Origin of the sequence: Pseudomonas sp. IT-P74 (assembly GCF_949768175.1) — a bacterium.
In the GTDB taxonomy this organism is placed as follows: Bacteria; Pseudomonadota; Gammaproteobacteria; order Pseudomonadales; family Pseudomonadaceae; genus Aquipseudomonas.
In genome coordinates, this window is record NZ_CATKQD010000005.1 from 114152 (window position 1) to 171822 (window position 57671).

Genomic DNA, 57671 nt, shown 5'->3' on the forward strand with positions numbered 1-57671 from the left:
TGTCGGTGATGTTGGCCACCGCTTCGCTGATCCCCACCAGTGCCTGGTCCGCTTCCAGCACCCGCGCCACGCCTTCTTCGGCCTGACGATGCCCGGCTTCCATGGTTTGCACGGCGGTGCTGGCGGTTTGCTGGAGCTTGGCGATCAGCGCATGAATCTGCCCGGTGGACTCGCTGGTGCGTTGCGCCAGTTGACGGACTTCGTCGGCCACCACCGCAAATCCACGCCCCATCTCACCGGCGCGGGCTGCTTCGATGGCGGCGTTCAGCGCCAGCAGGTTGGTCTGGTCGGCGATGCCTTTGATCACGTCGACCACACCACCGATTTCGTTGCTGTCCTTGGCCAGTTGGGTCACCGTCACGCCGGTCTCACCGACTACCACCGACAGGCGCTGGATGGCTTCGCGGGTTTCCCCGGCGATGTCACGACCACGACCGGTCAGGCGATTGGCTTCCTGGGTGGCATCGGCGGTGCGTTGCACGTGGCTGGCGACTTCCTGGGTGGTCGCGGCCATCTGGTTGACCGCGGTGGCCACCTGTTCGGTCTCGACCCGTTGACGTTCCAGGCCGCTGGAGCTGTTGTGCGCCAGGGCATCGGATTGCCTGGCCTGATCGGTCAGGTGTTCGGCCGTGTCCTGCAGACGCGTCAGGCAGGTTTTCAGGCGTGCCTCCTGACTGAGGATGGACATTTCCAGGCGCGCCTGGGCGCCGCGACTGTCGGTGTACATCTGTGCGATCAACGGATCGGAGGTGGTCTGCTCGGCCAGGCGCAGCAAACGCTTGAGGCCACGCTGTTGCCACTGGAGGCCCATCAGGCCCAGCGGCACCGAAAGACCGGCAGCCAGGGCAAACCCCCAGTGGGAGTTCAGCGATGCACCGATCATGAAGCTCAATTGGCTGACCAGAATGAACGGCAGCCAGTCCTGCAGGATCGGCACCCATTTATCCGAGGAGGGAATGGCCGACTTGCCTTGGTTGATGCGTTGGTAGAGCGCTTCGGCACGGCGGATCTGTTCGGCGGTGGGCTTGACCCGCACAGACTCGTAACCGATCACCTGTTTGCCTTCGAAGACCGGTGTCACATAGGCGTTCACCCAGTAATGATCACCGGTCTTGCAGCGATTCTTGACAATGCCCATCCATGGCAAGCCTTGTTTCAGCGTTTCCCACATGTGTGCGAACACCGCGGCCGGGACGTCGGGGTGACGGACCAGGTTGTGCGGAGCACGGATCAGTTCCTCTCGGGAAAACCCGCTGATCTCGACGAAAGCGTCGTTACAGTAGGTGATCATGCCCTTGGCATCGGTGGTGGATATCAACCGTTGCTGAGCCGGGAAGGTCCGCTCGCGTTGTGTAATAGGCTGGTTGTTACGCATGGCTTTTTTAATCCGCAAGGCTTTCAAGTGCTGTATCGGCAAGGTCGACGGATTGTTGAGATTATTTTTCGATAATCGGCAATGCGTTGCAAAATGACCCTTGCGTCAGCTGGCGAGCATCGGATAGGTGAACAGACCGAAGTGCAGCAGGTTCAGGCCAAAATGAGTAGCGATGGCTGCTGTCAGTCCTCCAAAACGGTAGGCCAGGCCATAGCCGATCCCGGCCAGGCTGGCCAGCAGGACCCATTGCCAGCCAGCACCGGCATGCGCCAGGCCAAAGATCAGCGAAGCCAGGAGCAGCGCAAAGTTTTCACCATGACGCAGATTTTTCAGCCAGCGACTCAGGCCGCTCTGGATGTAGCCGCGAAACAGCGCCTCCTCGACCAGTGTCACCAGCAGCAGATTGTTGAGCAGCCAAAACCAGGCGGCATCCGGCCATTTCGGTGCCCAAGCGACGACACCCAGCAACAGCGCACCACCCAAGGCCAGCACTGCACTCAGGGGTAGCGCCAGTGCGGTGGCAAACAGGATCGATCGAAACGAGCGCCGACCGACAAGCCATGGGCAGACCAGTAACAGCCAAAATCCGATCAGGGGTTTGTCAAGGTTTGCGTACATGGTAAATGGCACTGCGTCGTCGGTGAAACGCTGCGTGGCGATGATTGGGCCGTTGTAGAAATCGGGCCACCAATGCGTCGCCAGGGTCAGAGCTAGAATGATGAATAGGCCATGGCCTACGTATCGACCGAGCTGAAGCGTTTGCTGGCTAGCGGCAAAACCGGAAACCAACAGCAAAACAATAGGAATCGCCGCCGGCCAACTCATACTGCTGAAGTCCAGTGCCAAGTAGTAGCCGATGGAGAGGAGGGCCAGAAAAGTCCTTGGCAGAGCAAACATTGAAAGTCCTTGTGTCGAAATTCTGTGGATTCCCCCAGCCCCCAGTGGTAGCGAGTGTCGGGCCAACATCAAGCAGAGCGAGATTATAGGGGGGTGGTCACAAACAAAAACACCGCCCGAAGGCGGCGTTTGTATCAGCGCATGCCTAGGAGGCAATCAACTGCCGCAACACGTAATGCAAAATCCCTCCGGACTTGAAGTACTCCACCTCATTGAGCGTATCGATGCGGCACAACACCTCGATCTTCTCGCTGCTACCGTTTTCGCGAGTGATGACCAGCGTCAGGTTCATCCGTGGCGTCAGCTCGACGCCGGTCAAGCCGAGGATGTCCAGGTTTTCACTGCCATTGAGGTTCAGGGTCTTGCGGTTCTGATCCAGCTTGAACTGCAACGGCAGCACGCCCATGCCCACAAGGTTGGAGCGGTGAATCCGTTCGAAGCTTTCGGCGACGACCGCTTTCACCCCCAGCAGGTTGGTGCCCTTGGCGGCCCAGTCGCGACTCGAGCCGGTGCCGTATTCCTGGCCGGCGATCACCACCAGCGGCGTGCCTGAAGCCTGATAGCGCATGGCGGCATCGTAGATCGACATTTTCTCGCCGGTGGGAATGTAGCGAGTGTTGCCGCCTTCTTCGCCGCCGAGCATTTCGTTGCGTATGCGGATGTTGGCGAAGGTGCCGCGCATCATCACTTCATGGTTGCCACGCCGCGAGCCATAGGAGTTGAAGTCTCGCGGTTCCACGCCTTTGTCGCGCAGGTATTGCCCTGCCGGGCTGTCGACCTTGATGTTGCCGGCCGGGGAGATGTGGTCGGTGGTCACCGAGTCGCCGAGCAGTGCGAGGATTCTGGCGCCGTTGACATCCTTGACCACGGGCGGTGGGCCACCGATGTCGTCGAAGAACGGCGGATGCTGGATGTAGGTCGAGTCGTCCTGCCAGACATAGGTCGCCGCCTGCGGGACCTTGATCGCCTGCCATTGCGCGTCACCGGCAAACACTTCGGCGTATTCCTTGTGGAACATGGCGGTGTTGACCTGATTCACGGCGTCGGCAATTTCCTTGCTGCTGGGCCAGATGTCCCGCAGGTAAACCGGGTTGCCATCCTTGTCCTCGCCCAACGGCTCGCGGCTGATGTCGGTGCGCACGGTGCCGGCCAGCGCGTAGGCGACCACCAGTGGCGGGGAGGCCAGCCAGTTGGTTTTCACCAGCGGATGCACCCGGCCTTCGAAGTTGCGATTACCCGAGAGCACGGAGGCCACGGTGAGGTCCGCTTGCTGGATGGCTTTCTCGATGGGTTCCGACAGTGGTCCCGAGTTGCCGATGCAAGTGGTGCAGCCATAGCCGACCAGGGCAAACCCCAGTTCATCGAGGTAATGGGTCAGGCCGGCCGCCTTGTAGTAGTCGGTGACCACTTTCGAGCCGGGGGCCAGCGAGCTCTTCACCCAGGGTTTGCGTTTCAAGCCTTTTTCCACAGCCTTCTTCGCCACCAGCCCGGCGGCCATCATCACGCTGGGGTTGGAGGTGTTGGTGCAGGAGGTGATCGCGGCGATGACCACGGCGCCGTTTTTCAGGCGATAGGTCTGGCCTTCGTAATCGTAATCCGCTTCACCGGCCATATCGGCATTGCCGACGGCAACACCACCACCGCCTTCGCTTTCCAGGCGGCCTTCTTCCTTGCTGGTGGGCTTGAATTGCAGGTCGGTGAAGTCGCTGAACGCTTGCGCAACATTCGGCAGCGACACCCGGTCCTGTGGGCGTTTTGGTCCGGCGAGGCTGGCTTCGACGCTGCCCATGTCCAGCGCCAGGCTGTCGGTGAACAGCGGTTCCTGGCCGGGCAGGCGCCACAGGCCCTGGGCCTTGCTGTACGCCTCCACCAGTTGCACCGTTTCCAGGGGGCGGCCGGACAGGCGCAGGTACTCCAGTGTGATGTCGTCCACCGGGAAGAAACCGCAGGTGGCGCCGTATTCCGGGGCCATGTTGGCGATGGTCGCGCGGTCGGCCAGGGGCAGGTCGGCGAGGCCATCGCCATAGAACTCGACGAATTTGCCCACCACGCCTTTCTTGCGCAGCATCTGGGTCACGGTCAGCACCAGGTCGGTGGCGGTGATGCCTTCCTTGAGCTTGCCGGTGAGTTTGAAGCCGATGACTTCCGGAATCAGCATCGACACCGGTTGCCCGAGCATCGCCGCTTCCGCCTCGATACCGCCGACGCCCCAGCCGAGCACACCGAGGCCGTTGATCATGGTGGTGTGGGAATCGGTGCCCACGAGGGTGTCGGGGAAGGCGTAGGTGCGGCCGTCCTCGTCCTTGGTCCAGACCGTTCGGCCGAGGTATTCAAGATTGACCTGGTGGCAGATCCCGGTGCCCGGCGGCACCACGCTGAAATTATCGAAGGCACTCTGGCCCCAGCGCAGGAACGCATAGCGCTCGCCATTGCGCTGCATTTCAATGTCGACGTTCTGCTCGAAGGCGCTGCTACTGGCGAACTTGTCGACCATCACCGAGTGGTCGATTACCAGGTCCACCGGTGACAGCGGATTGATCCGTTGCGGATTGCCGCCGGCCTTGGCCATCGCCGCGCGCATGGCGGCCAGGTCGACCACCGCCGGTACGCCGGTGAAATCCTGCATCAGCACCCGCGCCGGGCGGTACTGGATTTCGCGGTCGGAGCGACGCTCCTTGAGCCACGCGGCGAGCGCCTTGAGGTCGGTGCCGGTGACGGTTTTTTCGTCCTCCCAGCGCAGCAGGTTTTCCAGCAGGACTTTCAACGACATCGGCAACCTGTCCAGATCGCCCAGGCTTTTGGCGGCGTCGGGCAGGCTGAAGTAGTGGTAGGTCTTGTTGCCGACTTGCAAGGTCTTGAGCGTTTTCAGGCTATCGAGGGACGGCATTGCGATCACTCCTTTGAGTCCGCACGGCTACGGACTGAGGGGACGGGCAGAACATTAAACCTAGCCCTGTTTTCAGTAGCTGGCTAATAACTGGACTCTATGGACAAGCTCCAGGTTCCGATCTCGGCTATCATGCGCCGGTTTTCGTGACAGGCTTTGCTTCAACGCAAGCGGTCTCTCTTTGTGGGAGCGAGCCTGCTCGCGATGGACGTTAACGATAACGCGTGTTTCCTGAGTAAACGCGCCGCCCTTGAGTCCATCGCGAGCAAGCTCGCTCCTACAGGGTCTAGGAGTAAGAATGAACACCCTATTCATGCATTGCCGGCCGGGCTTCGAAGGCGAAGTCTGTTCCGAGATTTCCGACCTCGCCGCGCGCTTGAACGTAGCCGGTTATGCCAAGGCCAAGGCCGCCACGGCTTGCGCCGAATTCGTCTGCACCGAAGAAGACGGCGCCGAGCGCCTGATGCGCGGGCAGCGTTTCGCCGAGCTGATCTTCCCGCGCCAGTGGGCCCGGGGAATCTTCATCGATCTGCCGGAAACCGACCGCATCAGCGTGATCCTGGCGCATATGGCGGACTTTCCGCTGTGCGGCAGCCTGTGGCTGGAAATGGTCGACACCAATGACGGCAAGGAACTGTCGAACTTCTGCAAGAAATTCGAAGTGCACCTGCGCAAGGCGCTGATGGCGGCCGGCAAGCTGGTGGAAGATGCCCACAAGCCGCGTCTGTTGCTGACCTTCAAGAGCGGCCGCGAAGTGTTCATGGGGCTGGCGGAGTCGAACAACTCGGCGATGTGGCCGATGGGCATTCCCCGTTTGAAGTTCCCCCGCGAGGCGCCGAGCCGTTCGACCCTCAAGCTGGAAGAGGCCTGGCACCACTTCATCCCGCGCGACCAGTGGGACGAGCGGCTGCATGGTGACATGACCGGCGTCGACCTCGGGGCCGCCCCCGGTGGCTGGACCTGGCAACTGGTCAACCGCGGCATGCTGGTGACCGCCATCGACAACGGCCCGATGGCCGAAAGCCTGATGGATACCGGTCTTGTGCAGCATTTGATGGCTGACGGTTTCACCTTCAAGCCCAAGCAACCGGTGGACTGGATGGTCTGCGACATCGTCGAGAAGCCGGCACGCAACGCCGCGATGCTGGAGGAGTGGATCGGCGACGGCCATTGCCGCGAGGCGGTGGTCAACCTCAAGTTGCCGATGAAACAGCGCTACGCCGAAGTGAAGCGCTTGCTCGAGCGCATTGCCGATGGCTTCAAGGCCCGGGGCATCAAGGTCGAGATCGGCTGCAAGCAGCTGTACCACGACCGTGAGGAAGTGACCTGCCATTTACGTCGGATTGATGTGAAGAAGCCGAAATCCCGCTGAAACACCGCAACCCCCTGTAGGAGCGAGCCTGCTCGCGATGAGGCCATTACATTCAACATCTTTGTTGATTGACCCACCGCCATCGCGAGCAGGCTCGCTCCCACAGGTGCCACAGATGACGTTACACCCGGCAATGCGCGACAATGCCGGCCAGTTTCAGGAGTGAATCATGAGTGAAATGCTTGATACGCCGGTAGACGGCACCCTCGATGCCACCGGCCTCAACTGCCCCGAGCCGGTGATGATGCTGCACCAGCACATCCGTGACCTGGTGCCCGGCGGCCTGCTCAAGGTGATCGCCACCGATCCGTCGACCCGTCGCGACATTCCCAAGTTTTGCGTGTTTCTCGACCATGAACTGGTGGCGCAGCACGAAGAGGAAGGCACCTACCTCTACTGGATTCGCAAGAAGTCCGTTTAAGTTCGCATCATGACGCAACTGTAGGAGCGAGCTTGCTCGCGAAAAAAACGAAAGCGCCGTTGGGCATCTGGTTTTACGCGTTACCGTTCACGACCTTCGCGAGCAAGCTCGCTCCTACAATTTTCGCAAGTCAACCCGCCGAGCGGCTGATACGAATCCGTTTGCGCGCACTGCGCGTCAGGCGAAACGACAGCATCAGTGCCGCGCAGCTCAAGCCCACGATCAAGCCCTGCCACAGCCCGCTCGGGCCACTCGGTGTACCGAACCAGTCGGTCAGGCCGAGGGCGTAACCCACCGGCAAACCGATACCCCAGTACGCGAACAATGTCAGGAACATCGTCACCCGGGTGTCCTGATAACCGCGCAATGCACCGGCGGCGGTCACCTGGATCGCGTCGGAAAACTGGAACAGCGCCGAATACACAATCAGCATCGCCGCCACTCGGATCACGGTCGGGTCGGCGGTGTAGATCGCGGCGATGTGTTCGCGCATCAACAGCATCATGCTCGCCGAAAGACACGCGTAGGCCAGTGCGGTGCCCATGCCAACCCCGGCCGCGAAGCGTGCCTCGCGCGGTTCCTGGCGTCCGAGGGCCTGGCCGACCCGAACCGTCACGGCCATGCCGAGGGAGTAGGGGATCATGAACACCAGTGAGCTGAAGTTCAGTGCGATCTGGTGTCCGGCCACGACAGTGGCGCCGAGGCTGCCGATCAGCAGGGCGATCACGGCGAAGATGCTCGATTCGGCGAATACCGCGATGCCGATGGGCAGGCCGATGCCCAGCAGGCGTTTGATCACCGACCACTGCGGCCAGTCGAAACGGCTGAACAATTGGCTCGATTTATAAGCCGGTGCCCAGCGTTCCCATCCGGCGATGCCCAAGGTCATCACCCACATCACGATGGCAGTGGCCCAGCCGCAGCCGACGCCACCCATGGCCGGGACGCCAAAGTGGCCATAGATGAAGATGTAGTTCAGTGGAATGTTCAGGGCCAGGCCGCACAGGCCAAGCACCATGGCCGGGCGGGTGCGGCCCAGACCGTCACTGAAACAGCGCAATACGCAATAAAAAGCTGTGGCGGGAAGGCCGCTGGCAATACCGTTCAGGTATTGCATGCACGGGCCGATCAGCTGCGGGTCAACCTTCATGATGTGCAGAATGGGTTCGGCGTTCAACAATGCAGTCGTTGCCAAGAGCCCGACCAGCAATGCCAGCCACAACGCCTGTCGAACCAGTGGACCGATTTCACTGTGAGTGCCGGCCCCGAAACGCTGGGCGACTTTGGGGGTAGTGGCCAGCAGGGTGCCGGTCATCAGCAGAAAGACCGGCACCCAGATCGAGTTGCCCAAGGCAACCGCCGCGAGGTCGCGAGGACTGAATCGGCCTGCCATCACCGCATCGACGAAACCCATCGCCGTAGTAGCGAGCTGCGCGATCATGATCGGTAGCGCCAGGCCAAGCAGCGTCTTGAGCTCCAGGCGAATCCGGGCCGGGCGGGAAAGGGGGAGGGCAGTAGGGTGGTCGGTTACGGAGTTCAAGGGCGAAACGTCCAAAAATTTGCGAAGCACAGGCGCGCATTCTACGCGTTGACGCGCCAGTCAGGAAAAGACCCGTGTTGTGGATTTGTAATCAAAGTTTGAGTGCGAAACGATTCCTTGTGGCGAGGGGGCCTGTCGGAGCGCCGAACCGACAAGCCCCCTCGCCACAAAGGACGCGCAATGCTTGCTGGCTCACAACGGCCATCTACGCCTAAACTGCCGATCCGCCAAAGGAGCCTGCCATGCTGATTGTTGCCGACGAAAATATCCCCCTGCTCGATGCCTTCTTCGGAGGTTTCGGTGAAATCCGCCGGGTGCCGGGTCGCGCCATCGACCGTGCCACGGTCGAGCAGGCCGATGTGCTGTTGGTGCGTTCGGTGACCAATGTCAATCGCGCACTGCTTGAGGGCAGCAAGGTGCGCTTTGTCGGTACGTGTACCATCGGCACCGATCATCTGGACCTGAATTATTTTCAGCAGGCCGGTATCACCTGGTCCAGCGCCCCGGGCTGCAATGCCCGAGGCGTGGTCGACTATGTGCTCGGCAGCCTGCTGACCCTGGCCGAAATCGAGGGTGTCGACCTGACCCGGCGCACCTACGGTGTGATCGGTGCCGGCGAAGTGGGCGGACGGCTGGTCAAGGTCCTGCAAGGCCTGGGCTGGAAGGTGCTGGTGTGCGATCCGCCTCGGCAAGCTGCGGAAGGGGGGGATTACGTCAGCCTCGAGCAGATCATCGATGAATGCGATGTCATCAGCCTGCACACGCCATTGACGAAACAGGGTCAGCAATCGACCTGGCACTTGTTCGATGAAAAACGTCTGAACCAGCTCAGGTCCGGCACCTGGCTGATCAATGCCAGTCGCGGGCCGGTGGTCAACAACGCGGCCCTGCGCGACGTGCTGCTGGAGCGCGAAGACCTGCAAGCGGTGCTCGATGTCTGGGAAGGCGAGCCTGAAGTCGACGTGGCGCTGGCCGAACTCTGCGTGCTGGCAACGCCACACATTGCCGGTTACAGCCTCGACGGCAAGCAGCGGGGTACCGCGCAGATTTATCAGGCGTATTGCGATTTCCTCGGGCAACCGGCCCGCGTCAGCCTGGGCGATTTGCTGCCGGCACCGTGGCTGTCGCACGTGACCCTCAATGCACAAAGCGACCCGGCCTGGGCGTTGGCGATGCTGTGCCGTGGCGTGTATGACCCGCGACGTGACGATGCCGATTTCCGTCGCAGCCTTGTCGGCAGTGTCAGCGAGCAGCGAGCGGCATTCGATGTGCTGCGCAAGCAATACCCGTCGCGCCGCGAGATCGATGGATTGCAGGTGCGGATCGAGGGGGATGCGCCGCAGTTGCAGAGGATTGTGGCGGCGCTGGGGGCGACGGCAATCTGATAGACCGTGGCGGCCCTATCGCGAGCAGGCTCGCTCCCACAGGAGCCGGATTGGATAAGCAGGCATAAAAAACCCGGCCAACAATGGGCCGGGTCAAGAAGACGGTGGCTATATCACCTTTGTTCGGCAGGTTTGACCAATCGCTTTTCCAGTTCGCTGCAAGCTTTCTGGATCATCTTTTCAGTGATCGGTACTTCGCGACCCTGCTCGTCAATAATCGAGCAACCCAGAGACTGGTCTGGTTGCGTGCGGATCACTTGAATTTTGTCATCGCTGCTGTGTTGCAAGGACATGGCCTGTCTCCTCATCAGGTTGTTAGCTTACTGTAGAACCGCCAGGTGACCGGGCTATGACAACTCCCTGCGATCTTTCCGGGGGGACAGAACCAGTCCAGCAGAAATGCCTTCGCCTGGCTACCCGAACTTTAGACCAATAGTGTCTAGCCTCTAGTGTTGGTGGACATAATTAACCCGACTCATTGTGATTTGCAGCGAGCCACCCCATTGAGCGGTATAGGCTGACCCTAATGACCGCCTTGTCCAGGATGATTACGATGCTCTCTGCCCGCCACCGCCGTGCCATTCGCCTGGCCAGTCGCTTCATCGCGCCGTATCGCTGGCAGGCCTTTGGCGCCTTGCTGGCGTTGATCGTCACCGCCGGTATTACCTTGTCCATGGGGCAGGGTATCCGCCTGCTGGTGGACGACGGGTTCATGACCCAGTCACCGCATCTGCTCAACCAGTCCATCGGTCTGTTCATGTTACTGGTGGCGGGATTGGCCATCGGAACCTTTGCGAGGTTTTACCTGGTGTCGTGGATCGGCGAGCGCTGCGTCGCCGACATCCGCCGCAACGTGTTCAATCATCTGATTTATCTGCACCCGGGGTTTTACGAAGACAATCGCAGCTCGGAAATCCAGTCCCGCCTGACCGCCGACACCACGCTGCTGCAATCGGTCATCGGCTCTTCGCTATCGTTGTTCCTGCGCAATCTGCTGATGGTGGTCGGCGGGATCGTCCTTTTGTTCATTACCAACCCCAAGCTCACGAGCATCGTGGTGGTTGCCTTGCCTCTGGTGATCGCGCCGATCCTGATCTTCGGTCGCCGGGTGCGTAACCTCTCACGCTTGAGTCAGGACCGGATTGCCGACATCGGCAGCTATGTGTCGGAAACCCTGGGGCAGATCAAGACCGTGCAGGCCTACAACCATCAGTCCCAGGACGAGCGCCGGTTTGCCGTGGCGGTGGAAGAGGCGTTCAACACCGCATGCAGGCGCATCTTCCAGCGGGCCTGGCTGATTACCCTGGTGATCGTGTTGGTCCTGGGGGCGGTCGGGGTGATGCTCTGGGTTGGAGGCATGGATGTCATCGCCGGGCGAATTTCCGCCGGCGCACTGGCGGCGTTCGTGTTCTACAGCCTGATCGTCGGCAGCGCGTTCGGCACGTTGAGTGAGGTGATTGGCGAGTTGCAGCGGGCAGCCGGCGCCGCCGAGCGGATTGCCGAGTTGCTGCGTTCGGAAAACATCATCCTGCCGCCGGTGGCGGGCGCGGTAAAACTGCCGGAGCGGGTCGATGGCCAACTGCAACTGCACAATGTGCGTTTTTCCTACCCGTCGCGCCCGGAAAGTTATGCCGTCGACGGGTTGAGCCTGACCGTCAATGCCGGTGAGACGCTGGCGCTGGTCGGGCCATCGGGGGCCGGAAAATCCACGGTGTATGACTTGCTGCTGCGTTTTTACGACCCCGCCGAGGGTCGCATCCTGCTCGATGGCGTGCCGTTGACTCAACTCGATCCGCTGGACCTGCGCCGCTGTTTCGCCCTGGTGTCGCAAACCCCGGCGCTGTTTTTCGGCAGCATTGAAGAAAACATTCGCTACGGCAATCCGCAGGCGACCTTGGCCGAGGTGCAGGAAGCGGCAAAAATCGCTTACGCCCATGACTTTATCGAAGCCATGCCCAATGGTTACCAGACTCATCTGGGTGACGGCGGTCTCGGCTTGTCCGGCGGCCAGCGTCAACGCCTGGCCATTGCCCGCGCGCTGCTGGTGGACGCCCCGATCCTGCTCCTCGACGAAGCCACCAGCGCCCTCGACGCCCAGAGCGAGCACCTGATCCAGCAGGCGCTGCCGAGCCTGATGAAAAACCGCACCACCCTGGTGATCGCCCATCGCCTGGCCACGGTGAAAAACGCCGATCGCATCGCAGTGATGGATCAGGGGAAGCTGGTAGCGGTGGGCACGCATCAGGAGCTGATTGCCAGCAACGCGTTGTATGCGCGGCTGGCGGCTTTGCAGTTCAGTGACGGCAAGGTTGCCACCGAACTGTAGGCGCTGCCGCAGGCTGCGATCTCTTGATCTTTGCGCCTTCAAAGCCCCTGAAAAAAATGCCCGCATCGTTTGATGCGGGCATTTTTTAGAGCACCGGCGTTACCGGTCATTGATCATCAAAATACCGCTCATGCCAGTCCACGATCGGCTGCGGTAAGTTGAGCTTCTCACCGTAGATCACCGAATACGACAGCACGTTTTGCACGTACTGGCGGGTTTCGTCGAACGGAATGCTTTCTACCCACACGTCGAAACTCAGGTGGTCGGCACCGCGCAGCCATTGGCGCACGCGGCCGGGGCCGGCGTTGTAGGCGGCGGAGGCGAGGACGCGGTTGCCGTTGAACTGGCTGTGTACCTGGCTCAGGTAAGCGGCACCGAGCTGGATGTTCTTGTCCGGGTCGAACAGTTGCTGTGGCGAGCTGTAGGGGATGCTGAACTTGCGTGCGGTTTCCTTGGCGGTGGCGGGCATCAGTTGCATCAGGCCCGAGGCGCCGACCCCGGAGCGGGCATCTTCCATGAAGGCGCTTTCCTGGCGAGTGATGGCGAACGCCCAGCTCGGATGCAGGCCGCGATTCTTCGCTTCACGCACCAGCGTGTTGCGGTGGGCCATCGGGAAACGGATATCCAGATCGTCCCAATACTGCGCCTGGCTGATGGTGCGAATAGCCGGGAAGTACCATTTCAGGTCGTACGCCAATTTGGCCTGGGCAACCATCTCGTCGCGGCTGAAGTGGCGGCTGACGTGGTACCACTCGCGGCGACCGTCGACGATTTGCCCGCGAGCGTGGAACTCCAGGGCGCGACGTATGCCGGGGGTGTTGCGCACTTTATTGATCAGCGCCTGGCTCATCACCAGCGGCTTGTTGTTCAGCGAATAGGGTGATTGCGAGCGATCCGCCGCAAGGAATCCATAGAAGTCGCGCTCACGAGCCACGCTTCGATAAAGGGTCTGGGCTTCCGGATTCTGCGGTTGCGCCAGCTCCAGGGTGCGGGCCTGCCAGTAACGCCAGCGGTTGGTGGTGGCCAGGTCCTGGGGCAGGCGACGGGTCAACTGATAGGCATCGTCCCAGCGCGCCAGGCGCAGGAGCAGGCGCAAGCGCCATTCCGAAACCGTGTTGTCGCGCAGCTCCGGGTCGTATTTGGTCATGACGTCCAGGGCTCGACCGTCGAAACGTTTGGCGAGGGTCAGCCCGATTTCCCGTGCGATCGCCACTTTTTCATCCCGGGAGAAATGCATGCTGCTGGCATAGCCGTCGAGCAGGTTCATGGCCTTGTCCGGGTCCTGGCGGGCCAGGCGGCGAAGGCCGAGGCTGACCACGTCGGACATGGCTTCATCGGCCGGGGTGAAGCGTGACGGCTGGTTGAGCAATTCCGGCTTCTGCGCCACGTCCACCAGCAAGCGACCGCGAGGGGCGAGGGTGGACATGCCGTTGACCAGGCTGTTGGCCAGTGGGTAGTTGCGCGCCTGGGCGGCGAGTTTGGCGCGTTCCCAACGCTTTTGCTCGGTCAACTGGCCATCGGCGGCCCACATGCCGAACAGGGCATCGCAGGCTTCGGGCTGGGATTTACCGGTCAGCCAGAGCTTTTCGGTGTTGGCATAACCTTCGGCCTTGAGGTTGTGGCTGATCTGGTACTGCGCATTCAGGCAGTCCAGTTCGGTGAAGTTCATTTTCGGGTCGTAGTACTTGACGAAGGTCGCCCAGTCGCCACGGTCCGCCAGCCAGCGCAACCAGCGCAGCTTCATCCAGTTGGCCTGGGGCAGGTCGCCGTGTTCGGCAAGGAACTTCTCGATTTCGGCGTTGCTCGCGGTTTTCAGGCGCGCGGTCAGCTCGTCGTACGCCAGGTACGGTTCCAGCGGATAATCGGCGAGGGCCTGGCTGTAACGGAAATACGGGCCACTATCGCCCTTGGCCAGGGCACGCTTGGCTTCATCGTAATACTGGCGTTGGGTGGACAGGTCCACCGCCTGAGCGGATTGGACGGCAGCGGCAGACAGTAAAAAAGCAGATAAAAGATTGAAAAGGCGACTGCGCATGAGACATCCGGGCAGAGAAAATCATGACAAGCGCGGGCCTGGCCCGCGCTGAATTGCCTGTAGCTTAGCCTTTTGCCAGCAGCCGGTGAAAGCTTTGCGGGTCTTCCCGCATCAGTTCGCAACATTTGTCATGCAGAGTGCTACGAGAGTGAAATTGCCGGCCTTCTGAAGCCTCAAGTCAGGTAGAATGCGCGCCCGGTTTTTGGAGAAGCTCATGACCCTGCTCAAATTCAGCGATGTGTCCCTTGCTTTCGGCGCTATGCCGTTGTTGGACAAGGTGTCCTGGCAGATCGCCCGTGGTGAGCGGGTGTGCATCATCGGCCGCAACGGCACTGGCAAGTCCAGCATGATGAAGCTCGTCAAGGGCGACCAGAAGCCCGATGACGGCTCCGTTTGGCGCGCGCCCGGGCTCAAGATCGGCGAATTGCCGCAAGAATTGCCGGTGGCCGACGAGCGGACAGTGTTCGACGTGGTGGCCGAAGGCCTGGACGGCGTCGGCGCCTTGCTCGCCGAATATCACCACCTGAGCCAGAACATCGTCACCGACGCCGATCTGGACAAGCTGATGCACGTCCAGCACGACCTCGAAGCCCGCGATGGCTGGCGCTTGCAGACCCTGGTCGACAGCACCCTGAGCCGCCTGCAGCTGCCGGCCGACAAGACCCTCGCCGAGTTGTCCGGCGGCTGGCGTCGTCGCGTCCTGCTGGCCCAGGCCCTGGTGTCCGAGCCGGACTTGCTGCTGCTCGACGAACCGACCAACCACCTGGACATCGGTGCCATTGCCTGGCTTGAAGAAGCGCTGAAGGATTTCCAGGGCGCCGTGCTGTTCATCACGCACGACCGTTCTTTCCTGCAGAACCTGGCCACCCGCATCCTCGAACTGGATCGCGGTGGCCTGATCGACTGGAACGGCGACTACGCCAGTTTCCTCGTGCACAAGGAAGCTGAGCTCGCTGCCGAAGCCACTGCCAACGCGCTGTTCGACAAACGTCTGGCCCAGGAAGAAGTGTGGATTCGCCAGGGCATCAAGGCCCGTCGTACCCGTAACGAAGGTCGTGTCCGTGCACTGAAAGCCTTGCGTGTCGAGCGCAGTGAGCGTCGTGAGCGTACCGGCAAGGCCAACATTCAGTTGGATACCGCCGACAAGTCCGGCAAGCAGGTCATGGTGCTCGAGAACGTGAGCTTCGCTCACCCGGGCGGGCCGTTCCTGATCAAGGACTTCTCCATGGTGCTGCAGCGCGGCGACCGTATCGGTCTGCTCGGCGCCAACGGTACCGGCAAGACCACGTTGCTGAAGCTGATGCTCAGCGGCTTGCAGCCGACCAGCGGCAAAGTGGAAGAGGGCACCCGAATCGATGTCGCCTACTTCGACCAGTTGCGCCATCAGCTGGACCTGGAAAAAACCGTGATCGACAACGTGGCCGAAGGTCGCGACTTCATCGATATCGACGGCCAGAGCCGCCACGTGCTGAGCTACCTCGGCGATTTCCTGTTCAGCCCGCAGCGTGCCCGCACGCCGGTCAAGGCGCTGTCCGGTGGTGAACGTGCCCGTCTGTTGCTGGCCAAGCTATTCAGCAAGCCGGCGAACCTGCTGGTACTCGACGAACCGACCAACGACCTCGACGTTGAAACCCTCGAGTTGCTCGAAGAGGTCTTGCTGACCTTCAACGGCACCGTACTGATGGTCAGCCACGACCGGGCATTCCTCGACAACGTGGTGACCAGCACCCTGGTCTTCGAAGGTGAAGGCAAGGTTCGCGAGTATGTCGGTGGCTATCAGGACTGGCTGCGTCAGGGCGGCTCGCCGCGCCTGCTGGGCGTGACCGAGAGCAAGTCTGGCAAGGCCGACTTGAACTCCGCAGTGGTGAAGGCCGAGCCTGCGCCGGTTGCGGCAGCCGTCGAAGCGCCAGTGGCGAAGAAAAAGCTCAGCTACAAATTGCAGCGCGAGCTGGAAGCGTTGCCGGGGCAGATCGAAGCCATGGAGCAGCAGATTGCCGTCGTTGAAGCGCAAATGGCGGATGCGGGCTTCTATCAGCGTCCTGCTGCCGAAACGGCTGCGGTGATTGCTCAGCTGGAGCAGTTGCAGGCTGAGCTCGACGTGATGGTCGAGCGTTGGGCCGAGCTGGATGCCTGATTGATCCGGTAACAAAAAAGCCCGGCGTTCAGTGATGAGCGCCGGGCTTTTCATATGAAATTGGATCGAAACGATCCCCTGTAGGAGCGAGCCTGCTCGCGATGGTCGTCAACGATGACACGGGGAACCTGACACCCCGTGGCGCTCTCGGGTTCATCGCGAGCGGGCTCGCTCCTACAGGGAGGTGTTGTCAGGATTTGTTTTGCAGGCGCACCGCCAGCACATCGCAAGGCGCGCCATGCAACACGTCATTGGCGGTGGAGCCCAGCAGCAGTGCCAGGCCGTGCCGGCCATGGCTGCCCACCACGATCAGGTCGCAGGTTTGCTCCTTGGCCAGGTGGTGGATTTCCTGGCGTGGCTGGCCGTAGGTCAGGTGGCTGTATTCCCTGGAGAGCTCCGGGTATTTCAGAATCAAGCGGTCAAGGCGCTCCTTGGCCTGATCGAACTGCTGCTGTTGCAGTTGTGACAGGTCCATTGGCACGTCACCACCGAAGGCCATCGCCATCGGCTCGACAATGTGCACCAGCGACAATTTCGCACCGTTGCTCACCGACAGTTCGCGAGCGCGGTGAATCACAGGGTCGCACTCTTCGGTCAGATCTACAGCGACCAGAATATGGTTGTAGGGCATGAGGTGCTCCTCCTGAGGGATGCAATATTGGTAAGTATGGCTGGTTTCAAGCGCATTGGTTCCAAAGTGACACAATGGGCTCATTCAAATTCGGGAGTACAGATATGACGGTCTGGATAGTGGTGTCAATCCTGCTGGTGGTGCTGAGCCCGCTGGCATGGTTGCGGCCGTCGCGAGTTCAGAGCGGGCGCATAGCCTTGCGGATGGAGGCCCGGCGCATCGGGCTGGCCATGCAATTGGCCCCTCAGGAGTGGCCGCACTGGCTCAGCCAGGAGCCGCCGAGCCCTTGCGCCCAGTACCATCGTCCGCGGCGTGGCACTCAGCCCGCGTGCTGGAGTTACTGGCAAAAATCCCCGGGTGTCTGGGTCAATCAGTGGCAGGAAATCTGTGAGGATCGGACGCTGCTCGATCATTTTGAAAAATTGCCGGGCAATGTCTTCAAGGTCGAGGCCGACAAACAAATAATCGCCTTGTATTGGGGCGAGAAGGGCGAGGCCGAAGTGTTGCAGCGGATCGATGCCACTCTCAAAGCCCTCGCCTGAACCCCACCCCCCCCTGTAGGAGCGAGCCTGCTCGCGATGAACCTGAGAGCACCACGGGGTGCCAGGCTTCCCGCGTCATCGTTGACGTCCATCGCGAGCGAGCTCGCGCCTGCAGGCGTTTTTCGCTGGCAATAAAAAGCCCGACAAAATCATCGGGCGGGTTGGCCAGGCAGGCCGGTAAATCGGTGTTGGCTGATCTTACGCTGAGCATTCGCCAAAAGCGTTCACAATTTTCCCCTTGGTTCCGCCAGCGTAGCTTGTTAAACACGGCTGCAGCGAATTAGGGCGATTTTTCTAACAATTGATTCTATGAATGACCTTGCATGTTTCGGCGTGTTTAAGGTCTTCGCAGTACGGATATGACCGGAAAGTCGCGTTTCAACCCGTGTTTCGGGCGATTGACAATTGTCGGAAATTCCGTGAAGGTGACGTACCCAAATCAAACGGGCGTATGAATTGAGCGTTTGTATTTCAGACCGCTCCTACAGAATCCCGACTATCGCGTTGGCGGGTGTGCCGGGGGAATGGGCGTAGCATTGACGATCGACGTCCCTGCCAAGCCATTCGCCTGCGTCCGACGTGTACTGTTCAGCTTCCATATCGTGGAGATCAGTTGATGATTTACGAAGGTAAAGCCATCACGGTTAAGGCTCTTGAAAGTGGCATCGTCGAACTGAAGTTCGACCTCAAGGGTGAGTCCGTCAACAAGTTCAACCGTCTAACCCTGAACGAACTGCGTCAGGCCGTAGACACCATCAAGGCAGATGCTTCGATCAAGGGCGTGATCGTCAGCAGTGGCAAGGACGTGTTCATCGTCGGCGCCGACATCACCGAATTTGTCGACAACTTCAAGCTGCCGGATGCAGAACTTGTTGCTGGCAACCTCGAAGCCAACAAGATTTTCAGCGATTTCGAAGACCTCAACGTCCCGACGGTTGTTGCCATCAACGGCATCGCGTTGGGCGGCGGTCTGGAAATGTGCCTGGCGGCGGACTACCGCGTCATGTCCACCAAGGCCAAGATCGGTCTGCCGGAAGTCAAGCTGGGCATCTACCCGGGCTTCGGCGGTACCGTGCGCCTGCCGCGCCTGATCGGTGCCGACAACGCCATCGAGTGGATTGCCGCCGGCAAGGAAAACCGTCCTGAAGACGCGCTGAAAGTCGGCGCCGTCGACGCAGTGGTTGATCCTGAGAAGCTGCAGGACGCCGCGCTGGAACTGATCAAGCGCGCCATCTCCGGCGAGTTCGACTACAAGGCCAAGCGCCAGCCGAAGCTGGAAAAGCTCAAGCTGAACGCTATCGAACAAATGATGGCTTTCGAAACCGCCAAGGGTTTCGTGGCCGGCCAGGCTGGCCCGAACTACCCGGCGCCGGTTGAAGCGATCAAGACCATCCAGAAAGCCGCGAACTTCGGTCGCGACAAGGCGCTGGAAATCGAAGCGGCCGGTTTCGTCAAACTGGCCAAGACCTCTGCCGCGCAGAGCCTGATCGGCTTGTTCCTGAACGATCAGGAACTGAAGAAAAAGGCCAAGGCCTACGATGAAATCGCCAAGGACGTGAAGCAGGCCGCTGTACTCGGCGCCGGCATCATGGGTGGTGGTATCGCCTATCAGTCGGCTTCCAAAGGTACGCCGATCCTGATGAAGGACATCAACGAGCACGGTATCGAGCAGGGTCTGGCCGAAGCCGCCAAACTGCTGGTCGGCCGCGTTGATAAAGGTCGCATGACTGCCGCGAAAATGGCTGAAGTGCTCAACGGCATTCGTCCAACCCTGTCCTACGGTGATTTCGGTCACGTGGACCTGGTGGTCGAAGCGGTCGTCGAGAACCCGAAGGTCAAGCAAGCCGTTCTGGCCGAAGTCGAAGACAAGGTCAAGGAGGACACCATCCTGGCGTCCAACACCTCGACCATTTCCATCACCTTGCTGGCCAAGGCCCTCAAGCGTCCGGAAAATTTCGTCGGCATGCACTTCTTCAACCCGGTGCACATGATGCCGCTGGTGGAAGTGATCCGTGGCGAGAAGTCCAGCGAGCTGGCGGTTGCCACCACCGTTGCCTACGCCAAGAAAATGGGCAAGAACCCGATCGTCGTCAATGACTGCCCGGGCTTCCTGGTCAACCGCGTCCTGTTCCCGTACTTCGGCGGCTTCGCCAAGCTGGTCAGCGCCGGTGTGGACTTCGTCCGTATCGACAAGATCATGGAAAAATTCGGCTGGCCGATGGGCCCGGCCTACCTGATGGACGTGGTTGGCATCGACACCGGTCACCACGGTCGTGACGTGATGGCTGAAGGCTTCCCGGACCGCATGAAGGACGACCGTCGCTCGGCCGTCGACGTGCTCTACGAAGCCAAGCGCCTGGGCCAGAAGAACGGCAAGGGCTTCTACGCCTACGAGACCGACAAGCGCGGCAAGCAGAAGAAGGTTGCCGATCCTTCGGTACTGGAAGTGCTCAAACCGATCGTTTACGAGCAGCGCGAAGTCACCGACGAAGACATCATCAACTGGATGATGATCCCGCTGTGCCTGGAAACCGTGCGTTGCCTGGAAGACGGCATCGTCGAAACCGCCGCCGAAGCCGACATGGGTCTGGTCTACGGTATTGGTTTCCCTCCATTCCGTGGCGGTGCGCTGCGTTACATCGACTCGCTCGGTGTGGCAGAGTTCGTTGCCCTGGCTGACCAGTACGCTGATTTGGGCGCGCTGTACCACCCGACCGCGAAGCTGCGCGAAATGGCCAAGAACGGCCAGAGCTTCTTCGGTTAAGCGCCCCCAACTAGAGTGAGAGTGAACTTATGAGCTTGAATCCTAGAGACGTCGTGATTGTCGACTTCGGTCGTACTCCGATGGGCCGCTCCAAGGGCGGCATGCACCGCAACACCCGCGCCGAAGACATGTCGGCGCACCTGATCAGCAAACTGCTGGAACGAAACGTCAAGGTCGACCCGAACGAAGTCGAAGATGTGATCTGGGGCTGTGTGAACCAGACCCTGGAGCAGGGCTGGAACATCGCGCGCATGGCATCGCTGATGACCCAGATCCCGCACACCTCGGCCGGCCAGACCGTCAGCCGCCTGTGTGGCTCGTCCATGAGCGCTCTGCACACTGCCGCGCAAGCGATCATGACCGGCAACGGTGACGTTTTCGTGGTTGGTGGCGTCGAGCATATGGGGCACGTGAGCATGATGCACGGTGTCGATCCGAACCCGCACATGTCGCTGTACGCGGCGAAAGCCTCGGGCATGATGGGCCTGACCGCGGAAATGCTGGGCAAGATGCACGGCATCACTCGCGAGCAACAGGACGCTTTCGGCGTGCGCTCCCACCAACTCGCCCACAAGGCGACCGTGGAAGGCAAGTTCAAGGACGAAATCATCCCGATGCAGGGCTACGACGAGAACGGTTTCCTGAAAACCTTCGACTACGACGAAACCATTCGTCCGGAAACCACCCTGGAAAGCCTGGCGGCTCTGAAGCCGGCGTTCAATCCAAAGGGCGGCACCGTGACAGCCGGTACCTCGTCGCAGATCACCGATGGTGCCTCGTGCATGATCGTGATGTCGGCGCAGCGCGCACAGGACCTGGGCATCCAGCCTCTGGCGGTGATTCGCTCGATGGCGGTGGCAGGTGTGGATCCGGCAATCATGGGCTATGGTCCAGTACCGGCCACACAAAAAGCATTGAAGCGCGCGGGTCTGGGTATCTCCGACATCGACTTCTTCGAGCTCAACGAAGCTTTCGCGGCACAGGCCCTGCCAGTGCTGAAAGATCTGAAAGTACTCGACAAGATGAACGAGAAGGTTAACCTGCACGGCGGCGCGATCGCTCTGGGCCACCCGTTCGGTTGCTCCGGTGCGCGTATCTCCGGCACTTTGCTCAATGTGATGAAGCAGAATGGCGGTACCTTCGGGGTAGCCACCATGTGCATTGGTCTCGGCCAAGGCATCTCCACCGTCTTCGAACGCGTTTAAGCGTCTCGTTGATGGAAGCCGGGGCCAAGTGCCCCGGTTTTTGTTTTTCCGGATTTATTTTGTTTTTATTTTGAAAAAATTCAGTGAGGGCCAAAACATGCCGATACAACCTGGGCTCTACGAACATTACAAAGGTCCGCAATACCGCGTATTCGCTGTTGCGCGGCATTCGGAAACCGAAGAAGAAGTGGTCTTCTATCAAGCCCTGTATGGCGATTACGGCTTTTGGGTGCGTCCCTTGAGCATGTTCCTGGAGTCCGTCGAGGTTGACGGTGAACAGGTGCCACGCTTTGCTTTGGTGCAGGCCGAAGAAAGCCTTTTCAACAAGCCATAAGCTGAGTGCGCGCAGATTCCTGCGCTTGACCTCACCTTGTTGCCACTATATATAGCGGTGCCGCGTCAGGCGCCAACCGCCTTTCACTTCTCGAATTCAGGAATTTTCTGATCCATGGGCAAATCGCTGGTCATTGTGGAATCCCCGGCTAAGGCCAAGACCATCAACAAGTATTTGGGCAACGAATACGTGGTGAAGTCGAGTATCGGCCATATCCGAGACCTGCCCACCAGCGGTTCGGCTAGCGCCAGCAAAGAGCCAGCCGCCAAGCGCGGCAAGGCTGCCGCGGGCGAAGGTCCGGTGCTCTCGCCGAAAGAAAAAGCGCGCAAGCAGCTGGTCGCGCGCATGGGTGTCGATCCGGACCATGGCTGGAAAGCCAAGTACGAGATCCTCCCGGGCAAGGAAAAAGTCATCGAAGAGCTGCGCCGGCTCGCCAAGGATGCTGACACCATCTATCTCGCAACCGACTTGGACCGCGAGGGGGAAGCCATTGCCTGGCACCTGCGCGAAGCCATCGGTGGTGACGACACCCGCTACAAGCGCGTGGTGTTCAACGAAATTACCAAGAAGGCGATCCAGGAAGCCTTCTCGAAACCAGGCGAGCTGGATATCGACCGCGTCAACGCCCAGCAGGCGCGTCGCTTCCTCGACCGCGTCGTGGGCTACATGGTTTCGCCGCTGCTGTGGGCCAAGATCGCTCGCGGTCTGTCCGCCGGTCGCGTGCAGTCGGTTGCCGTGAAGCTGGTGGTCGAGCGTGAACGTGAAATCCGCGCGTTCATCCCGGAAGAGTACTGGGAAGTGCATGCTGACCTCGGCACCGCCAAAGGTGCGACCGTGCGTTTCGACGTGGCTCGCGAAAAAGGCGAAGCCTTCAAGCCGCTCAACGAAACCCAGGCCATGGCTGCGCTGGAGAAGCTCAAGGCTTCCAGCTACAGCATCGTCAAGCGCGAAGACAAGCCGACCAGCAGCAAGCCGTCGGCGCCGTTCATCACTTCCACCCTGCAACAGGCCGCGAGTAACCGCCTGGGCTTCGGTGTGAAGAAAACCATGATGATGGCCCAGCGTTTGTACGAAGCCGGCTACATCACTTATATGCGTACCGACTCCACCAACCTCTCGGTGGATGCCGTGGCGATGGCGCGTACCTATATTGAAGGCGAGTTCGGCAAGAAGTACCTGCCGGAAATGCCGAACGTCTACAGCAGCAAGGAAGGCGCACAAGAGGCTCACGAAGCGATTCGTCCGTCCGACGCCAATACCGAGCCAAGCAAGCTGTCGGGCATGGAGCGTGACGCTGAGCGCCTCTACGAGCTCATCTGGCGCCAGTTCCTCGCTTGCCAGATGCTGCCGGCGCAATACCTGTCGACCACGGTCACTGTGGGCGCCGGCGACTTCGAGCTGCGCGCCAAGGGCCGCATCCTGAAGTTCGACGGTTACACCCGCGTCATGCCACAAATCGCCAAGCCGGGCGACGATGACGTACTGCCGGACATGGCCCAGGGCGACGCGATGAAGCTGATCAAGCTTGATCCGACCCAGCATTTCACCAAGCCGCCGGCGCGTTACTCGGAAGCCAGCCTGGTAAAAGAAATGGAAAAACGCGGCATCGGTCGTCCTTCGACCTATGCGGCGATCATTTCGACCATCCAGGATCGCGGCTACGTGGCGCTGCACAACCGTCGTTTCTACTCGGAAAAGATGGGTGACATCGTCACCGAGCGTCTGGCCGAGAGCTTCTCCAACCTGATGGACTACGGCTTCACCGCCGGCATGGAAGAGCATCTCGATGACGTGGCCCAGGGCGAACGCGACTGGAAAAACGTGCTCGACGAGTTCTACGGCGACTTCAAGAAGAAACTCGAAGTAGCCGAAAGCCCGGAAAGCGGCATGCGCGCCAATCAGCCGGTCATGACTGACATTCCGTGCACCACTTGCGGGCGGCCGATGCAGATCCGTACCGCGTCGACTGGCGTATTCCTCGGTTGCTCGGGCTACAGCCTGCCGCCGAAAGAGCGTTGCAAGGCTACCGTCAACCTGGTGCCGGGCGACGAAATCGCTGCCGACGACGAGGGTGAATCGGAGTCGCTGGTGTTGCGTGGCAAGCATCGCTGCCCAATCTGCAGCACCGCGATGGATGCCTACCTGCTCGATGAAAAGCGCAAGCTGCACATCTGCGGTAACAACCCGGATTGCGATGGCTACGAAATCGAAGAGGGCACCTATCGCATCAAGGGCTACGAAGGTCCGAGCCTGGAGTGCGACAAGTGTGGCAGCGAGATGCAACTCAAGACCGGCCGTTTCGGCAAGTTCTTCGGGTGCACCAATGCCACCTGCAAGAACACCCGCAAACTGCTGAAGAGCGGTGATGCGGCACCGCCGAAGATGGATCCGGTGAAGATGCCTGAGCTGAAATGCGAAAAGGTCAACGACACCTACATCCTGCGCGACGGTGCATCCGGCCTGTTCCTGGCGGCTAGTCAGTTCCCGAAAAACCGCGAGACCCGTGCTCCGCTGGTGATGGAAATCATTCCGCACAAGGACGAGATCGATCCGAAGTATCACTTCCTCTGCGAAGCGCCGAAGAAGGATCCGGATGGTCTGCCGGCAGTGATCCGTTACAGCCGCAAGACCAAGGAGCAGTACGTGCAGACCGAAGTCGACGGTAAGCCGACTGGCTGGAAAGCGTTCTACGACGGCGGCAAGTGGGCGGTCGAAGATAAACGCCCGGCTGCCAAGGCGTAAGATAGCAAGACCCCTGTAGGAGCGAGCTTGCTCGCGAAGGACGTGAGAGCAACGTGGGTATTCTGAAGGCCCGCGTCATCGTTGACGACCATCGTCGGAACGCCGCCCGGAGCAAGCTCGCTCCTACATGACCTGCATGAAGCTATTATTTCGTTGTGGAGGCTGCCGTCATGGCCCACGAACTGTATACCCGCACCAATCAGAAGATTTATTTCGCCGGCTTGTCGCTCGAAGCGCTGGCCCGCACTGAAGAAGGGCGGGCGATGAATTCGCTGGCGCTGATCCAGGCTGGGCGCGAATCCGCGCTGTTTCACCTGTACGGCGCGCTGTTGGGCTTGTGTCACGAGATCGCCGGTTTCTATCGCTTGCCTCAGGCCAATGCGCCCCGTGCGGAGTTGTTGCTGACTCGCGAGGTGCTGGACACCATCGCCATCCCGGAAATGGCTGAGCTGGTCGAACTGGCCAATAATCCGGAAACCTGGCTGGCCAAGCTGTTGGCCGCCCATGCTGCATTGTTTCAGCCGCCGCGCGCGCCCCACAAGCCGAAAGGGGACGTGACCCAGCCCCTGATCCTGGCTGTCAATCTGGATGAAGAGGAAGCGCCGCAAGAACTGAGTCGGGAGGAGCTGGAGAGCTGGCGTCAGAACCTGAAAGCATTGGCGATCCGCTTTCGCGAAGGTCTGAACGAGTGCTGACAGAAACAGTTTCGGGATGGCATCTGGTCAAGATCCCGAGCGAAGCCTGGCCGATGCCTATATAATCCCCGCCTTTCGTGGAGAACAGTCCTTTATGCCAACGTCCTTTCTAGAAATTGTCGAGTTACCAGACGGCCGTATCGAGCTGCGCAGGGCCGAGGACGAGGGTTCTCTGGTTACTTTGGATTTCTCCGAGGACGCCAAGGCATTCCTGCAGGGGCAGCACGTGGAAGTCGCCAAGGCGATGTTGAGCGTGGGTGTTCAGATGGCAGGTCGCCTGGTTGAAGGCGAATTCGACAAGGAAGAGGGGTCGCGGGTTCTTCATTGACCCCCGTCTGTCGCTTTTCTTGATATCGTTACTCATCGGCTTCTCTGTCCCTGGAGAAGCCTTGCGCGGTGAAGCGCGCGTCTTGCCTGCCGGTTAACCCAGTCGAATATTCAGGCTCTGAGCGTCCCCGGTGCGGGCGGCGCTGATCAGTTGTTGCCGCGATTGGGGGCTCAACGGGTTGATCCAGCTGACCACCGTGTGGCTACGACCCAGGCGCAGAGCTTCGCAGGTCAGTTGCTGGGCGCTCTGGGTGCCCCGCGGTTGCAGCAGCAGAATGCGCTCGCGGTTGAGTCCGGCATCTCGCAACCAGGCTTGAGTCAGGCTGGCGGGCGGCGCGATCAGTGTCAGCCAGCGTGCGTCCTGGTCCTGGCTCAATTCCCTGAGGATCGGTGCCAGGAGGCTCAGGCAGTTCCCGGCTGCACCACGCAGTGACAGCTCGCTGAAAACGTCAGGTTCGGCGCTCCAGGGGGACTCGACTACGTCTTTCAGAATCGGCGCCAATGGCTGTGCCATGAACGCTTCGAACAACGGCAGTTGGGTTTGCTGTGGTGATGTCTGTGGGAACTGCATGGTGCCTCCTTTAGCGGCGAATGACGCCGACACTCAAGCCTTCTATCACCAGTTCCTGGTCTTGAAGGTTCACTTCAATAGGGGCGAACTCGGGGTTCTCGGCGATCAGCCAGACTTTGCTGCCGTCACGCTTGAAGCGCTTGACGGTCACTTCGTCGCCGATTCGCGCCACCACGATCTGGCCGTTGCGGGCTTCGCGGGTGGTGTGGACCGCCAGCAGGTCGCCGTCGAAAATGCCGATATCCTTCATGCTCATCCCGTGGACACGCAGCAGGTAGTCGGCGCGCGGATGGAAGAAGGCAGGGTTGATGTTGCAGGACTCTTCGATGTGTTGCTGCGCAAGAATCGGGGCGCCGGCTGCGACCCGGCCAATGATCGGCAGGGTGGAATCGTCGGCCTTGGCTTCGAAACCGGGGATGCGAATGCCACGGGAGGCGCCAGGCGTCATCTCGATTGCACCCTTGCGGGCCAGTGCCTTGAGGTGTTCTTCCGCCGCATTGGGCGACTTGAAACCCAATTCCTGAGCGATTTCCGCACGGGTGGGTGGATACCCGTTGTCTTCCAGGCAGCGTTTGATGAAGGCCAGAATCTCTGCTTGTCGTGGCGTCAGCTTTAGCATATCGATCGCTCTGTTTTTTTATACAGTGACTGGGATTATATACAGTAAGGCGGTCTTGGCAATGCTCCATTTTTCAGTCGCCGCCGGACGGTCGAACAGTCAGTGGATTGAAGCCTGGCTGTTGTGTGGTTAAATGTCTGACCGACCATTCCCGAAACGAACTGCCAGACTTGACAATGCACAGGCTGAAACGTATGTTTCAAACAAGTGTTTGTCAGGCGGAGTAGCCATGGCCCAGTCGGAAACCGTTGAACGCATTCTTGATGCCGCCGAGCAGTTGTTCGCGGAAAAAGGTTTCGCCGAAACCTCGTTGCGTCTGATCACCAGCAAGGCGGGTGTCAACCTGGCGGCGGTGAACTATCACTTCGGTTCGAAGAAAGCGTTGATCCAGGCGGTTTTCTCGCGGTTCCTCGGGCCGTTCTGCATCAGCCTCGATAAAGAGCTGGAGCGGCGTCAGGCCAAGCCTGAAATCAAGCCGACACTCGAAGAGTTGCTGGAAATCCTCGTCGAGCAGGCGCTGGTGGTGCAGCCGCGCAGCGGCAACGACCTGTCTATCTTCATGCGCTTGCTGGGGCTGGCGTTCAGTCAGAGCCAGGGGCACTTGCGTCGTTATCTGGAAGACATGTACGGCAAGGTGTTCCGCCGCTACATGATGTTGGTCAACGAAGCGGCGCCACGTATTCCACCCATCGAACTGTTCTGGCGCGTGCACTTCATGCTGGGTGCGGCGGCGTTCAGCATGTCCGGTATCAAGGCCTTGCGTGCGATTGCCGAAACCGATTTCGGCGTGAACACCTCCATCGAGCAGGTCATGCGCCTGATGGTGCCGTTCCTGGCTGCCGGCATGCGCGCCGAATCCGGCGTTACCGACACGGCCATGGCCACGGCCCAGTTGCGTCCACGTAGCAAATCGACACCGGTTGCCGCCAAGGTTTAACCGCACACGGGTGGGCGCGGCAGCTGACATCCGCTAAGCTAGCCGCCCATGCCGACTCTCGTTCTGAACCCGTTTCCCATTGAAATCGCCGACCTGCCGGGCGCAGCGTCTGGCGGCGAATTCGTGTGGGCCGGGTTTTCTGTTATCAAGGAATTTTTATGACTGCTGGCTTGCAAGGCTCGTTGATGGTGGACGTCGCCGGTACCTGGCTGACGGCTGAAGATCGCCAATTGTTGCGCCAACCCGAAGTGGGTGGCCTGATCATCTTTGCCCGCAACATCGAGCATCCGCGTCAAGTGCGCGAGCTGAGTGCGGCCATTCGCGCCATTCGTCCCGATCTGCTGCTGGCAGTGGATCAAGAGGGCGGCCGCGTGCAGCGCCTGCGCCAGGGTTTCGTGCGCTTGCCCGCCATGCGCGCCATTGCCGACAACCCGAACGCCGAATACCTGGCCGAGCAGTGTGGCTGGATTATGGCGACCGAAGTGTTGGCCGTTGGCCTGGACCTGAGCTTCGCTCCGGTGCTCGACCTCGACTACCAGCGCAGCGCCGTTGTCGGCACCCGTTCGTTCGAAGGTGATCCCGAGCGCGCGGCCTTGCTCGCGGGTGCGTTTATCCGCGGCATGAACAGCGCCGGAATGGCCGCCACCGGCAAGCATTTCCCTGGTCATGGCTGGGCCGAGGCTGACTCCCACGTCGCGATTCCCAACGACGAACGCAGTCTCGACGAGATCCGCGCCAATGACCTGGTGCCGTTTGCCAAACTGAGCAAGCAACTGGCCGCGGTCATGCCGGCCCACGTCATTTATCCACAAGTCGATTCCCGGCCCGCTGGCTTCTCCCGCCGCTGGTTGCAGGACATCCTGCGCGGCGAGTTGCAGTTCGATGGCGTGATCTTCAGTGACGACCTGTCCATGGCGGGCGCTCACGTGGTCGGCGATGCCGCCAGCCGTATCGAAGCGGCGCTGACTGCCGGTTGCGACATGGGCCTGGTGTGCAACGATCGCGCTGCCGCCGAACTGGCCCTGAGCGCTGCGCAGCGCCTGAAGGTCAAGCCTTCCGAGCGTATCGCGCGGATGCGCGGCCAGTCGTTTGCCAACGTCGAATACCGTCAAGACCCGCGCTGGCTGGCCGCTGTCGGCGCGCTCAAAGAAGCTCAATTGATTGATTAAGGACTGTTCGTTATGACGGTTTACGCGATTATCGGTGGCACAGGCCTGACTCAACTCGAAGGCCTGAGCATTCGCCAGTCACTGGCAGTGGACACACCTTATGGCGCACCTTCGGCCGAAGTGCAGATCGGCGAATATGCCGGCAAGGAAGTGCTGTTCCTCGCGCGTCACGGTCATCCGCACCGCTTTCCGCCGCATCAGGTCAACTACCGCGCCAACCTCTGGGCGCTGAAGCAGGCCGGTGCCGAAGCCATTCTGGCGGTCAACGCCGTGGGCGGCATCCATGCCGCAATGGGCACCGGGCATTTCTGCGTGCCGCATCAGTTGATCGACTACACCAGCGGTCGTGAGCACACCTACTTTGCCGATGACCTGGAACACGTTACCCATATCGACTTCAGCTACCCCTACAGCGAACCGTTGCGTCAGCAACTGATTGCGGCATTGGCGGCGGAAGGCGTGGGCTATAGCAGCCATGGCGTGTATGCCTGTACTCAAGGGCCGCGCCTTGAGACTGTGGCTGAAATCGCCCGGCTGGAGCGCGATGGCTGCGACATCGTCGGCATGACCGGTATGCCGGAAGCGGCATTGGCCCGTGAACTGGAACTGGACTACGCCTGTCTGGCGCTGGTGGTGAACCCGGCGGCGGGCAAATCGACGGCGGTGATCACCATGGCCGAGATCGAGCAGGCGTTGCATGACGGCATGGGCAAGGTGAAATCGACGCTGGCGCGGGTGCTCAAGGGTTGAGCCCCGCTTGATACCGAGTTGACTTCATCGCGAGCAAGCTCGCTCCCACAGGTTCGGTGGCGTTCGTCGAATTTGCATTCGACGCGGTCAATGTGGGAGCGAGCCTGCTCGCGAAGAGGTCGGTTCAGACGCCGAAAGTCTCAGCGTTTTTCAAGGTTTTCCGGCAGCGGCGCAAACAGTGCCTCGATATCATCGTTCTGCAGCTTCCAGTCCCCGGCCTTGCGCCCATCCAGCACGCCTGCCGCTAGGTCGGATTTTTCCTTTTGCAGGTGTTGAATCTTCTCTTCGACCGTGCCGCGCGCAATCAACTTATAGACGAACACCGGTTTCTCCTGGCCGATGCGATACGCCCGGTCGGTCGCCTGGTTTTCCGTCGCCGGGTTCCACCACGGATCGTAATGAATCACCGTGTCCGCTTCGGTCAGGTTCAGGCCAACGCCACCGGCCTTCAGGCTGATCAGAAAAATCTGACGCTTGCCGCTCTGGAATTCCTTCACCGGGGTGCGGCGGTCGCGGGTCTGGCCAGTCAGCAGAGCGTAGGCCACGCCGCGTTTGTTCAGTTCGTCTTCGATCAGCGACAGCATCGAAGTGAACTGCGAGAACAGCAGGATCCGCCGACCTTCCTCGAACAATTCCTCGAGCATTTCCATCAGACTGTCGAGCTTGCCCGACGTGCTGCCACGGCTTGGCAGGGTCGCCTCGTTGACCAGGCGTAAATCGCAGCACACCTGGCGCAGCTTGAGCAGGGCTTCGAGAATGATGATCTGGCTGCGGGCCACGCCTTTGCGAGTGATCTCGTCGCGGACTTTCTTGTCCATGGCCAGGCGCATGGTTTCGTACACGTCGCGCTGGGCTTCGTTGAGTTCGACCCAGTGGATGATCTCGGTTTTCGGCGGCAACTCGGTGGCCACCTGTTCCTTGGTGCGGCGCAGCAGGAAAGGTTTGATCCGGCCGTTGAGGTGCTGGAGCCTGACTTCGCTGGTGCGTTTTTCAATCGGCACGCGGTAATCGCGGTTGAAGCTTTTGACGTCGCCCAGCCAGCCGGGCAAGAGGAAGTGAAACAGCGACCAGAGTTCGCCGAGATGATTTTCCAGCGGCGTGCCGCTCAGGCACAGGCGCTGTCGGGCATTGAGCTCGCGGGCAGCCTGTGCAGCCTTGCTGTTCGGGTTCTTGATGTACTGCGCTTCGTCCAGCACCAGTATGTGCAAGGGCTGCGCCGCCAGACGTTCGACATCCTTGGGCAGCAGCGCATAGGTGGTCAGGATCAGATCGTAGTCAGCCAGCTTGTCGAAGTGCTTTTTACGGCTGGCACCGTATAGCGCCAGTACCTTGAGCTGCGGTGTAAAGTGCGCCGCTTCGTCGAGCCAGTTGGGGATCAGGCTGGTCGGCATTACCACCATGCACGGCCGATCCAGGCGACCGGCGTTCTTCTCGCTCAGTACGTGCGCCAGTGTCTGCAGGGTTTTGCCCAGGCCCATGTCGTCCGCGAGAATTCCACCCACTTCCAGCTGTCGCAACGACTGCATCCAGCTCAAGCCTTCGAGCTGATATGGACGCAGCGTCGCATTCAGGCCGTCCGGGGCGATGGCCGTGTGATCCTTGATGTCGCGCAGGCGCTGGGCGAAGGTGCGGATCTGTTCACCACCCTCCCAGAGCAGCGGCATGTCTTCCAGCGGGTTCAGGCGCGTGGCATCGGCCTTGCTCAGGCGCAGCGTGGTGTCGCCGGGTTCCTGCAGGTAGAACTCGCCGAGGGTGGCCAGCACCGGCTTCAAGCGGCCGAAGGGCAGGGCGACCTGCAATGGGCCGTGCTCGGAGTTCGGGCGGTTGGGGATGTTGACCAGGATCAGCTCGTCGTCGCGGCGTCGGGCAAGGCGTTCCGGGTTGAGGATTTCGGTGTGGGAGCGCATCAGGTTGAGCAGGATCGGCAACAGGCTCAGGCGTTCGCCGTTGACGATGATCCCCAGTTCCAGATCGAACCAGTCGCGTTCCGGAGCCTGTTCGACCGTGGCGTACCAGTCGTCTACCGCCGTCAGGTCGAAACCGAAGTCCTCGTCGATCTGCAATTCCCAGCCCTGGGTGCGCAACTTCGGCAGTTCATTGAGGGTAAAGGTCAGCCAGGCGCTGTCATTGACCATCTCGAACAACTCGCCGGCGCTTTCCGGCAAGGCCTTGCTTTGCCGGGTGGCGACTTTGAAGCCGAGGATTCGCAGCTGTTCCCGGTAGGACTGTTCCACTTCCGGGTGGCGTTTTATCCGCAGCGTCTGGGTTTCCTGGCGAATCAGGATGTCGGTGTTTTTCTGCCCGCAAACGTACTCATCCAGATAACTGAAGGACAGTGCCGCTCGATGCTGGATGTAGCGTTGCATCCGGCCGTTGCGCGGTTCGAATGCGCTGAATTCGATGCTGGCCAGCCACAGGCGCGGTACCGGTTGAACATTGTCGACCAGCACTTGTGGTGGGGCCTTTGGGCTGCGGTTTTCCAGGACTGCCTGGAGCTTTTCCAGGAGTTCGGCGTCTTTGGCAGCGGCGGGGTAGTCGAGGGTTTCCTGTACTTGCAGGAGCACCGCCGCGCAATGTTTGCAGTTGCTGTGGACCGGACAGGAGCAGGTGGCGTCGACCATCAGCAGCGTGCCTTTGGCTGACTCGCGCAGGCGAATGGTCTGACGATAAACGTTACCACCAGAGCCTTCGCAGGCGGCGACGATGGTTGCGTCGCCGGCCTCGACGATCCTGACGCGATTCTCCAGCGCGTAACGGCGACCACGCTCCAGGCTCTGTTCCTTGAATCGGCTGACCCAGGACGGTGCGAGGGGTTTGCTCAGGGTCGCGGACATAGGGAATCAGTCCGGAATTTCTTCGGGAGCTGCTCGGGGTGCGGGGGCGGTCAGCGAGGTGATCTTGATCAACAGGCCGAGGTGGCCGTTATCGAGAAAATTCAACTGGCCGTTCTTGGTGTGGCTTTCCTGTTTCAGGCGCTCGCTGGCGGTCACCATGCCATTGGCATCGATCTGGTTGACCCAGAAATCGGCGTCGACGTCGGTAAAGCGTCCCAGTTTCATGTTCAGTGTGCCCTCGATCGGGAACTGACCATATTGTTCCTTACCGTCGCTGACCGCCACTTTGCTGGCCGTTTCGCCGAGGGGCTGTTGCCAGGCCTTGTGCAGCAACACGGTGTAGTCAGCGCTGCTGGTGAGTTTTTCCACCTCGCCATTGAGGCTTGGCGTGCGCAGGCTGTCGGGGCTGACCGGTTGGGCGCCCGCCGCCCAGTCTTCCGGCGCGGCGCGGCTGACTATCGCCGGCACGGCGTTTTGACGGACCAGAATCATTTCGACCTGATACAGGTCATCGGCAAATGCCGTGGGTGCAATCAGTGCTGGCACCAACAGGGTCAGCAAGGTCAGGGAGCGAAACAGGCGCATGCGGCGTCCTTCAAGCAGTTTTCGGAACGAGGCGCTCGAACAGCGCCTCTACAGTATTAAAGCGCTCTTCCGGGCGCTCCATCGGAACCATGAACTTGAACATCGTGGCGCCTTCGAATTTGTAGCGTTTTGGCTGGCTCTGGATCAGTTTGATCAGGGTCAGCGGGTCGACCGGCGTCTGTGCGGCGAACTCGACGCGACCGCCTTGTGGGCCGCCATCGACTTTCTTGATGCCCAGTTGTTCGGCCTGCAATTTCAATGCAGTGATGCGGATCAGGTTCTTGGTCGGCTCCGGCAACAGGCCGAAACGGTCGATCATCTCCACCTGCAAATCCTTGAGGCCGTCCTCGTCGGTGGCCGAGGCAATGCGCTTGTAGAGAATCAGGCGGGCGTGGACATCCGGCAGATAGTCTTCGGGAATCAACGCCGGTACCCGCAAGTTGACTTCCGGGCCGCCGCCGAGCGGTTGATCGAGGTTCGGCTGCTCGCCCTTGCGGATCGACTTCACCGCGCGCTCGAGCATTTCCATGTACAGCGTGAAGCCGACTGCCTGGATCTGCCCGCTCTGGCCGTCGCCGAGCAATTCGCCGGCGCCACGGATTTCCAGGTCGTTGGTGGCGAGCACGAAGCCCGCGCCGAGGTCCTGGGTATTGGCAATCGCTTCCAGGCGCTTTTCCGCGTCCGGGGTGATTTGCTGGCGTGGCGGCGTCAGTAGATAGGCGTACGCCTGGTGGTGGCTGCGTCCGACCCGGCCGCGCAACTGGTGCAACTGTGCCAGGCCGAACTTGTCGGCACGCTCGATGATGATGGTGTTGGCGCTCGGTACGTCGATACCGGTCTCGATGATGGTCGAGGCGATCAGCACGTTGAAGCGCTTGTGATAGAAATCGCTCATCACCTGTTCGAGATCGCGTTCGCGCATCTGCCCGTGACCGATGCCGATCCGTGCTTCCGGCACCAGTTCGGCGAGGTCGGCGGCGCATTTCTCGATGGTCTTCACGTCGTTGTGCAGGTAATAGACCTGACCGCCACGCAGCAACTCACGCAGCAGGGCCTCTTTGACCGTGCTCTTGTTCTGTTCCATGACGAAGGTGCGTACCGACAGGCGACGGGCCGGCGGCGTGGCGATGATCGACAGGTCGCGCATGCCCGACACCGCCATGTTCAGCGTGCGCGGAATCGGCGTGGCGGTCAGGGTCAGGATGTCGACTTCGCTGCGCAGGGCCTTGAGCTGTTCTTTCTGGCGCACGCCGAAACGGTGTTCCTCGTCGATGATCACCAGGCCGAGGTTTTTGATCTTCACGTCGTCCTGCAGCAGCTTGTGGGTGCCGATGACGATGTCGATCTTGCCTTCGGCCAGGTCCGCGACCGCCGCATTCACTTCCTTGGCCGACTTGAAACGGCTCATCACTTCCACGGTCACCGGCCAGTCGGCGAAACGGTCGCGGAAGCTGTTGTAGTGCTGCTGGGCGAGCAGGGTGGTCGGCACCAGAATCGCCACTTGGCGACCGCCATGCACGGCGATGAACGCGGCGCGCATCGCCACTTCAGTCTTGCCGAAACCGACGTCGCCGCACACCAGGCGATCCATCGGCTTGGGCGCAAGCATGTCTTCGCGTACCGCTTCGATGGTGGTTTGCTGGTCCGGGGTTTCTTCGAACGGGAAGCCGGCGCTGAAGGTGGCGTAGTCGGCTTTCGGATCGGCAAAGGCATAACCTTCGCGGGCGGCGCGACGGGCGTAGATATCGAGCAACTCGGCGGCCACGTCTCGTACCTGCTCGGCGGCTTTGCGCTTGGCTTTCTGCCAGGTCTCGGAACCGAGGCGGTGCAGCGGGGCCAAGGCATCGTCGCTGCCGGTGTAGCGGGCGATCAGGTGCAGGTTGGCCACCGGCACATAGAGCTTGGCGCCTTCGGCGTATTCCAGGGCGAGGAATTCAGCGGTCTGGCTGTCGATTTCCAGGGTCGCCAGGCCCAGGTAGCGGCCGACGCCGTGGTCGATGTGCACCACCGGCGCGCCCTCGCGCAGCTCGGTGAGGTTCTTGATGACGGCATCGTTGTTGGCATCGGCGCGTTTTTCGCGGCGACGGCGCTGCATTACGCGCTGGCCGAACAACGGGCTTTCGGCGACGAGGGCCAGGGCCGGGTCGTCGAGCAGCAAGCCTTCGTCGAGCGGTGCGATGGTGATCGCCAGGCGTTCCTTGCCGGCGACAAAGTCCGGCCAGCTGTCGACGGTTTTCGGTCGCAGCTTCAGACGTTCCAGCAGCTCCAGCAACACTTCGCGGCGGCCTGCCGATTCGGCGGTAAACAGCACGCGACCGGGGAACTGGTCGAGGAAGTCGGCCAGTGCCGCCAACGGTTGAGTGGCCTTGGCTTCGATCGCCAGGTTGGGCAACTCGCGAGCCGGGAAGCGCTCGCGACCGCCACCGCTTTCTACATCCTGTTGACTGGCCACCACGCGCGGCCAGTTTTTCAGGCGCGCGAAGCAGTCTTCCACCGGCAGGAACAGTTCGGCGGGCGGTAATAAAGGGCGGGACGGGTCGACGCGGCGTTCTTCATAGCGATTGCGCACATCGTTCCAGAAGTTTTCCGCGGCCTGCTCAATGCCCGGCAGGGAAAACACTTGCGTGTCCTGGGGCAGGTAATCGAACAGTGTTGAGGTTTCTTCGAAGAACAGCGGCAGGTAGTACTCGATGCCGGCCGGGGTAATCCCGCTGCTCAAGTCCTGGAAGATCGGGCAGCGGCGGAAGTCGACGTCAAAACGCTCGCGGAACCGCGCCTTGAAGCGAGTGACCGCTTCTTTTTGCAGCGGGAATTCCTTGGCCGGCAACAGCTTGACCGAGTCGACTTTGTCGATCGAACGCTGGTTCTCCGGGTCGAAGGTGCGCAGGGTTTCGATTTCGTCGTCGAACAGATCGATGCGATATGGCAGTTTGCTGCCCATCGGGAACAGATCGATCAGCGAACCGCGAACGGTGAACTCGCCGTGTTCATACACCGTATCAACGTAGCGATAACCCGTGGCTTCAAGCCGGGTGCGCATTTGCTCGACGTCGAGTTTCTGGCCGATATCCAGCACCAGGCTGCTGCCGAGCAGGAATTTGGTCGGCGCGAGGCGGTGCAGGGCGGTCGTGATCGGCACCACCAGCACGCCATGGCTCAGTTCCGGCAGCCGGTACAGGCTGGCGATGCGCTGGGAAATGATGTCCTGGTGCGGCGAAAACAGGTCGTAGGGCAGGGTTTCCCAGTCGGGGAAGTGCAGTACGGGCAAATCCGGGGCGAAGAAACCCAGCTCCTGTTCCAGCCGTTCGGCACTTTGGCTGTCGGCGGTCAGTAGCAGGGTAAAGCGCTTGGCAGCGCTGGCGGCCTCGGCGATGGCCAGGCTCAGGGCGGCACCGGGCAGGTTGCCCCAGTGCTGTTTACCTGCCGCGGCAGGGAGAAGCGGTAGACGCAGAACGGGCACGGAAGGTTGAGCTCCAAGCGTTGCGACAAAGTCGGCAATTGTAGCGGTCAACGATGCCGCCTGTCAGTTGCTGACTGCGCCTAAAGCACGGGTTTGGTGAAATGTAGTGGTAAAGACAAAATTCAACGGTTTTTTGCCAGGAATTACTGAATATGTAGTGGCAAAAACAACGAGTGTTACGGAGGGTTACGGACAACGAGGCGCGGCCTCCAAAAAATTGACTGCGCTGAAAGCCCCGGTTTTATTGGCTTTGCGCGGGGCGTAATTTTTTTGAACGACGAATTGTTACGTAAAGCACGACGGGCGCGCATTGCTACCGCTGTCACTCGGCGGCATAATGTAGCCCCTTTTTTCTGCCCCTACATGTGGAAGGTTCCCGTGACTCAGAAGCCCGACCAGTGTCTTGGTGAATGGATCGACCGTGAAGCACTCGCAGAAGCGATGATTCCGCTTATCGGTCAGCTCTACCGCAATAACAACGTGGTGAGCTCGATCTATGGCCGCAGCCTGATCAATCGTTCAGTCATTGCGATTCTCAAAGCTCACCGCTTTGCTCGTCACCGTCAGTCCGACGAAAGCGAGCTGTCCGTCCACGAAACATTCCCGCTGATCAAGGCGATGAGCGAACTCAAGCTCGGCGCCGCTTCGGTGGACCTGGGCAAGCTGGCGGCCAAATTCAAGGCCGAAGGCAATGGCCGTACTGCCGAGCAGTTCGTCCGTGAAGAACTGGCCTACGTGGTTGGCCAGCAAAACGCATCGGCCCGCAAAGGCACCGACGTTGTCCTCTACGGCTTCGGTCGTATCGGCCGTCTGCTGGCGCGCATCCTGATCGAGAAAACCGGTGGTGGCGACGGCCTGCGCCTGCGCGCCATCGTTGTCCGCAAGGGCGCCGAGAACGACCTGGTCAAGCGTGCCAGCCTGCTGCGCCGCGACTCGGTCCATGGCCCGTTCGATGGCACCATCACCATCGATGAAGCCAACAACACCATCACCGCCAACGGCAACCTGATCCAGGTTATCTACGCCAAGAGCCCGGCCGAAGTCGACTACACCCAGTACGGCATCGAAAACGCTCTGATCGTCGACAACACCGGTGTATGGCGTGACGCTGACGGCCTGGGCCAGCACCTGGCCTGCCCGGGCGCTGCCCGCGTGATCCTCACCGCACCTGGCAAGGGCGCGCTGAAGAACATCGTGCATGGCATCAACCATGGCGAAATCACCCCTGACGACAAGATCATTTCGGCGGCTTCCTGCACCACCAACGCCATCGTGCCGGTGCTCAAGGCAGTCAACGACAAGTACGGCATCGTCAACGGTCACGTCGAAACCGTTCACTCGTTCACCAACGACCAGAATCTGATCGACAACTTCCACAAGGGCAGCCGTCGTGGCCGCGCCGCGCCGCTGAACATGGTCATCACCGAGACCGGTGCCGCCACCGCAGCCGCCAAGGCGCTGCCAGTGCTCAAGGGCAAGCTGACCGGCAACGCGATTCGCGTGCCTACGCCGAACGTGTCGATGGCCATCCTGAACCTGAACCTTGAAAAGGCCACCACTCGCGAAGAGATCAACGAGTACCTGCGCCAGATGGCCATGCACTCGGATCTGCACAAGCAGATCGACTACGTGAGCTCCCAGGAAGTGGTTTCCACCGACTTCGTTGGTTCGCGCCACGCAGGCGTAGTGGACGCTGAAGCGACCATCACCCAGGATAACCGCGTTGTTCTGTACGTTTGGTACGACAACGAGTTCGGTTACAGCTGTCAAGTGGTTCGCGTGATGGAAGACATGGCCGGTGTAAACCCGCCAGCATTCCCGCGCTAAGCCTTAGCTGCACATGAAAACGCCCCGACTTTGGTCGGGGCGTTTTTGTTTGTGTGTTTCTGTAGGAGCGAGCTTGCTCGCGAAAAAATCACAGGCAGCGCGGTTTTCCAGGTGGCACGCGTCATCATTCACGTCCTTCGCGGGCGAGCCCGCTCCTACAGAGGTGGCGCATAATGGCGTGCCATGGCGTTGTGTCAGGGGAATCGTCGGGAGATGCAGTATTTGTGGATTAGGTGGCGGGGCATTTTCTTTGTGCTGTTCGGCATATTGGCAGCCTGCGGCAGCGGCGACACTCTGGAAACCTTCGGCGGCCCGACCATGGGCAGCACTTATTCGATCAAGTATGTGCGCCATGCCGGCCTTCCGGCGCCGGACGAGGTCCGCGTCCAGGTTGAGCAGATCCTCGCTGACATTGACCGGCAAATGTCGACCTACCGCAGCGACTCGGACATCGAACGCTTCAATGCATTGCCTGCCAACGGTTGTCAGGTTATGCCGGCGTCGATCCTCGAATTGGTCCGCGTGGGCGAGCAACTGTCAGTGCAAAGCGACGGTTCCTACGATCTGACGGTGGAGCCGTTGCTCAATCTCTGGGGATTTGGTCCGCAGGCCCGCGAGGAAAAGGTCCCGACCACCGAAGCGCTCGCCGAAGCCAGAAAGCGCGTCGGTCACCAGCACTTGCGTATCGAGGGCGACCGGTTGTGCAAGGACGCCGCCGTCGAGGTCGACTTCAACAGCGTCGCCGCCGGTTATGCGGTGGACGCGATTGCCGCAAGACTCGAGGCGATGGGCGTTCGCGATTATCTCGCCGAAGTGACGGGCGAACTCAAGGCGTCCGGCAAGAAGGCTGATGGCTCGCCATGGCGCATTGCGCTGGAAGAGCCACGGGATGATCGGCAGGTGGCCGAGCGCGTCATTGTTGTCGACGGCTATGGCCTGTCCACCTCCGGCGACTATCGTAATTACTTCGAGCAGGACGGCCAGCGTTTTTCCCACACCTTCGATGCCCGCACCGGTGCGCCAGTCTCACACCGCCTGGCGTCGGTCACGGTGATTCATCCTTCGGCGTTGATGGCCGATGGCTTATCGACGCTGTTGCTGATTCTTGGTCCTGCGCGCGGTTGGGACTACGCAGAAGAACACGATATCGGCGCATTTTTTGTGATTCGTGCCGATACAGGTTTCGTCACACGCAGCAGTCACGCTTTTGAGCGCCTCAGTGGCAAAAAAACCGAATGATTTAGGCGATTTGAGCATTGAAAACTGGCGTTGTGGTGCAGGCAAAAGTAGCCTACGACGCGACCAAGGGTTAATGTGCGCGGCGTTGACGCTTCTATAGACTGTGTCCGGGTTCTGCACTGGCCCCAAATTGTTCCTTCATGCCACGCGTTGGCGTGATTTAGCCGCAGGTGCCGAGGGTGCCGCGGCCTGTTCTGAGGAGTACGCATGGCTGTCTACAACTACGACGTGGTGGTGTTGGGTTCCGGCCCGGCGGGGGAAGGCGCGGCAATGAACGCCGCCAAGGCAGGGCGCAAGGTGGCGATGGTCGATAGCCGTCGCCAGGTCGGCGGCAACTGCACTCACTTGGGCACCATCCCGTCCAAGGCACTGCGTCACTCGGTGCGGCAGATCATGCAGTTCAACACCAACCCGATGTTCCGGGCCATCGGTGAGCCGCGCTGGTTCTCGTTCCCGGACGTGTTGAAAAGCGCCGAGAAAGTCATTTCCAAACAAGTGGCTTCGCGTACCGGCTACTACGCCCGTAACCGCGTCGACGTGTTCTTCGGCACCGGCAGCTTCGCCGACGAGCAAACCATCGAAGTGGTCTGCGCCAACGGCGTGGTCGAAAAACTGGTGGCCAAGCACATCATCATCGCCACCGGTTCGCGTCCTTATCGCCCGGCGGACATCGATTTCCACCACCCGCGTATCTACGATAGCGACACCATCCTCAGCCTCGGCCACACCCCGCGTAAACTCATCGTTTACGGCGCCGGCGTGATCGGTTGCGAATACGCCTCGATCTTCAGCGGCCTGGGTGTATTGGTTGAGCTGGTGGACAACCGTGGTCAACTGCTGAGCTTCCTCGACTCGGAAATTTCCCAGGCGTTGAGTTATCACTTCAGCAACAACAACATCACGGTTCGCCACAACGAAGACTACGACCGCGTCGAAGGCGTGGACAATGGCGTGATCCTGCACCTCAAGTCCGGCAAGAAGATCAAGGCCGACGCCTTGCTCTGGTGCAACGGTCGTACCGGCAACACCGATCAGCTGGGTCTGGAAAACATCGGCGTAAAGGTCAACAGCCGTGGCCAGATCGAAGTCGACGAGGCGTACCGAACCTGCGTGCCGAACATCTATGGCGCTGGCGACGTGATCGGTTGGCCGAGCCTGGCCAGTGCCGCCCACGACCAGGGCCGTTCGGCCGCTGGCAGCATCGTCGATAACGGTAGCTGGCGTTTCGTGAATGACGTGCCGACCGGCATCTACACCATTCCGGAGATCAGCTCGATCGGCAAGAACGAGCAGGAGCTGACCCAGGCCAAGGTGCCGTACGAAGTGGGCAAGGCCTTCTTCAAGAGCATGGCGCGGGCGCAGATCGCCGGCGAGCCGCAAGGCATGCTGAAGATCCTGTTCCACCGCGAAACCCTGGAAGTGCTGGGCGTTCACTGCTTCGGTTATCAGGCGTCGGAGATCGTGCACATCGGTCAGGCGATCATGAACCAGCCGGGCGAACTGAACACGCTGAAGTATTTCGTCAACACCACGTTCAACTACCCGACCATGGCCGAAGCCTATCGGGTAGCGGCGTATGATGGCCTCAACCGGCTTTTTTGACGGGCTCCGGCCGGTGGCCTGAGCCGGCCGGGGAGACCGATTTCAGCAATTCTCGAGCGTGGCAGTGGCCAAACCGGGAAAGTCTGTAATCAGGCTGTCAACGCCGAAGTCGGCGAGCCTGCGCATCAGCGCGGGCTCGTTGACGGTCCACACCGACACATGCAGCCCCTGACGCTGCGCCCTTTGCAGGCGTTCCGGCGTGCACAGGGTCCAGTTCAGCGCCAGGATCTCACAGCCATAGCTGGCCGCGACCTTCAGCGGGTCGAGCCAGGCGTACTCCGCCACCAGCCCGCGGGATACGTCCGGCACCAGTTCCAGTGCGGCCTTGAGCACTTCACGGGAGCTCGAGGTGATGGTCACCTTGTCCAGCAGGCCATGACGCTGCACCATTTCACGGATCGCCAGCACGGTGGTCGCGGCACGCATCCTCGATGCGCTTTTGACTTCCAGCTGCCAGTGATCGAAGTCGCACTTCTCGAACAGTTCTTCCAGCGTCGGAATCGGGCACGGCTTGATCCAGCCCGGGCCACCCTTGCGTGCGTCATACGTCACAAGCTCGGCCGCCGTGTGTTCGACGACCTTGCCGCGGCGGTCCGTGGTGCGCTTGAGGGTCGGGTCGTGGATGACCATCAACTCGCCGTCCATGGACAGGTGCAGGTCCAGTTCGCAGCGACGCACGCCGTGTTTGAGACATTCCTGAAAGCTGATCAGGGTGTTTTCCGGTGCTTCGCCCTTGGCGCCGCGATGGCCGTAGATGAGGGTCACGGTTCTTCCTTAAATTAATTGCCTGGTTCGAGTTGTTCGCGGGCCAGGCGTCGTTCCTGGGCCTGCTTTTGCAAGATGTGGCGGGCCAGCAGCTGGCGCTGGGCGTCGGTCAGGTGTTCGAACTCGGTACCGATGTCATAGCCATCGCCCTTGCGATCGCAATGGGTGACGCGGGCGCGCAGCAGCAGGCCCAGGGCTTGCGGCATCAGCACCAGCTTGACCGACAGGCGTGCGCCGATGGCAAGGGATGAGGGATGCTGAAAGTCGATGCCGCCTTCGGAGATGATCACCGGTTGCGGTTCGCCGATCTGCCCGAGTACTGTCAGAGCGACGACCTGGCCCAGCAAATCGATGCGTTTGTTCTGGGATTTGAGGAATGCGGCGGTCGTGCGGTCGCGTTCGCTGATCTGGCGCAACAGGTGTTGCGACTCGAATTCGCTCAGGTGCAGTTCGCTGAGCAAGTTGAAGAGTGGTGAAGCATCCTGCAACACTTCATGGCCTGCGGCTTCAGAAGCGGACAGGGGCCGAATTTCCAGTGCGATCGTATCCTCGATACGGTAGTATTCGCGGCGATCTTCTTCATCTAATGTCGACATGGCGAACCCATGGTAGCGGCGGTGGTCTGAGTGTAAAGCTGGTTATCGACCCCCGCCACAAGGACGTTCCTTTTCCCTCCGAACAAGCCCCGACATGTTCAGACCTCTCTTCGTATTTATCGGCACGCGTTACACCCGTGCAAAGCGTCGCAATCATTTTGTGTCATTCATTTCCCTGACTTCGATGATCGGGCTCGCCCTTGGCGTGGTCGTGATGATCGTGGTGCTGTCGGTGATGAACGGCTTCGATCATGAGATGCGCACCCGCGTGCTGGGCATGGTGCCCCACGCGACCATCGAGTCCGGCGAGGCGATCAGCGATTGGCAAAGCCTTGCGGCCAAGGTCAAGCAGAACCCGCAGGTGACGGCCGTGGCGCCGTTTACCCAGATGCAGGGCTTGCTGACCAACAACGGCAAGGTCTCGAAAGTCCTGCTCAATGCCATCGACCCTGCCCAAGAGCACCAGGTGTCGATCATCGATCAATTCATGACCCAGGGAAAACTCGACGACCTGGTGCCGGGCGAGTTCGGCATCGTCATCGGCGACAAGGCCGCGGCCAAGCTCGGTGCCGTGATCGGCGACAAGCTGACCTTCGTCGCGCCCGAAGTCACCGTGACCCCGGCCGGGATGTTTCCACGCATGAAGCGCTTTACCGTGGTCGGCATCTTCCATGTCGGCGCCGGTGAGCTCGATGGCTATCTTGGCGTCACCAACCTGCAGGATCTGGCCCGGCTGCACCGCTGGAAACCGGATCAGGTCCAGGGCCTGCGCCTGAAGTTCGACGATTTGTTCCAGGCACCGCGCACCGCGTGGAGCATCGCCCGCGATCTCGGTGAAGACCGCTTCTACGCCCGCGACTGGACCCGCACCCACGGCAACCTGTACCAGGCGATCCGCATGGAAAAAGCCATGATCGGGCTGTTGCTGCTGCTGATTGTCGCGGTCGCCGCGTTCAACATCATTTCCACGCTGGTGATGGTGGTGAACGACAAGAAGGGCGACATCGCGATCCTGCGTACGCTGGGCGCCACGCCGGGCACGATCATGCGCACGTTCATGGTGCAAGGCACCGTCATTGGCGTGGTCGGCACGGCCATTGGCGCCGTGGTCGGGATCTTCGCCGCGTTGAACGTCAGCGCCGCGATCTCGGCCCTCGAAGGCCTGATCGGGCACAAGTTCCTCAACGCCGACGTGTACTTCATCGATTACCTGCCGTCGCAGGTGCAGAGCCAGGACGTGGTGATGGTCTGCTCCGCGGCGTTGGTCCTGAGTTTCCTCGCCACCCTGTATCCAGCCTGGCGTGCCGCGCGCACCCAGCCTGCGGAGGCGCTACGTTATGAGTGAGTCGGGCATGAGTGATAAAGCAATCTTGAGCTGCCGCAGCCTGGGCAAGTCCTACGAGGAAGGCCCGGAATCGGTGGAAGTGTTGGCCGGCCTGCAACTGGAGTTGCACCCGGGAGAGCGTGTGGCGATTGTCGGCAAGTCGGGCTCGGGCAAAAGTACCTTGCTCAATCTGCTGGGCGGCCTCGATACACCCACCAAGGGCAGCGTCTGGCTCGACGGTGAAGAACTGTCGGCGCTGAGCGAGAAGAAACGCGGTCTGCTGCGTAATCGTGCCCTCGGCTTCGTGTACCAGTTCCACCACCTGCTGCCGGAATTCACCGCCCTGGAAAACGTCTGCATGCCGCTGCTGATCGGCAAGACCGCGATCCCTGAAGCGCGCAAGCGTGCCACGGCGTTGCTGGAGCGGGTAGGGCTGGGCCATCGCCTTGAGCACAAGCCGGCCGAATTGTCCGGTGGTGAGCGTCAGCGTGTGGCCATCGCCCGCGCCCTGGTGAACAATCCGGGCCTGGTGATGCTCGACGAGCCGACCGGCAACCTCGATTCCCACACCGCCCAGGGGATCCAGGACTTGATGCTGGAGCTCAGCACCTCGATGCGCACGGCGTTCCTGGTGGTGACCCACGACATGAACCTGGCCCGCCAGATGGATCGCGTCCTGCATTTGCAGGAAGGTTGCCTCACGCCTATCTGATTGGCTGAAACCCGATGTCTGAAAAGGCGTCGGGTCTTTTATTTATATACGGTGCCCCAGCGAATGTTCAGACCGTTATCGATCTTTATCGGCACGCGCTATACCCGCGCCAAGCGCCGCAATCGCTTTGTTTCCTTCATCTCGATGACGTCGATGATCGGCCTCGCCCTCGGCGTGCTGGCGATGATCGTGGTGTTGTCGGTGATGAACGGCTTCCAGCGCGAAATGAGCTCGCGCATCCTCGGCATGGTGCCCCACGCCACCATCGTCGGCGTCAATCCGCTTGATGACTGGAAGCCCGTGGCAGCGGCCGCGATGAAAAACCCGGAAGTGACGGCGGCGGTGCCGTTCACCGAGATGGAAGGCATGCTGTCCTACAAGGGCACGATGCAGCCGATCCAGGTCAGCGGTGTCGACCCGGCGCTCGAAGGCCAGGTGTCGATCGTCGCCAAGCACATCGTTCAAGGCAGCCTCGAAGCCCTGAAGCCGGGCGAATTCGGCGTGGTGATCGGTGAGATCACGGCGCGCCGTTTCCGCTTGAATGTCGGCGACAAGATCACCCTGATCGTGCCGGAAGTCAGCAATGCGCCGGGCGGCATCACCCCGCGCATGCAGCGGCTGAATGTGGTCGGCGTGTTCAAGGTGGGCGCCGAACTGGACGGCACCATGGCGCTGATCCACATGGCCGATGCCGCGCAAATGCAGCACTGGGAGCCGAATCAGGTGCAGAGCGTGCGCCTGGCGGTGAAGGACCTGTATGCCGCGCCGCAAGTGTCGAGCGACATCGCCACGGGGCTGGGTGCCGCCTACAAGGCTGACGACTGGACCCACACCCAGGGCAGCCTGTTCAGCGCGATGAAGATGGAAAAAACCATGATCGGCCTGCTGTTGCTGATGATCGTCGCGGTGGCGGCGTTCAACATCATCGCGACCCTGATCATGGTGGTGAACGACAAGGGCGCGGACATCGCGATCCTGCGCACCATCGGCGCTACGCCACGGCAGATCATGGCGATCTTCGTGGTGCAGGGCACGGTGATCGGCATCGTCGGCACCTTGATCGGCGGTGTGTTGGGCGTGATTGCCGCGCTGAACGTCAGCCAGATCGTGGGCTGGATCGAGCGGGTCAGTGGGCAGCACATCTTCAGTTCCGATGTGTATTTCGTTAGCAACCTGCCGTCTGAACTGCAAGGCGCGGATGTGGCGTTGATCTGCACGGCGGGCTTTGTCATGAGCTTCCTGGCCACGGTTTACCCGGCCTGGCGAGCGGCGAAGATCGAGCCGGCTCATGCGTTGAGATATTCGTAAACCTTTTGATCGCAATCGCTAGCAGGCTAGCTCCCACAGGGGGGGAGCGGCGCAGATCCAATGTGGGAGCTAGCCTGCTGGCGATGAGGCCGGAACGGCTGGCATCAATCCTTCTTGGGTAACTCGATCACAAACCGCGTCCACCCATTCTCCGATTCACAACGAATCTGCCCGCCATGGGCGCGGATGATCGACTGGGTGATGGCCAGCCCCAGTCCCGCATGTTCGCTACTGCCTTCACGACGCGCAGGATCGGCCCGGTAAAACCGGTCAAAAAGGCGCGGCAATAGATCTTCGGCAATCTGTTGGCCGGTGTTTTCAACGGTCAGGCGCAGTTCTTTCGGCTGATCGACGATTCGCACCCGAACCTCGCCATCGGCCGGCGTGAACCGCAGCGCGTTGTCCAGCAGGTTCGACAACGCCCTGCGCAACATGCTGCGGTCACCTTCGATGCGGGCATTGCCGTCACGAGTCAGTTTTACCTGCGCGTCCTCGGCCAATGGCGCAAAGAACTCCAGCAGCAGATCCGCTTCCTCCGCCAGTTCCAGTGGTTCGCATTTGGGCATTAACAAGCCGTGATCGGCTTTCGCCAGATAGAGCATGTCGTTGACCAGTTGCGCCATCCATTGCAGCTCTTCGAGGTTGCTGTGCAGGGCTTCGCGGTAGTCCTCGATGGGGCGAGGGCGGGTGAGGGTGACCTGGGTGTGGGTCAGCAGGTTCGACAATGGCGTGCGCAGTTCATGGGCAATGTCGGCGGAGAACGCGGACAGGCGCTGAAACGAGTCGTCGAGGCGTCCGAGCATGGCGTTGAAGTTGTGGGCCATTTCCGCCAGCTCCGGCGGCATGTTTTCTTCAGGCAGCCGCGAGTTCAGCGATTGCGCGGAAACACCGCTGGCCACCGCGCTGATCCGCCGTAACGGGCGCAAGCCGCTGCGCGCCGCCCAGGCGCCCAGCAGTGCGGTGGCCAGGGCTGACAGGCCGACGGTCAGCCAGATCAAATGCTGCATGCGTTGCAGAAAGTGTTGGTGGTGGGTGATGTCCAGCAACAGGGTCAGTTGCGGTGATTCGGGTTTGCCCGCGAAAAGCGGCGCATTCAGCACGCGGTAATCCGTGCCTTCATGGCTCACCGTCGACAATCCGGGTTGGCGCGGCAATGCCTGGGGAATGTTGGTCGAGCTGTCATACCAGCGCTGGCCGTCGCTGCCGGTGATTCGCAGGGGCAGGCCAGCTTGCCGACTCAATTCCTCGGCCAGTTTCACGCCACTGTCACTCGACTGAAGATCGTGCAGGGCCCGACGCAAGCCAATCAACTTGCCATCCAGCAGTTGCTGGTCGAGCTCAACGAAGTGCGCCTCGCTGGCGCGGCTGAACAGCACCCCGGCGAACAACGACACCACGGCGGTGCACGCCGCAAACAGCAGGGCCAGGCGGCTGCTCAGGGAGAGGCGGCGCATCAGGCGGGGCGCTCTTCGAGGACGTAGCCCATGCCGCGCACGGTGTGGATCAGCTTATTGGGGAATTCATCGTCGATCTTCAGGCGCAGGCGACGGATCGCCACCTCGATGACATTGGTGTCGCTGTCGAAATTCATGTCCCAGACCTGGGACGCAATCAGCGACTTGGGCAGGACTTCGCCCTGACGGCGCAGGAGCATTTCCAGCAGGGCGAACTCCTTGGCGGTCAGGTCGATACGCTGGCCGCTGCGTTCGACCCGGCGACGGATCAGGTCCAGGCGCAAATCGGCCAATTGCAGGCTGGTTTCCTGAGGCGTGGCGCTGCCGCGACGCAAGAGGCTGCGGACCCGGGCCAACAGCTCGGAGAAGGCAAATGGCTTGACCAGATAGTCATCGGCACCCAGTTCGAGGCCGTAAACCCTGTCCTCCACGGCATCACGGGCGGTCAGAAAAAGTACCGGCGTGTCCAGGCCGGCGCTGCGCACCGCTTGCAGAATCTGCCAGCCATCACGACCCGGCAGCATCACATCGAGAATCAGCAGGGCATATTCGCCGCTGAGGGCCAATTGCTGACCGGTGTTGCCGTCAGCCACCAGTTCGGTGTTGAACCCGGCCTCGGCCAGGCCCTGGCGCAGGTAATGGCCGGTTTTCGGTTGGTCTTCGACGATCAGCAGTTTCATGGGCGACTCTTGGCAAGTGGAACGAACGCTTTATACCGTGGGAAGCATTGGCACAGGGCAACCTGACAAAGTTGTAATCTGCCTGTCAGGTTGCGGGCAGTGCCGGCAGTTTAGAGTTTTGCCCATGCTGAGCCTTATCTTGTTGGAGTATGACGATGTTTTTACGCAAATCCGTGACGCAAATCCTGTGTTTGCTGGCGCTGAGCTCGCCGGTGTGGGCGGACGCCGGGCATGGCTACGATTTCGGTCAGCCAGCCCCGGCGGCCAAGGCGACCCGCAGCGTCGAATTAGTCATGGGCGACATGTCCTTCACGCCGAAGGCTATCGACATCAAGGCCGGGGAAACCGTGCGTTTCGTGCTGGTCAATAAAGGCCAGTTGTTGCATGAGTTCAACCTGGGGGATGCGGCGATGCACGCCAAACACCAGCAGGAAATGTTGCAGATGCAACAGAGCGGCATGCTGACGCCCACCGGCATGAAGGCAATGGACCACGGCAACATGACCGGCATGGACCACGGCAAAATGGACCATGGCATGAAGCATGACGACCCCAACAGCGTGCTGGTGGAGCCGGGCAAGACCGCCGAGCTGACCTGGACCTTCAGCAAGGCCACCAACCTGGAATTTGCCTGCAACATCCCCGGCCATTACCAGGCCGGCATGGTCGGCAAAGTGACTGTCAGTCAGTAAGCACTCAAAGGCGGGAGCAAAGGCTGATAGAATCCGCTGATTCTTCAGTCAGGTTTCCGCCATGCATCCCGCAGCCGAACACTCGCCGCTGGGCAAGTCCAGCGAATACATCGCCACCTACACGCCGTCCTTGCTATTCCCGATCCCGCGCACCGCGAAGTGGGCGGAACTGGGCCTGACGGCGCAAACCCTGCCGTACAAAGGCGTGGACTTCTGGAACTGCTTCGAGCTGTCCTGGTTGCTGCCGTCGGGCAAGCCGGTGGTGGCGATCGGCGAATTCAGCATTCCGGCGGATTCGCCGAACATCATCGAATCGAAGTCGTTCAAGCTGTACCTCAACTCCCTGAACCAGACGCCGTTTGTCGATACCGCGAGCCTTGAGGCGACGCTGACCAAGGACTTGTCGGCGGCTGCCGGCAAGCCGGTGGGCGTGCGCATTCGCAGCCTCAAGGATGTCGAGAGCGAAGGCGTCGTGGCCTTGCCGGGCGTGTGCATCGACGAGTTGGATATCAGCGTCAGCAACTACGAGCATCCACGGCCGGAACTGCTGCGTTGCGATGATTCGCGCATTGTCGAGGAGAGCGTGCACAGCCATTTGCTCAAGTCCAACTGCCCGGTCACCAGCCAGCCGGACTGGGGCAGCGTGGCGGTGGAGTACCGTGGTGCGGCGCTGGATCACGCAAGCCTGCTCGAGTATATCGTCAGCTTCCGCCAGCATTCGGATTTCCATGAACAATGTGTCGAGCGGATCTTCCTCGACCTGCAGCGGTTGCTCAAGCCCGAGAAACTGACGGTGTATGCGCGTTATGTGCGGCGTGGCGGGCTGGATATCAACCCGTACCGCAGCACTGAAGAGGTGCAGCTGCCGAACCATCGCCTGGTCCGTCAATGAAGATCCAATTGTAGGAGCGAGCCTGCTCGCGATGGCTGAGTGTCAGGCAACATTGATGTTGGATGTGCCGGCCTCATCGCGAGCAGGCTCGCTCCTACAGGGGATTTGCATTGTCAGTCGTAGAAACGAAAAAGCCCTGCTGGCGATAGCAGGGCTTTTTTGCTTCAGGAGGGTTCAGATCCCCATGTTGGCCAAGGCCTGCCCGATGTTGCGCAGGGTGCCGGCAAGGGTAGGGTGTTCGAGTTCGAAGCGTTCCACGGCCAGGTTGACGCCATCGGCGAGGCTGGAATCCTGGGTTTTGGTTTCGAGCTCAAGCTTCAACTCGATCTGTTGCATCAGTTCGTGTAGCTCGGCGCGTTCGGCTTCAGACAATGGAGGATTCTGTTCCAATTGCTCGCGCAGGGCATTGAGCTGTTCTTGCAGTTCGCGGGCAGGCATGGCGTTCTTCCTTCTTTTATCGATAGGCACTGGCATAGACCATGGCGGCACGCCAAGGCGGCGCGCCAAAGGTCGATGGCTGACCTTTAGATTAATCCACTCGCGCCCAACGTGCATGATCTCGATCAGGGCTTTTCGCCCTTGAGCCGACGCAAGTTGATATCCGCCAGGCAGGTGTCGAGTTCACCGAGGTGATCGATCACCGAATGTACGCCCAGACCGAACAGTTGCATCGTCGCCTTGGCGCGTTTGATGTCGCGCTCCTGCGGGGTCAAGGCTTGCCATTGCTCGGGCGCCAGGCCGCACAGCGAGCCGCAGGACGCCAGGCCGATGGTCCACAACCCGGCATTGAGCCCCGCTTGCAGCAAGCGGGGTTCGCCGCTCACCAGTACGCAGCCGTCGAGTCGTTCGACGTTCAGGGTCATCAAGGCTTGCCAGCAGGCATTCGGGGCGGGCCATGGTTGGTTTGTTGCTGGATGTTGCGAAGGTTTGATCCATTCCGGCAGCGCCACGGCCAGGGATTGGCTGAGGACAGGGGGCAGTTCATCGAGCCAGGCGCAGGGGATTTGCTGGCGCTGCAAGCTGCGCAGGCTATCCAGTGCGCCGGGTGTGGCCTCGGCGTGTTCGGCCGAGTGGCTGCCGTGCCGGTGCGTATGCGCGCCGAAATCCACCAGACAGCCACTGAGGCCGAACAGTACGGCGGTCAGGCTGGGTGCGGTTTGGGGCAAGGCTTCGGCGAGCGGCATGTGGACGTCCCTGAAATAGCCAGAAGGCTAGTGGGCGCCGGTGACAGTTGAATGACATGGATGTGAATCCCTCACATTTGGCACGATTGTGTCTGTGTGGATCTCGTGCAAAGTGCGTTAAACGGTGTTTACGTCTTATACTTGCCCACTTATTGCCTGGGCCAAGTGCCCGAGCCGGTACAAACCAAGGAGTTTTTTTCTATGCGCTGGAGCAATCATCTAGCCAGGATTTGTGTATGCGCCAGTGCGATGCTGGTTCCGTTCGTTGCCCAGGCAGCCACGGAAGATGATCCTTGGGAAAGCGTCAACCGCCCGATTTACAAGTTCAACGACGTGATCGACACCTATGCGCTCAAACCCCTGGCCCAGGGCTACCAGTACGTGACGCCGCAGTTTGTCGAAGACGGCGTTCACAACTTCTTCCGCAACATCGGCGATGTGCGCAACCTGGCCAACGATATCCTGCAGGCCAAACCTCACGCCGCAGGCGTTGATACCGCACGAATCATCTTCAACACCACTTTCGGTTTGCTGGGCGTCATCGATGTCGGCACCAAAATGGGCCTGCAGCGCAATGACGAAGACTTCGGTCAGACGCTGGGCTACTGGGGTGTCGGCAGCGGCCCCTACCTGATGCTGCCGCTGCTGGGGCCAAGCACCTTGCGTGATGCGCCGTCCAAGTACGTCGACAGCTATACCGGTGCTTATCGTTACGTAAACGACGTGCCTGTGCGTAACTCGTTCTACGCGCTGGATATCGTCGATACCCGCGCCAACCTGCTGTCGAGCGAGAAGCTGATCACCGGCGACAAGTACACCTTCATCCGTAATGCGTACTTGCAGAACCGTGAATTCAAGGTGAAAGACGGTCAGGTCGAAGACGATTTCTGATCTCGACCGGTAAACTGAAAAAGGCGGCCATCAAGGCCGCCTTTTTTGTCTGCGAAGACCCCGCATGCGGATGAGGTCGCGCTTTTCGCTGTAGTCCCGAGCGGTTTGACTCATGGGTTCGAACCTTCCATTGGGTTACGGATTTGCCTGTTCTTATAACTCTCGGTGATTTGACAAATAAAGACGTCAAGCGACCATCGGCGTGAGCTTGAAACGCCCCGCGGATGGGAGTACCGTCTGCGCCTTAGAAGGGCACCTCTGGTGTACATGTGTGTAGGGCAAATGCCCGAAAGCGGTGCGACAGAGAGGCTAGAAAGCGAATCCAGTAGTCAGCGCCGGGCCAAAGTCCCCGCCTGCTACGCCAACCTAATTCTGGCGCCGTTTGCCCACATGCCAAAAACCAGTGCCACGCTGCTGATAATCGATGATGACGAAGTAGTGCGCGCGAGCCTCGCCGCCTATTTGGAAGACAGTGGTTTCAGCGTCTTGCAGGCCAGCAATGGTCAGCAGGGTCTTCAGGTATTCGAGCAAGACAAGCCCGACTTGGTCATCTGCGATCTGCGCATGCCGCAGATGGGCGGACTCGAACTCATTCGCCAGGTGACCGAGCTGTCGCCGCAAACCCCGGTGATCGTGGTGTCGGGTGCCGGCGTGATGAATGACGCGGTCGAAGCCCTGCGCCTGGGCGCGGCGGACTACCTGATCAAGCCTCTCGAAGATCTGGCCGTGCTCGAGCACTCCGTGCGTCGGGCCCTGGATCGTGCGCGCCTGCTGCTGGAGAACCAGCGCTACCGCGAGAAGCTGGAGAAGGCCAACCGCGAGCTCGAAGCCAGCCTGAACCTGCTCCAGGAGGACCAGAACGCCGGTCGCCAGGTGCAGATGAACATGCTGCCGGTCAGCCCCTGGACCATCGACGAGTTCAAGTTTGCTCACCAGATCATCCCGTCGCTGTACCTGTCGGGTGATTTCGTCGACTACTTCCGGGTCGACGAGCGCCGGGTCGCCTTTTACCTGGCGGATGTTTCCGGTCACGGCGCCTCTTCAGCCTTCGTCACCGTGCTGTTGAAGTTCATGACCACGCGCCTGCTGTTCGAATCCAAGCGCAGCGGCACCTTGCCGGAATTCAAGCCTTCAGAGGTTCTTGGTCATATCAACCGGGGCCTGATCAGTTGTAAGCTGGGAAAACACGTCACAATGGTCGGTGGAGTCATCGACGAGGAGACAGGTTTGTTGACCTATAGCATCGGTGGTCATCTGCCGTTGCCAGTGTTGTACACGCCAGACAGTGTTCGTTATCTGGAAGGGCGTGGTCTGCCGGTGGGCCTCTTCAACGAAGCCACCTACGAGGACCATGTGCTGGAACTGCCACCGACGTTCAGCCTGACGCTGATGTCTGATGGCATTCTGGATCTTTTGCCAGAACCCACACTCAAAGAAAAAGAGGCGGCGTTGCCCCAACGGGTCAAAGCTGCGGGCGGCACCCTGGATGGGTTGCGGCAGGTTTTTGGATTGGCCACGCTAGGGGAGATGCCGGATGATATCGCCCTGTTGGTGTTGAGCAGGAATCTTTGATGAGTACCGGTAGAATCCAGTTCGCCGAGCAGGATGGCACCTTCGTCCTGAAGTTCGTCGGTGAAGTTCGCCTGACCCTGTGTTCGGCGTTGGATGCGACTATTGAGCGGATCTTCAGCGCGTTGAACTTCAACGCGATCGTGATCGATCTGACCGAAACCCGCAGCATCGACAGCACGACGCTTGGCTTGCTGGCCAAACTGTCGATCCTGTCGCGGCAGAAGGTCGGCCTGCTGCCGACCGTCGTCACCACCCATGAAGACATCACCCGTCTGTTGCAGTCCATGGGCTTCGAGCAGGTGTTCAACATCGTTGATAAGCCGGTGCCGTGCCCGGAATGCCTGGACGACCTGCCAGATCAGGATCAGTCCGAAGAAGTGGTGCGGATCAAGGTGCTTGAAGCGCACAAGATCCTCATGGGGCTGAACGACACCAATCGTGAAGCCTTCCATGACCTGGTGAATGCGCTCGAACGCCACTGATCCCTTGTAGGAGCGAGCTTGCTCGCGATGGCGTCCTGACAGTCACCCAATACATACAAAAAAGGGCGAACCTGTGAAAGTTCGCCCTTTTTGCATTACTCCCGATCAGGTCACAGCTTGGCCTGCAACAACGCCTCGAGCTTCTCCTGATCCCGCGCGAATTGACGAATGCCTTCAGCCAGTTTTTCGGTTGCCATCGCGTCTTCGTTGGACAGCCAGCGGAACTGCGATTCGTTGAGGCTCAGGCGCGCTTCACCGGCATGGCCTGGCACCAGTTTGCGCTCCAGCTTACCGGTATCCGCGGCCAGCTTGTCGATCAGGTCCGGGCTGATGGTCAGCCGGTCGCAACCGGCCAGTTGTTCGATCTGACCCAGGTTGCGGAAGCTCGCCCCCATGACCACGGTCTTGTAGTCATTGGCCTTGTAGTAGTTGTAGATGCGCGTCACTGACTGCACGCCCGGATCATCCGCGCCGGTGTAGTCATTGCCGTTGGCTTTCTTGTACCAGTCGTAGATGCGGCCCACGAACGGCGAAATCAGGAACACCCCGGCGTCGGCGCAGGCGGCCGCCTGGGCAAAGGAGAACAGCAGGGTCAGGTTGGTCTGGATGCCTTCCTTTTCCAGGATCTCGGCAGCGCGGATGCCTTCCCAGGTGGAGGCGATCTTGATCAGCACGCGGTCGCGGCCAATACCGGCCTTGTCGTACAGCTCGATCAGGCGATGGGCACGCTTGAGCATGGCGTCGGTGTCGAACGACAGGCGCGCATCCACTTCGGTGGAAATGCGGCCCGGGATCACTTTCAGGATTTCTTGCCCCACAGCCACGCCAAAGCGGTCGCTGGCCAGGCCCACATCGCCCTTGCAGTCATGGACGCAGGCGTTCAGCAGCTCGGCATACGCAGGAATGGCCGCGGCCTTGAGCAACAGGGAAGGGTTGGTGGTGGCGTCCACGGGTTTAACGCGAGCGATAGCGTCGAAGTCGCCGGTGTCGGCAACCACGGTGGTCATTTGTTTGAGTTGTTCCAGCTTGGAAGTCATGGGCGTGCTCTGTCCTATGGGTCTGATGACATTACCCGAGCGCTGACAGCCACTCAAGGGCGTGTACGTGTATCGACGGCCCCTGCGGCAACAACCTGAAAACGATTGTTTGAAAGGCGGGGCTTGGTATCGATGAATACGATGCCAAAACGCGGCACAGGTTCCAGGCAACTGACCGTCAGCATCCCGTGGACGTATGTCCTACTGCGAATTCAATTGGGTAGAGGCCGCCATTTTCGCCGGTTTCGCCTGGCCGTCGGAGGTCAGCAAACCGAAGTTTTGCTCCCGATCATTGCTGCCCGTTTCGCTGTTTTTCCACTCGTAAATCGATGTCAGCGGGATATCGAGCTTCTTGACGTCGGCGATGAAGGTGCTGATTTTGCTGGCCTGCGCTTCGATCCCGCCGTTTGAGCTCAGTGAGGGTGCGCCCCACTCACTGATGACCCCCGGTAGATGGAAGTTTTGCTGAATAAACGCCTGGGTCTTGCTGATCTGCGCGCCGGACATGCCATAGGGGTGATAAGAGATCGCACTCAGGCAATGGGGGTACTCACTGACGATTTTGTTCAATGCCAATGCCGATGTCGTGCCGGCGCTCGGTGGCCGGGCGAAGCCAAAGCCGATCAGCGGCGTCGATTGCGGTTTGTCCTGCAGCGACTTGCACACGGCACTCATGAACGGAACAAAGGTCGTGTCGAGATTTCGGGTTGGCCAGTACTTCGCCAGGTCCGGTTCGTTCCATATTTCAATCGCGACGAGCTGCGCGGCGTATGACTTCTCCAGCCCCTTCACCGAACTGGCGAACGATTCGCCCGCGGCAACGAGTTCGCTGGTGTTGTCAGGGGTGGAGGTCAGCGCCTTGGTCGAGCGTACGGTCATCAGTACCGGCAGATCGGCGGATTTGGCCGCGGCGAAGGCATCGCTGAGCTGCTTTTGATACGCCGCGCCGCCCAGGCTGTTGGTCCAGACGCCAAAGCGCACGAATCCGAAGCCCGCGGCCTTGATCTGCTCGGCGTCGGTGGGGGAGAAGGTCTGGATCTTCACCTGGACACCGATGGTTTTGTTGGCGGCAAGTACGGGGAACACGTCACTGGCGTCAACCTGACTGGCTGCACCCAGCATTAACAGGGTTGAGGCAGTGAGCCGTTTGAAACGTGCTGATTTCATGCCTGCTCTCCTGGCGGGTAATGACATTTTCCAATCGTTGACTTGTTGCTTTTATTTCGATGCTCGCGAGGGTGCGAAGTGCACGAATGTTATTTTTTGTCAGGTAGTGAGTTCCGAAAAATCACAGTTATTTTTGGTCCGGTAATTCTGGTTGGGTGGCTTTTGGGGGCTGTGGTACTTAATGCACTTGTATTAACAGGGCGAATCTATTTCTCAGTGCCGCAAGGTCTTGTGGGTTCACTAAAGCCCACTCGAAATGTTGGCATATTGATATTACACGGGAAAGTAACCTTGTTCAGAAAGATCCTTGTCGTCTGCGTGGGCAATATCTGCCGAAGTCCGACAGCAGAAACTTTGCTGCGTAACGCGCTGGCCCCTTCAGCGATCACGGTGACCTCGGCGGGCCTTGCCGCGCGGGTTGGCGAGGCCATGGAACCGTCGGCCCTCCAGGTTCTGGAAGACCACGGGCACAACGCCCAGGGGTTTAAGGCGCGGCAAATTACACCGGACATCGTCAATGAATCAGACTTGATTCTGGTCATGGAAAAAGAGCATGTAAAACAAGTGCTGAAGATTGCCTCTCATGCCAGGGGCAAAGTTTTTCTGCTCGGCAAGTGGCAGAGCGAGCGAGAAATACAGGATCCGTATCGTCAAGGAAAGGCCGCCTTTATTCATGCCCATGCATTGATTGAAGATGCTGTTAGCTCATGGGCGCAGCGCCTCGGACATTGATGAATATTCTTCAGATCAGTGAATGGTAAGAACAGACTTATGCAGTTACCGTCAGTAATCGGCACCCGTGACAACGATCAAGACAGTATTGATCTTCTCGGCATATTTGGCAGTTTGATCGACCAGAAGTGGTTGATCGGCGCGCTCACCGGTGCCTTCATGGCGACTGGCGTTGCCTATGCGGTTTTGGCGACTCCCGTGTACCTGGCGAACGCGCTGGTGCAGGTCGAACCGAAGAAGAACGACATGCTCGGGTTTTCCGATCTCAACAGCATGCTCGGCGGGCAATCGCCGTCGGTGACCGAAATCGGCATCATCAAGTCCCGCGCGGTGATCGGCAAAACGGTCGATGATCTTCGCCTTGATATCGACGTCACCCCCAACACCTTCCCGCTCATTGGCGGTTTTCTCGCCCGACGTTATCGCGGCGAGACCGAGTTCAGTGTAGCGGCGCCGCGTTTGGGCCTGAACAGCTACGCCTGGGGCGGTGAGCGCCTGGAGATCAATCGGCTCAATCTGCCGAAAGCACTGCTGGGCAAGAAACTCACGCTGATCGCCGGCGAGCAGCATCGATTCCGGTTGTTCGATGAAAACGACAACTTGCTGGTCGAGGGCGTCGCTGGCGAAGCGTTCAAACAGGACGAAGTAGAGGGGCAGATCGCTCAGCTGTCGGCGAACCCTGGCACCCGCTTCGAAGTGGTGCGTAATCCACGGATCGTGACCATCCAGAGTTACCAGGATGCGCTGGATATCTCCGAGCAAGGCAAGGAGTCGGGGATTATTCGTCTGGCCCTGGCCAGCACCGACGCGGCCGAGGCGGTGAAAATCCTCAATAAAATCGCTTCGTTGTATGTGCAGCAGAACGTGCAACGCACGTCGGCGGAAGCGGCGCAGAGCCTGGCGTTCCTGCAAGGCCAGTTGCCGCAGGTCAAACGCGACCTGGCCAAGGCCAGCGATGCACTCAACGGTTATCAAACC

The 57671-nt window shown here is 60.3% G+C and carries 48 protein-coding genes (2 of these 48 running past the window's edge); 28 read left to right on the forward strand and 20 right to left on the reverse strand.

Annotated features, from left to right (window positions below; translation table 11 throughout):
* From ACM6J5_RS05125 to acnA, 3 genes are all read right to left on the reverse strand, one after another.
* Positions 1–1375: the 5' portion of a methyl-accepting chemotaxis protein gene (locus tag ACM6J5_RS05125; RefSeq protein WP_414927947.1), read on the reverse strand. The gene continues 191 nt to the left of window position 1, outside the view; only the first 1375 of its 1566 coding nucleotides appear in the window; the start codon lies at positions 1373–1375; the stop codon falls past the left edge of the window.
* Between the two features lie 105 nt (positions 1376–1480).
* Complete coding sequence (locus ACM6J5_RS05130) at positions 1481–2272, reverse strand: lysostaphin resistance A-like protein (RefSeq protein ID WP_414927948.1); 792 nt, start codon at positions 2270–2272, stop codon at positions 1481–1483.
* Positions 2273–2417: 145 nt separating this feature from the next.
* Positions 2418–5159 carry an aconitate hydratase AcnA gene (gene acnA / locus ACM6J5_RS05135; protein ID WP_095943296.1) on the reverse strand — a complete coding sequence of 914 codons (2742 nt, stop codon included), beginning with the start codon at positions 5157–5159 and terminating at the stop codon, positions 2418–2420.
* Between the two features lie 298 nt (positions 5160–5457).
* Here acnA and rlmM point away from each other — a divergent pair, with 298 nt between their 5' ends.
* Both rlmM and tusA read left to right on the forward strand, forming a co-directional pair.
* Positions 5458–6531 carry a 23S rRNA (cytidine(2498)-2'-O)-methyltransferase RlmM gene (gene rlmM / locus ACM6J5_RS05140; RefSeq protein ID WP_095943297.1) on the forward strand — a complete coding sequence of 358 codons (1074 nt, stop codon included), beginning with the start codon at positions 5458–5460 and terminating at the stop codon, positions 6529–6531.
* A gap of 169 nt (positions 6532–6700) precedes the next feature.
* Positions 6701–6952, forward strand: a complete 252-nt coding sequence (gene tusA / locus ACM6J5_RS05145) for a sulfurtransferase TusA (RefSeq protein ID WP_015095965.1) — start codon at positions 6701–6703, stop codon at positions 6950–6952.
* 130 nt (positions 6953–7082) lie between these two features.
* On the opposite strand, the gene ACM6J5_RS05150 is transcribed toward tusA, so the two are convergent.
* Positions 7083–8492, reverse strand: a complete 1410-nt coding sequence (locus ACM6J5_RS05150) for an MATE family efflux transporter (RefSeq protein WP_414927949.1) — start codon at positions 8490–8492, stop codon at positions 7083–7085.
* Between the two features lie 242 nt (positions 8493–8734).
* Here ACM6J5_RS05150 and pdxB point away from each other — a divergent pair, with 242 nt between their 5' ends.
* Positions 8735–9877, forward strand: a complete 1143-nt coding sequence (gene pdxB, locus ACM6J5_RS05155; protein ID WP_150671815.1) for a 4-phosphoerythronate dehydrogenase PdxB — start codon at positions 8735–8737, stop codon at positions 9875–9877.
* Between the two features lie 113 nt (positions 9878–9990).
* On the opposite strand, the gene ACM6J5_RS05160 is transcribed toward pdxB, so the two are convergent.
* The gene (locus ACM6J5_RS05160; RefSeq protein WP_095943300.1) at positions 9991–10170 is read right to left on the reverse strand and encodes a PA1571 family protein; all 180 of its coding nucleotides are present in this window, start codon (positions 10168–10170) and stop codon (positions 9991–9993) included.
* 251 nt (positions 10171–10421) lie between these two features.
* Between ACM6J5_RS05160 and ACM6J5_RS05165 the strand changes: the two genes are divergently transcribed.
* On the forward strand, positions 10422–12203 hold the full coding sequence (locus tag ACM6J5_RS05165) for an ABC transporter transmembrane domain-containing protein (RefSeq protein ID WP_172435329.1): 1782 nt from the start codon (positions 10422–10424) through the stop codon (positions 12201–12203).
* Positions 12204–12309: 106 nt separating this feature from the next.
* On the opposite strand, the gene ACM6J5_RS05170 is transcribed toward ACM6J5_RS05165, so the two are convergent.
* Positions 12310–14238 (reverse strand): transglycosylase SLT domain-containing protein, encoded by a 1929-nt coding sequence (locus ACM6J5_RS05170; protein ID WP_150671814.1) that lies wholly within the window; start codon positions 14236–14238, stop codon positions 12310–12312.
* A 214-nt stretch (positions 14239–14452) separates the two neighbouring features.
* Between ACM6J5_RS05170 and ACM6J5_RS05175 the strand changes: the two genes are divergently transcribed.
* Positions 14453–16372, forward strand: coding sequence for an ATP-binding cassette domain-containing protein (locus ACM6J5_RS05175; RefSeq protein ID WP_414927950.1), 1920 nt, complete (start codon positions 14453–14455; stop codon positions 16370–16372).
* 190 nt (positions 16373–16562) lie between these two features.
* Here ACM6J5_RS05175 and ACM6J5_RS05180 read toward each other — a convergent pair whose 3' ends face one another.
* A complete protein-coding gene (locus ACM6J5_RS05180) occupies positions 16563–17003 on the reverse strand; it encodes a universal stress protein (RefSeq protein WP_046041383.1) in 441 nt (146 codons plus the stop codon).
* A gap of 104 nt (positions 17004–17107) precedes the next feature.
* Between ACM6J5_RS05180 and ACM6J5_RS05185 the strand changes: the two genes are divergently transcribed.
* The 7 genes from ACM6J5_RS05185 to ACM6J5_RS05215 all read left to right on the forward strand — a co-directional run bounded on the left by ACM6J5_RS05185 (position 17108) and on the right by ACM6J5_RS05215 (position 25613).
* Entirely contained in the window at positions 17108–17545 is a 438-nt protein-coding gene (locus ACM6J5_RS05185; protein WP_095943303.1) for a hypothetical protein, read from the forward strand.
* A gap of 616 nt (positions 17546–18161) precedes the next feature.
* Positions 18162–20309: a fatty acid oxidation complex subunit alpha FadB gene (gene fadB, locus ACM6J5_RS05190; RefSeq protein WP_414927951.1), complete on the forward strand. Its 2148-nt coding sequence runs from the start codon at positions 18162–18164 to the stop codon at positions 20307–20309.
* A gap of 29 nt (positions 20310–20338) precedes the next feature.
* A complete protein-coding gene (gene fadA, locus ACM6J5_RS05195; protein WP_008023006.1) occupies positions 20339–21514 on the forward strand; it encodes an acetyl-CoA C-acyltransferase FadA in 1176 nt (391 codons plus the stop codon).
* 97 nt (positions 21515–21611) lie between these two features.
* Positions 21612–21848 (forward strand): DUF1653 domain-containing protein, encoded by a 237-nt coding sequence (locus ACM6J5_RS05200; protein ID WP_095943355.1) that lies wholly within the window; start codon positions 21612–21614, stop codon positions 21846–21848.
* A gap of 114 nt (positions 21849–21962) precedes the next feature.
* Positions 21963–24590: a type I DNA topoisomerase gene (gene topA / locus ACM6J5_RS05205; RefSeq protein ID WP_414927952.1), complete on the forward strand. Its 2628-nt coding sequence runs from the start codon at positions 21963–21965 to the stop codon at positions 24588–24590.
* A 170-nt stretch (positions 24591–24760) separates the two neighbouring features.
* Positions 24761–25285: a DUF6586 family protein gene (locus ACM6J5_RS05210; RefSeq protein ID WP_150671813.1), complete on the forward strand. Its 525-nt coding sequence runs from the start codon at positions 24761–24763 to the stop codon at positions 25283–25285.
* A 94-nt stretch (positions 25286–25379) separates the two neighbouring features.
* Positions 25380–25613, forward strand: coding sequence for a hypothetical protein (locus ACM6J5_RS05215; protein WP_046041430.1), 234 nt, complete (start codon positions 25380–25382; stop codon positions 25611–25613).
* A 93-nt stretch (positions 25614–25706) separates the two neighbouring features.
* Here ACM6J5_RS05215 and sulA read toward each other — a convergent pair whose 3' ends face one another.
* Together sulA and lexA are read right to left on the reverse strand one after the other, a co-directional pair.
* Entirely contained in the window at positions 25707–26183 is a 477-nt protein-coding gene (sulA, locus tag ACM6J5_RS05220) for an SOS-induced cell division inhibitor SulA (protein WP_007991406.1), read from the reverse strand.
* 10 nt (positions 26184–26193) lie between these two features.
* Positions 26194–26802, reverse strand: a complete 609-nt coding sequence (gene lexA, locus ACM6J5_RS05225) for a transcriptional repressor LexA (RefSeq protein ID WP_007995278.1) — start codon at positions 26800–26802, stop codon at positions 26194–26196.
* A gap of 229 nt (positions 26803–27031) precedes the next feature.
* Between lexA and ACM6J5_RS05230 the strand changes: the two genes are divergently transcribed.
* The 3 genes from ACM6J5_RS05230 (at position 27032) to ACM6J5_RS05240 (ending at position 29658) form a co-directional block, all read left to right on the forward strand.
* On the forward strand, positions 27032–27739 hold the full coding sequence (locus ACM6J5_RS05230; protein WP_007974041.1) for a TetR/AcrR family transcriptional regulator: 708 nt from the start codon (positions 27032–27034) through the stop codon (positions 27737–27739).
* Positions 27740–27897: 158 nt separating this feature from the next.
* Positions 27898–28908, forward strand: a complete 1011-nt coding sequence (nagZ, locus tag ACM6J5_RS05235; RefSeq protein WP_414927953.1) for a beta-N-acetylhexosaminidase — start codon at positions 27898–27900, stop codon at positions 28906–28908.
* A gap of 12 nt (positions 28909–28920) precedes the next feature.
* Entirely contained in the window at positions 28921–29658 is a 738-nt protein-coding gene (locus ACM6J5_RS05240) for an S-methyl-5'-thioinosine phosphorylase (RefSeq protein WP_007991412.1), read from the forward strand.
* A 140-nt stretch (positions 29659–29798) separates the two neighbouring features.
* On the opposite strand, the gene ACM6J5_RS05245 is transcribed toward ACM6J5_RS05240, so the two are convergent.
* Genes ACM6J5_RS05245 through mfd form a run of 3 tightly spaced genes read right to left on the reverse strand, consistent with a single transcriptional unit; the run spans position 29799 to position 36537 of the window.
* Positions 29799–32492: an SNF2-related protein gene (locus ACM6J5_RS05245; protein WP_414927954.1), complete on the reverse strand. Its 2694-nt coding sequence runs from the start codon at positions 32490–32492 to the stop codon at positions 29799–29801.
* 6 nt (positions 32493–32498) lie between these two features.
* Positions 32499–33077, reverse strand: a complete 579-nt coding sequence (locus tag ACM6J5_RS05250) for a CsiV family protein (protein WP_414927955.1) — start codon at positions 33075–33077, stop codon at positions 32499–32501.
* A gap of 10 nt (positions 33078–33087) precedes the next feature.
* Positions 33088–36537 carry a transcription-repair coupling factor gene (gene mfd / locus ACM6J5_RS05255; protein ID WP_095943310.1) on the reverse strand — a complete coding sequence of 1150 codons (3450 nt, stop codon included), beginning with the start codon at positions 36535–36537 and terminating at the stop codon, positions 33088–33090.
* A 363-nt stretch (positions 36538–36900) separates the two neighbouring features.
* Here mfd and ACM6J5_RS05260 point away from each other — a divergent pair, with 363 nt between their 5' ends.
* The 3 genes from ACM6J5_RS05260 (at position 36901) to sthA (ending at position 41205) form a co-directional block, all read left to right on the forward strand.
* Positions 36901–38364: a glyceraldehyde-3-phosphate dehydrogenase gene (locus tag ACM6J5_RS05260; protein WP_414927956.1), complete on the forward strand. Its 1464-nt coding sequence runs from the start codon at positions 36901–36903 to the stop codon at positions 38362–38364.
* Between the two features lie 213 nt (positions 38365–38577).
* A complete protein-coding gene (locus ACM6J5_RS05265; protein WP_414927957.1) occupies positions 38578–39603 on the forward strand; it encodes an FAD:protein FMN transferase in 1026 nt (341 codons plus the stop codon).
* 207 nt (positions 39604–39810) lie between these two features.
* Entirely contained in the window at positions 39811–41205 is a 1395-nt protein-coding gene (gene sthA / locus ACM6J5_RS05270; RefSeq protein WP_007984277.1) for a Si-specific NAD(P)(+) transhydrogenase, read from the forward strand.
* A gap of 42 nt (positions 41206–41247) precedes the next feature.
* Here the strand turns inward: sthA and ACM6J5_RS05275 are convergent, their stop codons facing one another.
* Complete coding sequence (locus ACM6J5_RS05275; protein ID WP_414927958.1) at positions 41248–41970, reverse strand: glycerophosphodiester phosphodiesterase; 723 nt, start codon at positions 41968–41970, stop codon at positions 41248–41250.
* 14 nt (positions 41971–41984) lie between these two features.
* Positions 41985–42566 (reverse strand): PilZ domain-containing protein, encoded by a 582-nt coding sequence (locus tag ACM6J5_RS05280; RefSeq protein WP_414927959.1) that lies wholly within the window; start codon positions 42564–42566, stop codon positions 41985–41987.
* Positions 42567–42660: 94 nt separating this feature from the next.
* Here ACM6J5_RS05280 and ACM6J5_RS05285 point away from each other — a divergent pair, with 94 nt between their 5' ends.
* The 3 genes from ACM6J5_RS05285 to ACM6J5_RS05295 all read left to right on the forward strand — a co-directional run bounded on the left by ACM6J5_RS05285 (position 42661) and on the right by ACM6J5_RS05295 (position 45910).
* Positions 42661–43911, forward strand: a complete 1251-nt coding sequence (locus ACM6J5_RS05285) for a lipoprotein-releasing ABC transporter permease subunit (protein ID WP_414927960.1) — start codon at positions 42661–42663, stop codon at positions 43909–43911.
* A 7-nt stretch (positions 43912–43918) separates the two neighbouring features.
* Entirely contained in the window at positions 43919–44602 is a 684-nt protein-coding gene (lolD, locus tag ACM6J5_RS05290) for a lipoprotein-releasing ABC transporter ATP-binding protein LolD (protein ID WP_162831855.1), read from the forward strand.
* A gap of 63 nt (positions 44603–44665) precedes the next feature.
* Positions 44666–45910, forward strand: a complete 1245-nt coding sequence (locus ACM6J5_RS05295; protein WP_095943314.1) for a lipoprotein-releasing ABC transporter permease subunit — start codon at positions 44666–44668, stop codon at positions 45908–45910.
* 104 nt (positions 45911–46014) lie between these two features.
* On the opposite strand, the gene ACM6J5_RS05300 is transcribed toward ACM6J5_RS05295, so the two are convergent.
* Positions 46015–47364: a heavy metal sensor histidine kinase gene (locus ACM6J5_RS05300; RefSeq protein ID WP_414927961.1), complete on the reverse strand. Its 1350-nt coding sequence runs from the start codon at positions 47362–47364 to the stop codon at positions 46015–46017.
* Positions 47364–48044: a heavy metal response regulator transcription factor gene (locus ACM6J5_RS05305; protein WP_095943317.1), complete on the reverse strand. Its 681-nt coding sequence runs from the start codon at positions 48042–48044 to the stop codon at positions 47364–47366. Before ACM6J5_RS05305 ends, ACM6J5_RS05300 begins: the two co-directional genes overlap by 1 nt.
* A gap of 155 nt (positions 48045–48199) precedes the next feature.
* Between ACM6J5_RS05305 and ACM6J5_RS05310 the strand changes: the two genes are divergently transcribed.
* Together ACM6J5_RS05310 and queF are read left to right on the forward strand one after the other, a co-directional pair.
* A complete protein-coding gene (locus ACM6J5_RS05310) occupies positions 48200–48736 on the forward strand; it encodes a plastocyanin/azurin family copper-binding protein (RefSeq protein WP_095943318.1) in 537 nt (178 codons plus the stop codon).
* 61 nt (positions 48737–48797) lie between these two features.
* Positions 48798–49628 carry an NADPH-dependent 7-cyano-7-deazaguanine reductase QueF gene (gene queF / locus ACM6J5_RS05315; protein WP_414927962.1) on the forward strand — a complete coding sequence of 277 codons (831 nt, stop codon included), beginning with the start codon at positions 48798–48800 and terminating at the stop codon, positions 49626–49628.
* Positions 49629–49802: 174 nt separating this feature from the next.
* On the opposite strand, the gene ACM6J5_RS05320 is transcribed toward queF, so the two are convergent.
* Positions 49803–50066, reverse strand: coding sequence for a DUF4404 family protein (locus ACM6J5_RS05320; RefSeq protein WP_008053327.1), 264 nt, complete (start codon positions 50064–50066; stop codon positions 49803–49805).
* Between the two features lie 125 nt (positions 50067–50191).
* Positions 50192–50812: an HAD family phosphatase gene (locus ACM6J5_RS05325; RefSeq protein WP_414927963.1), complete on the reverse strand. Its 621-nt coding sequence runs from the start codon at positions 50810–50812 to the stop codon at positions 50192–50194.
* Positions 50813–51013: 201 nt separating this feature from the next.
* Here ACM6J5_RS05325 and ACM6J5_RS05330 point away from each other — a divergent pair, with 201 nt between their 5' ends.
* From ACM6J5_RS05330 to rssC, 3 genes are all read left to right on the forward strand, one after another.
* Entirely contained in the window at positions 51014–51703 is a 690-nt protein-coding gene (locus ACM6J5_RS05330) for a VacJ family lipoprotein (RefSeq protein WP_095943321.1), read from the forward strand.
* A 390-nt stretch (positions 51704–52093) separates the two neighbouring features.
* On the forward strand, positions 52094–53275 hold the full coding sequence (gene rssB, locus ACM6J5_RS05335) for a two-component system response regulator RssB (RefSeq protein WP_032829882.1): 1182 nt from the start codon (positions 52094–52096) through the stop codon (positions 53273–53275).
* A complete protein-coding gene (rssC, locus tag ACM6J5_RS05340) occupies positions 53275–53757 on the forward strand; it encodes an anti-sigma factor antagonist RssC (protein ID WP_007978612.1) in 483 nt (160 codons plus the stop codon). Before rssB ends, rssC begins: the two co-directional genes overlap by 1 nt.
* A gap of 110 nt (positions 53758–53867) precedes the next feature.
* Here the strand turns inward: rssC and tal are convergent, their stop codons facing one another.
* A complete protein-coding gene (gene tal, locus ACM6J5_RS05345; protein WP_095943322.1) occupies positions 53868–54794 on the reverse strand; it encodes a transaldolase in 927 nt (308 codons plus the stop codon).
* Positions 54795–54995: 201 nt separating this feature from the next.
* Positions 54996–55961 (reverse strand): glycosyl hydrolase family 5, encoded by a 966-nt coding sequence (locus tag ACM6J5_RS05350; protein ID WP_414927964.1) that lies wholly within the window; start codon positions 55959–55961, stop codon positions 54996–54998.
* Between the two features lie 291 nt (positions 55962–56252).
* On the opposite strand from ACM6J5_RS05350, the gene ACM6J5_RS05355 reads away from it, so the two are divergent.
* Positions 56253–56693 carry a low molecular weight protein-tyrosine-phosphatase gene (locus ACM6J5_RS05355; RefSeq protein WP_046038070.1) on the forward strand — a complete coding sequence of 147 codons (441 nt, stop codon included), beginning with the start codon at positions 56253–56255 and terminating at the stop codon, positions 56691–56693.
* 39 nt (positions 56694–56732) lie between these two features.
* Positions 56733–57671, forward strand: partial view of a polysaccharide biosynthesis tyrosine autokinase gene (locus tag ACM6J5_RS05360; RefSeq protein ID WP_414927965.1) — the beginning only. 1281 nt of this gene lie beyond the right edge of the window; 939 of the gene's 2220 nt are visible here — the first part of the coding sequence; it begins with the start codon at positions 56733–56735; its stop codon lies off the right edge, out of view.

What these genes read in the sequence shown, in the direction of transcription:
- ACM6J5_RS05130 (WP_414927948.1), bottom strand. Translation starts at nt 2,272, where the DNA reads ATGTTTGCTCTGCCAAGGACTTTTCTGGCCCTCCTCTCCATCGGCTAC.
- acnA (WP_095943296.1), bottom strand. Translation starts at nt 5,159, where the DNA reads ATGCCGTCCCTCGATAGCCTGAAAACGCTCAAGACCTTGCAAGTCGGC.
- rlmM (WP_095943297.1), top strand. Translation starts at nt 5,458, where the DNA reads ATGAACACCCTATTCATGCATTGCCGGCCGGGCTTCGAAGGCGAAGTC.
- tusA (WP_015095965.1), top strand. Translation starts at nt 6,701, where the DNA reads ATGAGTGAAATGCTTGATACGCCGGTAGACGGCACCCTCGATGCCACC.
- pdxB (WP_150671815.1), top strand. Translation starts at nt 8,735, where the DNA reads ATGCTGATTGTTGCCGACGAAAATATCCCCCTGCTCGATGCCTTCTTC.
- ACM6J5_RS05160 (WP_095943300.1), bottom strand. Translation starts at nt 10,170, where the DNA reads ATGTCCTTGCAACACAGCAGCGATGACAAAATTCAAGTGATCCGCACG.
- ACM6J5_RS05165 (WP_172435329.1), top strand. Translation starts at nt 10,422, where the DNA reads ATGATTACGATGCTCTCTGCCCGCCACCGCCGTGCCATTCGCCTGGCC.
- ACM6J5_RS05170 (WP_150671814.1), bottom strand. Translation starts at nt 14,238, where the DNA reads ATGCGCAGTCGCCTTTTCAATCTTTTATCTGCTTTTTTACTGTCTGCC.
- ACM6J5_RS05175 (WP_414927950.1), top strand. Translation starts at nt 14,453, where the DNA reads ATGACCCTGCTCAAATTCAGCGATGTGTCCCTTGCTTTCGGCGCTATG.
- ACM6J5_RS05180 (WP_046041383.1), bottom strand. Translation starts at nt 17,003, where the DNA reads ATGCCCTACAACCATATTCTGGTCGCTGTAGATCTGACCGAAGAGTGC.
- ACM6J5_RS05185 (WP_095943303.1), top strand. Translation starts at nt 17,108, where the DNA reads ATGACGGTCTGGATAGTGGTGTCAATCCTGCTGGTGGTGCTGAGCCCG.
- fadB (WP_414927951.1), top strand. Translation starts at nt 18,162, where the DNA reads ATGATTTACGAAGGTAAAGCCATCACGGTTAAGGCTCTTGAAAGTGGC.
- fadA (WP_008023006.1), top strand. Translation starts at nt 20,339, where the DNA reads ATGAGCTTGAATCCTAGAGACGTCGTGATTGTCGACTTCGGTCGTACT.
- ACM6J5_RS05200 (WP_095943355.1), top strand. Translation starts at nt 21,612, where the DNA reads ATGCCGATACAACCTGGGCTCTACGAACATTACAAAGGTCCGCAATAC.
- topA (WP_414927952.1), top strand. Translation starts at nt 21,963, where the DNA reads ATGGGCAAATCGCTGGTCATTGTGGAATCCCCGGCTAAGGCCAAGACC.
- ACM6J5_RS05210 (WP_150671813.1), top strand. Translation starts at nt 24,761, where the DNA reads ATGGCCCACGAACTGTATACCCGCACCAATCAGAAGATTTATTTCGCC.
- ACM6J5_RS05215 (WP_046041430.1), top strand. Translation starts at nt 25,380, where the DNA reads ATGCCAACGTCCTTTCTAGAAATTGTCGAGTTACCAGACGGCCGTATC.
- sulA (WP_007991406.1), bottom strand. Translation starts at nt 26,183, where the DNA reads ATGCAGTTCCCACAGACATCACCACAGCAAACCCAACTGCCGTTGTTC.
- lexA (WP_007995278.1), bottom strand. Translation starts at nt 26,802, where the DNA reads ATGCTAAAGCTGACGCCACGACAAGCAGAGATTCTGGCCTTCATCAAA.
- ACM6J5_RS05230 (WP_007974041.1), top strand. Translation starts at nt 27,032, where the DNA reads ATGGCCCAGTCGGAAACCGTTGAACGCATTCTTGATGCCGCCGAGCAG.
- nagZ (WP_414927953.1), top strand. Translation starts at nt 27,898, where the DNA reads ATGACTGCTGGCTTGCAAGGCTCGTTGATGGTGGACGTCGCCGGTACC.
- ACM6J5_RS05240 (WP_007991412.1), top strand. Translation starts at nt 28,921, where the DNA reads ATGACGGTTTACGCGATTATCGGTGGCACAGGCCTGACTCAACTCGAA.
- ACM6J5_RS05245 (WP_414927954.1), bottom strand. Translation starts at nt 32,492, where the DNA reads ATGTCCGCGACCCTGAGCAAACCCCTCGCACCGTCCTGGGTCAGCCGA.
- ACM6J5_RS05250 (WP_414927955.1), bottom strand. Translation starts at nt 33,077, where the DNA reads ATGCGCCTGTTTCGCTCCCTGACCTTGCTGACCCTGTTGGTGCCAGCA.
- ACM6J5_RS05260 (WP_414927956.1), top strand. Translation starts at nt 36,901, where the DNA reads ATGTGGAAGGTTCCCGTGACTCAGAAGCCCGACCAGTGTCTTGGTGAA.
- ACM6J5_RS05265 (WP_414927957.1), top strand. Translation starts at nt 38,578, where the DNA reads ATGCAGTATTTGTGGATTAGGTGGCGGGGCATTTTCTTTGTGCTGTTC.
- sthA (WP_007984277.1), top strand. Translation starts at nt 39,811, where the DNA reads ATGGCTGTCTACAACTACGACGTGGTGGTGTTGGGTTCCGGCCCGGCG.
- ACM6J5_RS05280 (WP_414927959.1), bottom strand. Translation starts at nt 42,566, where the DNA reads ATGTCGACATTAGATGAAGAAGATCGCCGCGAATACTACCGTATCGAG.
- ACM6J5_RS05285 (WP_414927960.1), top strand. Translation starts at nt 42,661, where the DNA reads ATGTTCAGACCTCTCTTCGTATTTATCGGCACGCGTTACACCCGTGCA.
- lolD (WP_162831855.1), top strand. Translation starts at nt 43,919, where the DNA reads ATGAGTGATAAAGCAATCTTGAGCTGCCGCAGCCTGGGCAAGTCCTAC.
- ACM6J5_RS05295 (WP_095943314.1), top strand. Translation starts at nt 44,666, where the DNA reads ATGTTCAGACCGTTATCGATCTTTATCGGCACGCGCTATACCCGCGCC.
- ACM6J5_RS05300 (WP_414927961.1), bottom strand. Translation starts at nt 47,364, where the DNA reads ATGCGCCGCCTCTCCCTGAGCAGCCGCCTGGCCCTGCTGTTTGCGGCG.
- ACM6J5_RS05305 (WP_095943317.1), bottom strand. Translation starts at nt 48,044, where the DNA reads ATGAAACTGCTGATCGTCGAAGACCAACCGAAAACCGGCCATTACCTG.
- ACM6J5_RS05310 (WP_095943318.1), top strand. Translation starts at nt 48,200, where the DNA reads ATGTTTTTACGCAAATCCGTGACGCAAATCCTGTGTTTGCTGGCGCTG.
- queF (WP_414927962.1), top strand. Translation starts at nt 48,798, where the DNA reads ATGCATCCCGCAGCCGAACACTCGCCGCTGGGCAAGTCCAGCGAATAC.
- ACM6J5_RS05320 (WP_008053327.1), bottom strand. Translation starts at nt 50,066, where the DNA reads ATGCCTGCCCGCGAACTGCAAGAACAGCTCAATGCCCTGCGCGAGCAA.
- ACM6J5_RS05325 (WP_414927963.1), bottom strand. Translation starts at nt 50,812, where the DNA reads ATGCCGCTCGCCGAAGCCTTGCCCCAAACCGCACCCAGCCTGACCGCC.
- ACM6J5_RS05330 (WP_095943321.1), top strand. Translation starts at nt 51,014, where the DNA reads ATGCGCTGGAGCAATCATCTAGCCAGGATTTGTGTATGCGCCAGTGCG.
- rssB (WP_032829882.1), top strand. Translation starts at nt 52,094, where the DNA reads ATGCCAAAAACCAGTGCCACGCTGCTGATAATCGATGATGACGAAGTA.
- rssC (WP_007978612.1), top strand. Translation starts at nt 53,275, where the DNA reads ATGAGTACCGGTAGAATCCAGTTCGCCGAGCAGGATGGCACCTTCGTC.
- tal (WP_095943322.1), bottom strand. Translation starts at nt 54,794, where the DNA reads ATGACTTCCAAGCTGGAACAACTCAAACAAATGACCACCGTGGTTGCC.
- ACM6J5_RS05350 (WP_414927964.1), bottom strand. Translation starts at nt 55,961, where the DNA reads ATGAAATCAGCACGTTTCAAACGGCTCACTGCCTCAACCCTGTTAATG.